The sequence below is a fragment of the Cryobacterium sp. TMB3-10 genome (assembly GCF_004402305.1).
Lineage (GTDB): Bacteria > Actinomycetota > Actinomycetes > Actinomycetales > Microbacteriaceae > Cryobacterium > Cryobacterium zongtaii.
Map to the genome: position 1 here is coordinate 569,413 of NZ_SOGH01000020.1, position 57,419 is coordinate 626,831.

Annotated in this window: 49 protein-coding genes and 1 tRNA gene (2 of these 50 only partly in view); 14 read left to right on the forward strand and 36 right to left on the reverse strand. The window is 68.0% G+C overall.

Annotation, left to right across the window (positions count from 1 at the left end):
- Positions 1–562 carry the 3' portion of an oxygenase MpaB family protein gene (locus tag E3T22_RS10770; protein ID WP_134480097.1) on the forward strand. 302 nt of this gene lie to the left of the window's left edge, so the window shows 562 of its 864 coding nt (coding positions 303–864); its start codon lies beyond the left edge, outside the window; its stop codon occupies positions 560–562.
- A gap of 19 nt (positions 563–581) precedes the next feature.
- Here the strand turns inward: E3T22_RS10770 and E3T22_RS10775 are convergent, their stop codons facing one another.
- From E3T22_RS10775 to E3T22_RS10825, 11 genes are all read right to left on the reverse strand, one after another.
- Positions 582–1,154, reverse strand: coding sequence for a hypothetical protein (locus E3T22_RS10775; RefSeq protein WP_134480099.1), 573 nt, complete (start codon positions 1,152–1,154; stop codon positions 582–584).
- An 85-nt stretch (positions 1,155–1,239) separates the two neighbouring features.
- Positions 1,240–1,764 carry a DNA-binding protein gene (locus E3T22_RS10780; RefSeq protein ID WP_134408731.1) on the reverse strand — a complete coding sequence of 175 codons (525 nt, stop codon included), beginning with the start codon at positions 1,762–1,764 and terminating at the stop codon, positions 1,240–1,242.
- 81 nt (positions 1,765–1,845) lie between these two features.
- The gene (gene treZ, locus E3T22_RS10785) at positions 1,846–3,612 is read right to left on the reverse strand and encodes a malto-oligosyltrehalose trehalohydrolase (protein WP_241983664.1); all 1,767 of its coding nucleotides are present in this window, start codon (positions 3,610–3,612) and stop codon (positions 1,846–1,848) included.
- Positions 3,609–5,930, reverse strand: coding sequence for a malto-oligosyltrehalose synthase (gene treY / locus E3T22_RS10790; RefSeq protein ID WP_134480101.1), 2,322 nt, complete (start codon positions 5,928–5,930; stop codon positions 3,609–3,611). Before treY ends, treZ begins: the two co-directional genes overlap by 4 nt.
- Before the next feature lie 5 nt (positions 5,931–5,935).
- Complete coding sequence (glgX, locus tag E3T22_RS10795) at positions 5,936–8,164, reverse strand: glycogen debranching protein GlgX (RefSeq protein WP_134408767.1); 2,229 nt, start codon at positions 8,162–8,164, stop codon at positions 5,936–5,938.
- A 106-nt stretch (positions 8,165–8,270) separates the two neighbouring features.
- On the reverse strand, positions 8,271–9,305 hold the full coding sequence (locus E3T22_RS10800) for an LLM class flavin-dependent oxidoreductase (RefSeq protein WP_134408733.1): 1,035 nt from the start codon (positions 9,303–9,305) through the stop codon (positions 8,271–8,273).
- An 82-nt stretch (positions 9,306–9,387) separates the two neighbouring features.
- A complete protein-coding gene (locus E3T22_RS10805) occupies positions 9,388–10,851 on the reverse strand; it encodes an FAD-binding oxidoreductase (RefSeq protein WP_134408734.1) in 1,464 nt (487 codons plus the stop codon).
- Positions 10,852–10,965: 114 nt separating this feature from the next.
- Complete coding sequence (locus E3T22_RS10810) at positions 10,966–12,630, reverse strand: ABC-F family ATP-binding cassette domain-containing protein (protein ID WP_088456357.1); 1,665 nt, start codon at positions 12,628–12,630, stop codon at positions 10,966–10,968.
- 55 nt (positions 12,631–12,685) lie between these two features.
- Positions 12,686–13,114, reverse strand: coding sequence for a YchJ family protein (locus E3T22_RS10815; RefSeq protein ID WP_103479545.1), 429 nt, complete (start codon positions 13,112–13,114; stop codon positions 12,686–12,688).
- Positions 13,115–13,134: 20 nt separating this feature from the next.
- Entirely contained in the window at positions 13,135–13,650 is a 516-nt protein-coding gene (locus tag E3T22_RS10820) for a heme-binding protein (RefSeq protein WP_088456359.1), read from the reverse strand.
- Between the two features lie 84 nt (positions 13,651–13,734).
- On the reverse strand, positions 13,735–14,085 hold the full coding sequence (locus E3T22_RS10825; protein WP_088456360.1) for a zinc ribbon domain-containing protein YjdM: 351 nt from the start codon (positions 14,083–14,085) through the stop codon (positions 13,735–13,737).
- Between the two features lie 257 nt (positions 14,086–14,342).
- On the opposite strand from E3T22_RS10825, the gene E3T22_RS10830 reads away from it, so the two are divergent.
- On the forward strand, positions 14,343–14,969 hold the full coding sequence (locus tag E3T22_RS10830; RefSeq protein WP_134408735.1) for a hypothetical protein: 627 nt from the start codon (positions 14,343–14,345) through the stop codon (positions 14,967–14,969).
- On the forward strand, positions 14,966–15,760 hold the full coding sequence (locus E3T22_RS10835; protein WP_088456362.1) for a PspA/IM30 family protein: 795 nt from the start codon (positions 14,966–14,968) through the stop codon (positions 15,758–15,760). Before E3T22_RS10830 ends, E3T22_RS10835 begins: the two co-directional genes overlap by 4 nt.
- 144 nt (positions 15,761–15,904) lie before the next feature.
- Here E3T22_RS10835 and E3T22_RS10840 read toward each other — a convergent pair.
- The 10 genes from E3T22_RS10840 to rplU all read right to left on the reverse strand — a co-directional run bounded on the left by E3T22_RS10840 (position 15,905) and on the right by rplU (position 22,850).
- A tRNA-Ala gene (locus E3T22_RS10840) sits at positions 15,905–15,980 on the reverse strand.
- A gap of 73 nt (positions 15,981–16,053) precedes the next feature.
- Complete coding sequence (gene rsfS / locus E3T22_RS10845; protein WP_088456363.1) at positions 16,054–16,539, reverse strand: ribosome silencing factor; 486 nt, start codon at positions 16,537–16,539, stop codon at positions 16,054–16,056.
- A gap of 72 nt (positions 16,540–16,611) precedes the next feature.
- On the reverse strand, positions 16,612–17,358 hold the full coding sequence (locus E3T22_RS10850) for a hypothetical protein (protein WP_103479546.1): 747 nt from the start codon (positions 17,356–17,358) through the stop codon (positions 16,612–16,614).
- A gap of 206 nt (positions 17,359–17,564) precedes the next feature.
- Positions 17,565–18,167: a nicotinate-nucleotide adenylyltransferase gene (nadD, locus tag E3T22_RS10855; protein WP_255416811.1), complete on the reverse strand. Its 603-nt coding sequence runs from the start codon at positions 18,165–18,167 to the stop codon at positions 17,565–17,567.
- Positions 18,168–18,169: 2 nt separating this feature from the next.
- Positions 18,170–18,376, reverse strand: coding sequence for a hypothetical protein (locus E3T22_RS10860; RefSeq protein ID WP_088456365.1), 207 nt, complete (start codon positions 18,374–18,376; stop codon positions 18,170–18,172).
- A gap of 106 nt (positions 18,377–18,482) precedes the next feature.
- A complete protein-coding gene (locus tag E3T22_RS10865; RefSeq protein WP_088456366.1) occupies positions 18,483–19,772 on the reverse strand; it encodes a glutamate-5-semialdehyde dehydrogenase in 1,290 nt (429 codons plus the stop codon).
- Between the two features lie 4 nt (positions 19,773–19,776).
- Complete coding sequence (proB, locus tag E3T22_RS10870; RefSeq protein ID WP_088458016.1) at positions 19,777–20,577, reverse strand: glutamate 5-kinase; 801 nt, start codon at positions 20,575–20,577, stop codon at positions 19,777–19,779.
- A 20-nt stretch (positions 20,578–20,597) separates the two neighbouring features.
- Complete coding sequence (gene obgE / locus E3T22_RS10875) at positions 20,598–22,181, reverse strand: GTPase ObgE (RefSeq protein ID WP_088456367.1); 1,584 nt, start codon at positions 22,179–22,181, stop codon at positions 20,598–20,600.
- Between the two features lie 84 nt (positions 22,182–22,265).
- Positions 22,266–22,523: a 50S ribosomal protein L27 gene (gene rpmA / locus E3T22_RS10880; protein ID WP_066595878.1), complete on the reverse strand. Its 258-nt coding sequence runs from the start codon at positions 22,521–22,523 to the stop codon at positions 22,266–22,268.
- 18 nt (positions 22,524–22,541) lie between these two features.
- On the reverse strand, positions 22,542–22,850 hold the full coding sequence (gene rplU / locus E3T22_RS10885) for a 50S ribosomal protein L21 (RefSeq protein WP_066595881.1): 309 nt from the start codon (positions 22,848–22,850) through the stop codon (positions 22,542–22,544).
- Between the two features lie 260 nt (positions 22,851–23,110).
- On the opposite strand from rplU, the gene E3T22_RS10890 reads away from it, so the two are divergent.
- Positions 23,111–23,374, forward strand: coding sequence for a DUF4031 domain-containing protein (locus tag E3T22_RS10890; RefSeq protein ID WP_088456368.1), 264 nt, complete (start codon positions 23,111–23,113; stop codon positions 23,372–23,374).
- A 7-nt stretch (positions 23,375–23,381) separates the two neighbouring features.
- On the opposite strand, the gene E3T22_RS10895 is transcribed toward E3T22_RS10890, so the two are convergent.
- The 4 genes from E3T22_RS10895 to E3T22_RS10910 all read right to left on the reverse strand — a co-directional run bounded on the left by E3T22_RS10895 (position 23,382) and on the right by E3T22_RS10910 (position 29,487).
- A complete protein-coding gene (locus E3T22_RS10895; RefSeq protein ID WP_134480103.1) occupies positions 23,382–24,836 on the reverse strand; it encodes a hypothetical protein in 1,455 nt (484 codons plus the stop codon).
- Complete coding sequence (locus tag E3T22_RS10900) at positions 24,826–25,623, reverse strand: TIGR03943 family protein (RefSeq protein ID WP_241980143.1); 798 nt, start codon at positions 25,621–25,623, stop codon at positions 24,826–24,828. The genes E3T22_RS10895 and E3T22_RS10900 overlap by 11 nt, the downstream gene beginning before the upstream one ends.
- Positions 25,624–25,627: 4 nt before the next feature.
- Positions 25,628–26,689 (reverse strand): permease, encoded by a 1,062-nt coding sequence (locus E3T22_RS10905; RefSeq protein ID WP_088456371.1) that lies wholly within the window; start codon positions 26,687–26,689, stop codon positions 25,628–25,630.
- Between the two features lie 131 nt (positions 26,690–26,820).
- Positions 26,821–29,487 (reverse strand): Rne/Rng family ribonuclease, encoded by a 2,667-nt coding sequence (locus E3T22_RS10910; RefSeq protein ID WP_134480180.1) that lies wholly within the window; start codon positions 29,485–29,487, stop codon positions 26,821–26,823.
- Positions 29,488–29,765: 278 nt separating this feature from the next.
- Between E3T22_RS10910 and E3T22_RS10915 the strand changes: the two genes are divergently transcribed.
- Positions 29,766–30,365 carry a vitamin K epoxide reductase family protein gene (locus E3T22_RS10915; protein WP_103431970.1) on the forward strand — a complete coding sequence of 200 codons (600 nt, stop codon included), beginning with the start codon at positions 29,766–29,768 and terminating at the stop codon, positions 30,363–30,365.
- 80 nt (positions 30,366–30,445) lie between these two features.
- On the opposite strand, the gene ndk is transcribed toward E3T22_RS10915, so the two are convergent.
- The 5 genes from ndk to E3T22_RS10940 form a co-directional block, all read right to left on the reverse strand.
- Positions 30,446–30,865, reverse strand: a complete 420-nt coding sequence (ndk, locus tag E3T22_RS10920) for a nucleoside-diphosphate kinase (RefSeq protein WP_088456374.1) — start codon at positions 30,863–30,865, stop codon at positions 30,446–30,448.
- Complete coding sequence (locus tag E3T22_RS10925) at positions 30,862–31,218, reverse strand: DUF4233 domain-containing protein (RefSeq protein ID WP_103459903.1); 357 nt, start codon at positions 31,216–31,218, stop codon at positions 30,862–30,864. The genes ndk and E3T22_RS10925 overlap by 4 nt, the downstream gene beginning before the upstream one ends.
- Entirely contained in the window at positions 31,215–32,585 is a 1,371-nt protein-coding gene (locus E3T22_RS10930; protein ID WP_088456376.1) for a folylpolyglutamate synthase/dihydrofolate synthase family protein, read from the reverse strand. The genes E3T22_RS10925 and E3T22_RS10930 overlap by 4 nt, the downstream gene beginning before the upstream one ends.
- Positions 32,578–36,006 carry an isoleucine--tRNA ligase gene (gene ileS, locus E3T22_RS10935; RefSeq protein WP_134480105.1) on the reverse strand — a complete coding sequence of 1,143 codons (3,429 nt, stop codon included), beginning with the start codon at positions 36,004–36,006 and terminating at the stop codon, positions 32,578–32,580. The genes E3T22_RS10930 and ileS overlap by 8 nt, the downstream gene beginning before the upstream one ends.
- A gap of 260 nt (positions 36,007–36,266) precedes the next feature.
- Entirely contained in the window at positions 36,267–36,890 is a 624-nt protein-coding gene (locus E3T22_RS10940; RefSeq protein ID WP_240632186.1) for a TetR/AcrR family transcriptional regulator, read from the reverse strand.
- Between the two features lie 124 nt (positions 36,891–37,014).
- Between E3T22_RS10940 and E3T22_RS10945 the strand changes: the two genes are divergently transcribed.
- From E3T22_RS10945 to E3T22_RS10960, 4 genes are all read left to right on the forward strand, one after another.
- Complete coding sequence (locus tag E3T22_RS10945; RefSeq protein ID WP_174776233.1) at positions 37,015–38,697, forward strand: ABC transporter substrate-binding protein; 1,683 nt, start codon at positions 37,015–37,017, stop codon at positions 38,695–38,697.
- Positions 38,682–39,671 (forward strand): ABC transporter permease, encoded by a 990-nt coding sequence (locus tag E3T22_RS10950; RefSeq protein ID WP_240632187.1) that lies wholly within the window; start codon positions 38,682–38,684, stop codon positions 39,669–39,671. The genes E3T22_RS10945 and E3T22_RS10950 overlap by 16 nt, the downstream gene beginning before the upstream one ends.
- Before the next feature lie 80 nt (positions 39,672–39,751).
- Positions 39,752–40,552, forward strand: a complete 801-nt coding sequence (locus tag E3T22_RS10955; RefSeq protein WP_134480182.1) for an ABC transporter permease — start codon at positions 39,752–39,754, stop codon at positions 40,550–40,552.
- Positions 40,549–42,288 (forward strand): ABC transporter ATP-binding protein, encoded by a 1,740-nt coding sequence (locus tag E3T22_RS10960; RefSeq protein ID WP_134480107.1) that lies wholly within the window; start codon positions 40,549–40,551, stop codon positions 42,286–42,288. Before E3T22_RS10955 ends, E3T22_RS10960 begins: the two co-directional genes overlap by 4 nt.
- A 162-nt stretch (positions 42,289–42,450) precedes the next feature.
- Here E3T22_RS10960 and E3T22_RS10965 read toward each other — a convergent pair whose 3' ends face one another.
- Positions 42,451–42,918 (reverse strand): hypothetical protein, encoded by a 468-nt coding sequence (locus tag E3T22_RS10965; protein WP_133163859.1) that lies wholly within the window; start codon positions 42,916–42,918, stop codon positions 42,451–42,453.
- Positions 42,919–44,112: 1,194 nt separating this feature from the next.
- Between E3T22_RS10965 and E3T22_RS10970 the strand changes: the two genes are divergently transcribed.
- Positions 44,113–45,651, forward strand: a complete 1,539-nt coding sequence (locus E3T22_RS10970) for an HNH endonuclease signature motif containing protein (RefSeq protein ID WP_134480109.1) — start codon at positions 44,113–44,115, stop codon at positions 45,649–45,651.
- Between the two features lie 35 nt (positions 45,652–45,686).
- Here the strand turns inward: E3T22_RS10970 and E3T22_RS10975 are convergent, their stop codons facing one another.
- Entirely contained in the window at positions 45,687–48,605 is a 2,919-nt protein-coding gene (locus tag E3T22_RS10975) for a hypothetical protein (protein ID WP_134480111.1), read from the reverse strand.
- A gap of 46 nt (positions 48,606–48,651) precedes the next feature.
- Positions 48,652–49,275, reverse strand: coding sequence for a hypothetical protein (locus tag E3T22_RS10980; RefSeq protein WP_088456382.1), 624 nt, complete (start codon positions 49,273–49,275; stop codon positions 48,652–48,654).
- Between the two features lie 416 nt (positions 49,276–49,691).
- Between E3T22_RS10980 and valS the strand changes: the two genes are divergently transcribed.
- Genes valS through E3T22_RS10995 form a run of 3 tightly spaced genes read left to right on the forward strand, consistent with a single transcriptional unit; the run spans position 49,692 to position 53,000 of the window.
- Positions 49,692–52,274, forward strand: coding sequence for a valine--tRNA ligase (gene valS, locus E3T22_RS10985; protein ID WP_134480113.1), 2,583 nt, complete (start codon positions 49,692–49,694; stop codon positions 52,272–52,274).
- Positions 52,275–52,284: 10 nt separating this feature from the next.
- Positions 52,285–52,731, forward strand: coding sequence for a GNAT family N-acetyltransferase (locus E3T22_RS10990; protein WP_088456384.1), 447 nt, complete (start codon positions 52,285–52,287; stop codon positions 52,729–52,731).
- A 2-nt stretch (positions 52,732–52,733) separates the two neighbouring features.
- On the forward strand, positions 52,734–53,000 hold the full coding sequence (locus E3T22_RS10995; protein WP_088456385.1) for a hypothetical protein: 267 nt from the start codon (positions 52,734–52,736) through the stop codon (positions 52,998–53,000).
- A 53-nt stretch (positions 53,001–53,053) separates the two neighbouring features.
- Here the strand turns inward: E3T22_RS10995 and E3T22_RS11000 are convergent, their stop codons facing one another.
- Genes E3T22_RS11000 through E3T22_RS11010 form a run of 3 tightly spaced genes read right to left on the reverse strand, consistent with a single transcriptional unit; the run spans position 53,054 to position 56,590 of the window.
- Entirely contained in the window at positions 53,054–54,265 is a 1,212-nt protein-coding gene (locus E3T22_RS11000; protein ID WP_134480115.1) for a thiolase family protein, read from the reverse strand.
- A complete protein-coding gene (locus E3T22_RS11005) occupies positions 54,246–55,691 on the reverse strand; it encodes a class I adenylate-forming enzyme family protein (protein WP_134480117.1) in 1,446 nt (481 codons plus the stop codon). Before E3T22_RS11005 ends, E3T22_RS11000 begins: the two co-directional genes overlap by 20 nt.
- Before the next feature lie 32 nt (positions 55,692–55,723).
- The gene (locus E3T22_RS11010) at positions 55,724–56,590 is read right to left on the reverse strand and encodes a class I SAM-dependent methyltransferase (RefSeq protein WP_088456388.1); all 867 of its coding nucleotides are present in this window, start codon (positions 56,588–56,590) and stop codon (positions 55,724–55,726) included.
- 67 nt (positions 56,591–56,657) lie between these two features.
- Between E3T22_RS11010 and E3T22_RS11015 the strand changes: the two genes are divergently transcribed.
- On the forward strand, positions 56,658–57,419 hold the 5' end (the start) of the coding sequence (locus E3T22_RS11015; RefSeq protein WP_134480119.1) for a M3 family metallopeptidase. It continues 1,284 nt past the right edge of the window; 762 of the gene's 2,046 nt are visible here — the first part of the coding sequence; its start codon is at positions 56,658–56,660; its stop codon lies off the right edge, out of view.

Consider the following 57,419-nt stretch of genomic DNA (forward strand, 5'->3'; position numbering starts at 1 on the left):
CGGCGCCCCGGGGTACAACGCTTTCGATCCGCAGTTGCAGCTCTGGGTTGCCGCGACCCTGTACGAATCCGCGACCCGTGTGCACGAGCTGGTCTACGGACCGCTCACGGATGCCGACGCCGAGTCCGTCTACCGTGACTACGGCGTGCTCGGCACCGCCCTTCAGGTACCGCCCGGGCTGTGGCCCGCGGACCGGGAGGCTTTCGCGGCGTATTGGAGCCGCGCAACGTCCGGCCTTGCGACCGACGAGACGACCCGATCGGTGGCCAGGCAACTGCTGCACCCCACCACCGGACCGGTCTGGTTGCGCCTGGCGATGCCGCTGGGGCGCCTGGTCACCACGGGGCTCCTGCAGCCCGACGAACGAGCCCTCTTCGACCTGCCCTGGTCGCCCGGACGCCAGCGCAGGTACAAGGCCGTGATCGGCGTCATCCGTCTGATCTATCCGCGCCTGCCGACGCGGCTGCGGCAGGCCCCCATGCGGCACTACCTTCGTGCAGGCCGATCCCTCGCGGCGAGGGATCGCGCGACCGGGCAACCTGGCGGCGCCGACGGGCGTTGACTGGGCTGAGCTGAACCGCCTAGAAGAAGTCGTCCGGGGTGCCGGCCGCCCGGGTCACCGCGACGGTGGACACACCGGCGCCATCGAGCTTGGCCATTGCGACCCGAAGCCCGGACTCCATCTGGGAGGCCCACACCTCGGTCTCGCGGGCACCGGCCTCGACGGCCGTGAGCCTGGCGAGGGCCTTCTCCTTGTCGGCACGCTCAGTGGCGACCTGCTGGATGCTCAGGGTGACGGCGTAGTACGCCGCCACCATCGAGGCGATCGGCGTGGCGATGACGGCCAAGGCGATGATGCTCTCGTTGGAGACGTTCACGAAGATCATGATGATGAACGCGATCGTCAGAACGGCGATGCCTACGAGAACCACCAGTGCGGCCCGCTGCGGCGGCCCCGTTCTAAGGTCGGAGAGCAGGGTGCGGCTTCGGGTCTTGGTCCGGTTGGGGACCGGGGACTCTGCGGGGTCGACCGGCCCCTCACCCGTCGGCGCGTCGCCGGCGGGCTGAGTGCCCGGCATCGGCAGGCGTTCTGTGGTGGTCGAGGTGTCGAGGGGGAACGTTCGGTCGAACGGGTCATAGCTCTGATCGGTCATGGTCACTCCGTGGGTGGGGTTCGGTAGCTCGGGTGATGTCTCAAGGCTCTGTCGTTGAGGGGATCGTCGTTGCGGGGGTCGTCGTCTAGGGGGTTGGTTTTTCGGGGTCAGTTTCCGCGGATTCTGTCGTCGAGGGTAGCGCGTCCCCGGGAAGGATGACGCGTTTGTAACTGCGGCCATCCGCCAGCTCGACGGTGCGGCTGACCAGTTTACCTCTGCTCACCTGCAGGTATACCGCTTGAACGCTGACGCCGAGCAATGCGGCAGCCTCGGCCACCGAGTGCCCGGGCAGGTCGGTCGGAACGCTGCTGGGCCGCGCGCTGCGCTTGCGTCCGGCATCCAGGCGGGCCGCGATGTCGGAGTCGGTGCCCTGCCAGCGCCACTTGGCCGCGGTGGGTTTGAGCCCGGCGGCATCCGCGATCTCGGGCCAGCCCGCTCCATCGGACAGGGCGTCGCGTACGCTCGCCAGCGCGGCCGGGTCGGCGTCAAGGTGGTGAAGTACCGCACGAATGGCCCGCATCCGCTCCAGCGGCGGAGCCGCCGCGTTGGCGTCCAGCTCCGTCAGCCGGGCCAGCGCAGCCGCCGTCTCCGCGGATAGGAAATGGCCCATGGGTCCTCCTCGATGGTCAGTGGTACTGGCGAGTGGAGCTGGCGGGTAGTACTGGCGAGTGGAGCTGGTGAATAGATGGACCTAGACGAGCACCGCGACCGAGTGCGGCGGCAGCAACACCCAGCCGGCGTCGAGCCGGGGGCTCGCATCGGCGTTGTTCGCGAAGGCGAGCAGGACGCTCTGCCCGGCAACCGGAACGGACCGAGCGGTCGTGGAGAGGTTGATCACGATCTCGGTCTCGCCGCGGCACAGCAGCAGCCAGCCGTCCGCCTCGTCATAGGCCACCGCGACCCGCGCGAACCGTGGATCGGTCAGGTCGGCGAGCCGGCGACGGAGACCCGCGAGGTCACGATAGAACGCCAGGAGACGACCGGAATCGCCACGCTGCAGTTCGGACCAGTCCAGTTTTGACCGCTCGAAGGTGGCCGGGTCTTGGGGGTCGGGCACCACGGCCGGGTCCCAGCCCATCCGGGCGAACTCGCCGATGCGGCCCTCTGCGGTGGCCAGGCCGAGTTCGGGCTCTGGGTGCGAGGTGAAGAACTGCCACGGTGTGCGCGCCCCCCACTCTTCGCCCATGAACAGCATCGGGGTGAACGGGCCGAGCAGGGTGAGTGCGGCGGCGATGCCCAGCTGGCCGGTGTCGAGCTGGGCGCTGAGCCTGTCGCCGATGGCCCGGTTGCCGATCTGGTCGTGATTCTGCGAGGCGACGACCAGCCGCCAGGCCGGCATCCGTTCGGTGTCGACAGGGCGGCCGTGGTGGCGGCCGCGGAAGGTGGACAGGGTGCCGTCGTGGAAGAACCCGCGGGTGAGCACCTTCGCCAGGGCGCCGAGGGGGGCGAAGTCGGCGTAATAACCGACGGTCTCACCGGTGAGGGCGACGTGCACGGCGTGGTGGAAGTCGTCGCTCCACTGGGCGTCGAGTCCGTACCCGTTGGCTTCACGGGGGGTGATCAGCTTGGGGTCGTTGAGGTCCGATTCGGCGATGAGGGTCAATGGGCGGCCCACGGAGGCGCTGAGCACGGCCACCTCGCCGGCGAGCTGTTCCAGCAGGTGCACCGCGGAGTGGTCCTTGAGGGCGTGCACGGCGTCCAACCGCAGGCCGTCGACGTGATAGTCGCGCAGCCACATCAACGCGCTGTCGATGATGTACCGGCGCACCTCGTCGGAGTCCTGGCCGTCGAGGTTGACCGAGGCGCCCCAGGTGTTGCCCTCGGCGTCGCTGAGGTAGGGCCCGTAGTTGGGCAGGTAGTTGCCGCTGGGGCCCAGGTGGTTGTGCACGACGTCCTGGATCACGCCGATGCCGGCCACGTGGCAGGCGTCGACAAACCGCTGGTACGCCGCCGGGCCGCCGTAGCCCTCGTGCACGGCATACCAGAGCACACCGTCGTAGCCCCAGTTGTGAGTGCCGTTGAAGCCGTTCACCGGCAGCAGCTCGACGAAGTCCACGCCGAGTGACACGAGGTGGTCGAGCCGGCCGGCCGCGGCCTCCAGGGTGCCCTCGGGGGTGAACGTGCCGATGTGCAGCTCGTAGATGGTGGCACCGGCGAGCTGACGACCGGTCCAGGCGTCGTCCTGCCAGGTGTGCGTGGCCGGGTCGAAGCTGCGGGAGAGGTTGTGCACGCCGTGCGGCTGGCGGCGGGATCGCGGGTCGGGGAACGGGCCGGCGCCATCCAGCAGGAAGCCGTAGTCTACGCCGTCAGCGCTGCCGGGCAGGCTGCCGTGCCACCAGCCGGCGTCGCCGCGGGTCATCGGCGCGGTGGCGTCGCCGGCGACCAGCCCGACGGTCTCGGCGGCGGGCGCCCACACGTCGATCGGAACGGCGACGATGTCGGGGTTGTCTGTCGTCACGGGGTGGCCTCCTCGATAGCGGTGGGTGCGGTGATGCTCGCGGGGATCAACAGCGCAACCGGATAGCTCGACAGCAGGTCGGCCAGACGCACCTGGCCGCCGGCGAAGCGGACACCGGTGAGAGCATCCTGCCAGTCGTGCCCGGCGAGCATGATCGTGGTGTCACCCCAGCCGGTGCGGGCGAGCGCGACGGGCAGCCGGGTGGCGACGGTCACGGCGCCGCCGCGGTCGTAGGCCACCACGTGGGCGGCGGCCGGGCCGAATGCCTCGACCGGTGCGTGCCGGACGAACAGTTCCGGCCGATCGCGGCGCAGGCGCAGGGCGTTGGTGGTGACGAGCAGTTTCGTGGCGCCGGTTTCATCGATGGGGGGCAGCCAGCCCGCGCTGACGCGGTCCAGGTAGTCCCGGCGCACGGCGTAGTCCACCGGGCGGCGGTTATCGGGGTCCACGAGCGACATCTCCCAGAGTTCGCTGCCCTGGTAGACGTCGGGTACACCGGGCGCGGTGAGCTGGATGAGCTTGAGGGAGAGCGAGTTGCTCCACCCGGCCTGCTTCACCCTGTCGACGAAGGCGGTAACGGTGCGGGTCAGGGGCCCGTCCTCGGCGAGTTCCCGAACCAGGGCGCGCATCCGGTTTTCAAAGTCGTCGTTGGGCGCGGTCCAGGTGGTGGAGAGGTTCGCTTCCCTGGACGCCTTCTCGGCATAGCCGATGAGACGGTCGGTGGAGGCGGGCCAGGAACCCACGATGGCCTGCCAGAGCAGGTTTTCGAACGGGGCGTCGCCGAGCGGGGCCAGGGCACGCAGCTCGCCGAGCACAGCGGTCCACTCATCCGGGATCTCGGCCAGGACCGAGATGCGGGCCCGCACGTCTTCGCCGCGCTTGGTGTCGTGGGTCGACAGCGTGGTCTGTGAGGCGGGCGCAACGGCCAGCCGGGTCTGCTGGCGGCGGTGGAATTCCTCCACCGGCACCGCGAACTCGCTCGGGTCCGCGCCGACCTCGTTGAGGGAGGTGAGCCGGCTGTAGCGGTAGTAGGCGGTGTCTTCGACACCCTTGGCCATCACCATCCCCGAGGTCTGCTGGAAGCGCACGGCCGCGGGGTGTGCGGGGTCGGTGAGATACGGCAGCAGGGCGGTGATGGTGGTGTCGAGTTCGGGCCGGCGCTGCCGGGCAAGTCGCACGGCGGTGTCGAGTTCGCTGCGGCCGACGGGCAGGTAGGAGCGGTAGACCGGGAACCAGGCGATCAGTTCGGCGAGGGCGTCGGCTGCATCGGGGACCTCGGGGATCAAACGGTCGAGTCGGCGCACCTCACTCTGCAGGATGCCGTCGGCGATGGCGCGCTTGCCGGTGTAGACCAGTTCGGTCCAGGAGACGGCGCCGCCCTGCAGGGTGGCCTCCAGGGTGTCGAGGGCGTCCTGGCCGGCCGGGTCCACCAGGACCCTGTCGAAGTCGGCGAGGGCGTCATAGCCGGTGGTGCCGTGGGCCGACCAGCTGCTGGGCAGCTGTTCGCGGCCCTCCAGGATCTTCTCCACCAGCAGGTAGCCGTCCGGCATGGCGGCGTGCAGCCTGTCGAGGTAGCCGGCCGGGTCGGCGAGGCCGTCCGGGTGGTCGACTCGCAGGCCCTGCACCTGGCCGGTGTGCACCCAGCGCAGGATCTCGCGGTGGGATTCGTCGAAGACCCAGGGCACCTCGACGCGCACACCGGCGAGGGTGTTCACGGCGAAGAAGCGGCGGTAGTTCAGGTCGGTGTCGGCGCGGCGCCAGCTGACCAGTTCGTAGTGCTGCCTGTCGTGCACGACGGCGGCGGGGGCGCCGTCGTCCGCGGTGCCGGGAGCGAGCGGGAACCGGTTGTCGTAGTAGTGCAGTTCGTCGCCCACCACGGTGAGCTGGTCGAGTTCGGTGTCGCCGTCACCGAGTACGGGCAGCAGCAGCCGACCGTTGCCGGCGGGCCAGTCCACGTCGAAGGCCTCGGCATAGCGGGAACCCTGCCCGGCTCGGAGCAGGTCCCACCACCAGGCGTTGCTGTGCGGCGTCTGGACGCCGACGTGGTTGGGGACGATGTCCACCAGGATGCCGCGGCCGGCCGCGGCCACCCGCTCCGACAGTCGGGCGAGCGCCTCGGGGCCGCCGCGGGCCGGGTCGATGCTGCCGTGGTCGATCACGTCGTAGCCGTGGTCGGAGCCCTCCTCGGCCGTGAGCAGCGGCGAAAGGTAGAGCCAGTCCGCGCCGAGCCGGCTGACGTAATCGAGCACACCCGCCGCCGCATCCAGATCGAAGGCCGACGTGATCTGCAGGCGATAGGTGGAGACGGGGATGCTCATGGTGGTTACTCGTGTCCTTCGGTCGAAGAGTACGGGTCCGGCAGCACCGGCAGGGTCAGCGTGGACGTCGGCGGCGACGGGTGGCTTGCCAGCGACGCGGCAACGGAGTGGTCCGGAGCAACCTCGGGCACGTGGTACTCGCGCAGCACGACGAGTGAGCGTCCCATCACGGTGTGGGTGGCACCGGCCGGGCGGGGCTCCGAATCGGCGCCCTCTCCCCCGGTGTCGATCACGATCTCCCAGGCGGGCGAGTACTCGGCGCTCGGCAGGGTGAATTCGACGTCTTCGGCATCCGCGTTGAACAGCAGGATGAAGTTGACGTCGGTGACCTCGCGCCCGCGGGAGTCGCGTTCCCGGATGCCCTGGCCGTTCAGGAACATGCTGACGGTGCGGGACCGACTTTCGTCCCAGTCCTCCGCGCGCATCTCCTGGCCGTCGGTGTTCAGCCAAACGATATCTGCCAGCGGGTCGCCCTCGCCGCGCTTGCCGGGGTGCCCGTCGAAGAACCGGCTGCGACGGAAGGTGGGGTGCTCCTTGCGCAGGCGGACCACAGCGGACGTGAACTCGATCAGGGGCTGGTCGGCCTCGTCCCAGTGGATCCAACTCAGCTCGGAGTCCTGGGCGTAGGTGTTGTTGTTGCCGTGCTGGGTGCGGCCGAGTTCGTCGCCGTGCAGGATCATCGGGACGCCCTGGGAGAGCAGCATCGTGGCGATGAAGTTGCGCTGCTGGCGGCCGCGCAGGGTGCGGACGGTGGCGTCGTCGGTGGGGCCCTCCACTCCGGCGTTCCAGGACCGGTTGTGGCTTTCGCCGTCGTTGTTGTCCTCGCCGTTGGCGTCGTTGTGCTTCTCGTTGTACGACACGAGGTCGTTGAGGGTGAAGCCGTCGTGCGCGGTGACGAAGTTGATCGACGCGACGGGGCGGCGGCCGGAGTGCTCGTAGAGGTCGGCGGAGCCGGAGATGCGGGAGGCGAATTCGCCCAGGGTGGAGGGCTCGCCGCGCCAGAAGTCGCGCACAGTGTCGCGGTACTTGCCGTTCCACTCCGTCCACTGCGGCGGGAAGTTGCCGACCTGGTAGCCGCCGGGGCCGACGTCCCAGGGCTCCGCGATCAGCTTGACCTGGGAGACGATCGGGTCCTGCTGCACGAGCTCGAAGAAGGTGGACAGCTTGTCGACGTCGTAGAGGTCGCGGGCCAGGGCGCTGGCGAGGTCGAACCGGAAACCGTCGACGTGCATCTCGATGGCCCAGTAGCGCAGCGAGTCCATGATCAGCTGCAGCGAGTGCGGGTGGCGCACGTTGAGGGTGTTGCCGGTGCCCGTGTAGTCCATGTAGTACCGGCCGTCGTCGTCCATCAGCCGGTAGTAGGCGGCGTTGTCGATGCCCTTGAACGAGATGGTCGGGCCCAGGTGGTTACCCTCCGCGGTGTGGTTGTAGACCACGTCGAGGATGACCTCGATGCCGGCGGCGTGCAGGTTCTTGACCATGCCCTTGAACTCCTGCACCTGCTGGCCGAGGTCGCCGCTGGAGGAGTAGGCGTTGTGCGGGGCGAAGAAGCCGATGGTGTTGTAGCCCCAGTAGTTGCTCAGGCCCTGGTCCTGCAGGGTGCTGTCGTTGACGAACTGGTGCACGGGCATCAGTTCGATCGCGGTGACGCCGAGCTTCTGCAGGTGCTCGATGACCGACGGATGCGCGACGGCCGCGTAGGTGCCGCGCTGGGATTCCGGCACCTCCTGCTGCAGCTGGGTGAGGCCCTTGACGTGCGCTTCGTAGATGACCGATTCGCTGTACGGGGTGCGCGGGGAGCGGTCGCCGGTCCAGTCGAAGAACGGGTTGACGACGACGCCGAGCATCATGTGCGGGGCGGAGTCCTCGTCGTTGCGGGAGTCCGGTTCGCCGAAGTTGTACGAGAACAGTGCCTGGTCCCAGTCCATGACGCCGCAGGTGGCCTTGGCGTACGGGTCGAGCAGCAGTTTGTTGGGGTTGGCGCGCTTGCCCTCGCTGGGGTTGTATTCGCCGTGCACCCTGTAGCCGTAGCGCTGGCCCGGCTGCACCTCCGGCAGGTAGCAGTGCCACACGAAGGCGCTGGATTCCCGGACTTCGACGGGGGTCTCGGCGCCGTTCTCGTCGAACAGGCAGAGCTCCACCCGCTCGGCGGCCTCACTGAACAGAGCGAAGTTGGTGCCGCTTCCGTCATAGGTTGCGCCAAGCGGGTAGGCAGATCCGGGCCAGGTTTCCACGGTGTACTCCTCGAGGAAGGTCAGAACGAAAGGATGAAGGTGGGTGGTTTGCCCGAGCCGGGCCCACGTGTTCACGCTACCCCGTCCGGGGCACGCCAAATTCCCGTCAGGCCATCATTTCGTGTACCAGAGGGGCTACCTCGGTGCCGTAGAGCTCGATACTGGTCATCAGCTTGTCGTGCGAGAGGGTACCGAGACTGTACTTGAGGTCGAAACGGGACAGCGAGAGCCCGGTGGCCATTTTGGCGATCTTGGTGGCGACGGTTTGCGGGGAGCCGACGAACAGGGCTCCGTCGGGGCCGGCATCCTGCTCGAATCTGGCCTTCGTGGCCGGGCCCCAGCCTCGCTCGCGGCCGATCCGGTCCTGCATGGCGCGGTAGTGCGGCCACATCTCTTCGCGTGCCTGCTCGTCCGTCGCGGCGACGTAGCCGGGTGAGTGCTCGCCGATGGGTTGCGGGTCCTTGCCGAACTGGTCGAGCGCCCGGTGGTACAGGTCGGTGAACTGGGCGAAGGCGAGAGGCTCACCACCGATGATGGCGAGCATCAGCGGCAGACCGTAGTGGGCGGCGCGCACCACGGACTGCGGGCTGCCGCCGACACCGATCCAGGTGCGGATGGAGCCGGATTCGGTCGGCGGGAACACCCGCTGCTCTGTCAGGGAGCCGCGGGTGCTACCCGACCAGGTCACCGGCGCTTCCTTGAGCAGTTCGGCGAACAGCTCGAGCTTCTCTTCGAACAGCTGCTCGTAGTCGCTGAGCTCCAGGCCGAACAGGGGGAAGGATTCGGTGAACGACCCACGGCCGAGGATGACCTCCGCGCGACCGTTGGAGACGGCGTCGAGGGTGGCGAAGCGTTGGAAGACGCGCACGGGGTCGTCGGAGCTGAGCACGGTGACGGCGGAGCCGAGCTTGATGGTGCTGGTCTGACCGGCGATGGCGGCCAGCACGACCTCGGGGGCGGAGACGGCGAAATCCTCGCGGTGGTGTTCGCCGATACCGAAGAAGCTCAGGCCCACCTGGTCGGCGAGCACCGCCTCGGCGACGACGTTGCGCAGCACCTGGGCGTGGCTGAGCAGGCTGCCGTCCGCGGCGTAGGTGACGTCGCCGAACGTGTCGAGACCCAGTTCCAGTGTCGGTGCCATGTGTGGTGCGCCCTTCCGATCAGTTTGCATGCATACGCATACTAGGGCTCAACGGGGCGCACCGGCGTTCTATTCCGCGTCGCTACTGAGTGTCGCCGGTCGCGGTGTCGCCGGGCGACCCAGTGCGGGTGACCGTCGTCGGAATGTTGTGGTTGAGCCTCAGCAGATTCTCGGGGTCGTACTCGCGCTTGAGGGCGGCGAGTCGCTCCAGTTTGGCCGGCCCGTAGACGGCCAGCGCTTGGGCCACCGGGTCGGTGCCGGATTCCGCGCCGAGGAAGTTCACGTACGTGCCGCCGGAGCCCAGCACCGCCATCTCCGCGCCGAACTCGCGGACGAAGGCCACTCGCTCGGCGTCGTCGGCAGGGTCGGTCCAGAATCCGTAGATGTTGAGCCAGAACCGCGCTCCCCGATTCGGGAACGGCGTGTCGTCCTCGGCCACCCTGGCGAAGGCGCCGCCCATGTGGTGGATATCGAAGGCGGTGCCGAGCCAGGTCTGCTCCGCTCCGCGGCGCAGCAGGGTATCGATCACCGCCGGATCCAGACTGTCGAAGGAGGTGTTCTTCCAGTAGCCGCGCACACCCTTGGGGAAGACCCCGTCGACGGCGGACTGCCACGCGGTCCACGGCATCGGCTCGTCGGCCTCGACCGCGGGCGGGGCGGCGCGGCGCATCCGGTCGATGACCTCCCGGGCCCTGTCGGTGTCGGTGCCGGCCCAGGCGAAACCCAGCAGCATCAGCGGCTCAGAGCCGAGCCCCATGGCCGGCGGCGGCACCAGCACGCTGAGGATGGAGGTCAGCTCGTCTGGCAGGTCCCTGGTCCACTCGTCGTAGGCCGCCAGCGTCGCCGCCCACTGCTCCTTCGGGTAGACGAAATTGCCGGTCACCGGCCGCGCCGGCAACGGATGCGCCCGGAAGGTGAACGAGGACACCACGCCGAAGTTGCCGCCGCCGCCGCGCAGCCCCCAGAACAACTCGGGGTTCTCGGTCGCGCTGGCCCGCACTCTCGTCCCGGCCACCGTGACGACATCCGCCGCCACCATGGCGTCTAGGGTCAGCCCGTGTGCCCTGGTCTGCCAGCCGACGCCGCCGCCGAGGGTGAGACCGGCGATGCCGGTGGCGGAGACCACGCCCAGCGGCACGGCGAGCCCATAGGGTTCGGTTGCCCGGTCGATGTCGGCCATGGTCGCCCCGGCCAGTGCCCGCACGGTGCGGGCGTCCGGGTCGACCTCGACGGTGTTGAGGGCGGCGAGATCGAGCACGATCCCCGCGTCGACGGTGCCGTTGCCGGCCACGTTGTGCCCGCCGCCGCGCACGGCGAGGGGCAGCCGGTGCCTGGCAGCCAGGGCCAGGGTCGGCGCGATGTCGCCGGTAGCACGGGCACGCACGATCAGCAGGGGCCGGTGGTCGATCATGCCGTTCCACACCCGCCTCGCGTCGTCGTAGCCGGGGTCGGTGTCGACGATCAGGTCTGCCTCTACGTCGGTGCGCAGGTCCTCAACCAGCCGGCGGGGATCTGTGCCGTTCTCGGGGAAGGTGCTCGATGTCATCGGGAGTCCTCCGTTGATCTACATCACGGGTCGACATCCATGACAGCACCCTCAGAGCCCGGCCGCAACGCCTGTCACGGCTTCGATGACACGGCCTCCGTCAAACGGTTTCCGTCACACGGACTCGGTCACCCGCCCATCCTCGACCGCCCAGTGCCGATCGAGGCGCACGGTGGCGAGCATCCGTCGGTCGTGGGTCACCAACAACAGGGTGCCCGTGTAGGACTCGAGTGCCTGCTCCAGCTGCTCGATCGCGGCGAGGTCCAGGTGGTTGGTTGGTTCGTCGAGCACCAAGAGGTTCACGCCCGTGGCCTGCAGCAGGGCGAGACCGGCGCGGGTGCGTTCACCGGGTGACAGGGCGTCGGCGGGTCGGCTGACGTGGTCGGCGGTGAGGCCGAACTTGGCGAGCAGGGTGCGGATCTCGCCGGCCGAGAGCTCGGGCAGCCGCTGCTCGAAGATGGCCACCAGGGTCTGCTCGCCCGTGACGCTGGCCCTGGCCTGGTCGATCTCGCCGACGGCGACGCTCGCGCCCAGGCTTGTGGAACCGGAATCGGCCGCCAGGCGGCCGAGCAGGGCGCGCAGCAGCGTGGTCTTGCCGGCGCCGTTGGGTCCGGTGATGCCGATGCGCTCCCCCGCGTTGACCTGCAGGGAGACCGGACCGAAGACGAAGTCACCCTGGCGGATGAGCGCTTCGTTCAGGACCGAGACCACGCTGCTCGAGCGCGGTGCGGCGCCGATGGTGAACTCGAGCTGCCATTCCTTGCGCGGTTCGTCGACCTCGTCGAGACGACTGATGCGGCTCTCCATCTGGCGTACCTTCTGCGCCTGCTTCTCGCTGGATTCGGCGGCGGCCTTGCGTCGGATCTTGTCGTTGTCCGGAGACTTCTTCATGGCGTTGCGCACACCCTGGCTGGACCACTCCCGTTGGGTCCGGGCCCGGCCGACCAGATCGGCCCTCTTTTCGGCGAATTCGTCGTAGTCGGCGCGCTTCTGCCGTCTGGCCGTCTCGCGCTCCTCCAGGTAGGAGTCGTAGCCGCCGCCGAAAACCCGGTTGGCGCCCTGGGCGAGGTCCAGTTCGAGGATCTTGGTGACCGAGCGGGCCAAGAACTCCCTGTCGTGGCTGACCAGCACGACTCCACCGCGAAGGCCCGTGACGAAGCCTTCCAGGCGTTCGAGCCCGTCGAGGTCGAGGTCATTGGTGGGCTCATCGAGCAGCACGATGTCGAATCTGGACAGCAGCAGAGCGGCCAGTCCCACCCTGGCGGCCTGGCCGCCGGAGAGCGATGTCATCAACGCGTCCGCGGCCACGTCGGCGTCGAGGGAAAGACCGAGGTCATACAGCACGGCAGGGAGCCTGTCATCGAGGTCGGCCGCACCACTGGCCAGCCAGCGGTCCAGGGCCACCGAGTAGACATCGGCCGGGTCAGCCCCGCCCGGTGCGGCTGGTTCGGCCAGGGCAGCGGCGGCGGCGTCCATCTCCCTGGTCGCCTGGGCGCAGCCGGTGCGACGACCGATGTACTCCGCCACGGTCTCCCCTGGCACCCGTTCGTGTTCCTGGGGCAACCAGCCCACGAAGGCATCCGCCGGCGACAGGGCAACGGAACCGCCCTGCGGCTCGTCGAGGCCCGCGAGCAGGCGCAGCAGGGTGGACTTGCCCGCACCGTTCACGCCGACGATACCGACGACATCGCCGGGTGCGACGGTGAGGTCGAGGGAATCGAACAGTGTGCGGTGGGCGTAGCCACCGGCCAGGGCCTTGGCGACGAGTGTTGCGGTCATGGGTCCAGTTTCCCATCTGGACGTTACGCGCCCGACGCCCCGTCGATTCCGTTGCTCAGTCGGCCGCGTCGAGGTACAGCCAGGCGCCGGACACCTTGACGAATCGGCTGACTTCGTGCTGCTGAGCCCGCCGGCCGTCCTGACGCGAGTGTGCGGTGAATTCCACGACGCCCTCGGTGTCGAACAGGGTTCCCCGCTCGGTCCGGTCGATGTCAAGCCGCATCCACCGCACAGTCGTGTCCAACTCGATGGTGTCGGGCCGAGTTCTCGGATGCCAGGTGCGCAGGAGATAGCCTGCGTCGCCGACCGCGAAGGCCGAGTAGCGCGATCGCATGAGCTGCTCGGCCGTGGCGGCTCGGGCGTCGCTGCGGTGCAGGCGCCCGCAGCAGTCGTCGTAACTGTTGCCGCTGCCGCACGGACAGCGTACGGGAGCGGCGGGGATCGATGCCTGGTCTGAACGGGCTGCAGATGCTGAAGGGGGCATCCAGCCATTATCGACGCCCGTCAGGCCGAGGTCACTCGCACCAACGCCTCATTGCGCCCCCGGAGTCCGGGCCGGAACGGCGGGTCGAACCGTGCGTAGTAGACCGGCCCGTCCGGCAGGAGATCAGCGGCCTCCAGCGACCCGAGCAGGGAACGCCCGTGATCGGTGAATCTCTTTGTGCTCCAGCCCCCGCCGAACCGCAGGACCGCGGCCTCGTGGGCGGGCAGGACGATTATCCGCAACCTCTCGTCCAGTGGCAGGGGCGCACGGTCCGGGTCCGACTCACCCGGGAGCACGAAGCTGATCAGGTGCGCGGACTCCCCCGCCCGCTCGTGCAGCACCGGCGGCGCCATGGGGATCGTCGTTGCCGACAGGTTGTTGCCGGCGAGATAGTTCTGCAGCGGCCGGAAGCCCCGGCTCGCCGCCCGCGTGAAGCCCCCGTCGACCTGCACCTGCACGAGAACACAGTCCGGATAACGGCGCACATCGAAGCCAGGGAAGGCCCGCACCACGGTGTACTGCTGCTGCTCGGTCATATCGGGGAGTGTAATCCGAAGGCCCCCACTTGGGGGTGGAATCTGGGGCTGTAATCGTGACCCCCTTGACTGCCGAGCCGAGGGCTAGGCCTTCTTGACGACCCCGGACTTGAGCTGCATGCTCACTCCCTCGATTCGACATTCGATGTCGTGATCGCCCACACCCTGGCGCAGGCGGATGCCGCGCACCTTGGTGCCCACCTTGATGACGGTAGAGCTGCCCTTGAGTTTGAGGTCCTTGATGATGGTCACCGAATCGCCGTCGGCCAGCACGCTGCCGTGAGCGTCGGTGATCGCGGCATCCTGCACCGGCTCACCGGCGGAGGCGGCCCCTGCCGCCCACTCGTGCCCGCACAGTGGGCAGACCAGCAGCGCCCCCATCTCGTAGGTCAGTTCGCTGGAGCATTCCGGGCACGGCGGCAGGGTCTCATTCACCTCCCCATCGTAGAGCGGGGGCCCAGAGTCGATGGTCCCGCCCGCGGTGAGCCGTTGGCGTCGCCGCGGGTTGACGAGAGCGTTCAGACAAGAACAGGGCATTCCCCGACAACTCCACGCTAATGAGCGTATTTTGCCCGGTAGAGCGTGCCGTCGTTCGGGACGGCACCGCACCAGCCCTGGGATGAAGGTGGAGATATGACCCTGCACGTCCTTAAGAATCCGCCACTGGCGAGCGGACGAGGCGGGTGGTTGACGTGAGCGTCCTCGCTGAGATCCTGATCGCCCTCGCGGCGATCATGGTCGTGTCCACCGTCACGGTCATCGTCATTGCACGCGTGCTGTACAGGCGGCTACGGCGAAGTCGGGCTCTCAACGGTGCCGTGCTGCGTGTGCGCACGCGGGTGAGTGTCGGCCCGAACCACGAAATCCTCCGCCTTCGGTTGCGTCTGAGGGACTCGCTCGCCAGTGGACAGGCCGCGGTTGACCTCGCCGTGCAGAGCGGAGGCCCGCATGGTGAGTTGCAGAGGCTCGTCGGACGGTTGCAGAACGAGGGCACCAGAGTGGAGTCGCAATTGCTGTTGCTGGCCACCGAACGGGACCCTGTCGTGCTCCGAGAGACTCTCCCGGTGGCCAGTCGGCGCGTCGACCAGATCACCGGGTTGGTGGGGCGGGTCCGTTCCGTCGTTGCCGCCGGCCTCGGTGTGCGCACCGATGACACCCTCACGACCCTGGGCGCCGACGTGGACCGTGAGATCGCCGCCGTCGGCGCCGGTGTCGCGGAGTTGCACGCCCTCACCCTGCTGGACGGGTTGCCCACGCCGGAGCGGACCTCGATGCAGCAAACCTCGGCGCACCGGCTAGACAAAAGGAGCACCCCATGACCTTCACCAACCGACTGCGAGTCATCTTCCGGAGCAAGGCCTCCCGCACCCTGGACCGACTGGAGGACCCGCGTGAAGCTCTTGACGACAGCTACGAGCAGCTGGTGCGGATGCTGCAGGACGTGAGGTTGGGCCTGGCCGAGGTTGCCACCGCGAAGAAACGGATCGAGCTACAGGGCCAGGAGATGGGCGCCAGGCACCAACGGCTGGCCGACCAGGCCGATTCCGCCCTGAACCAGGGCCGGGAAGACCTGGCCAGGACCGCTCTGGAACGCCGCTCCCTGCTGGAGGGCCAGGTGGCCGCACTCCGTGACCAGTACACCCTCCTGCAGAAGCAGCAGGGGCAGCTGCAGGACAACGAACGGCGCCTGGCCGAAAGGGTAGCCGCGTTCCGCACCGAGAAGGAGAGCATCAAGGCCAGCTACGCCGCCTCGCAGGCGCAGGTGAAGGCGAACGAGGCCGCGGCCGGCCTCGGCTCGCAGATGAGCGAGGTCGGTGTCAGCCTCGACAGGGCCAAGGACCGGATCGTTCAGATGCAGGCCCGCGCCGCCGCGACCGACGAACTGCTCGCCAGCGGCGCCCTCACCGATCTCACTGCCCCACCGGATGCCGACCTGGAGCGCCAGCTGTCGTCCGGGGCGACCTCGGCAGAGGTTGAGCGGCAATTGCGAGCCATGAAGGATGCCAGGACGGCACGCCAGGGCCGGCCGGCCGGGTCTCGGGGAGCGGGGCCGGACGCGTGGCTCAGTATCGGGAATGGTCCGACCGGGCCAGGTCCTGAAGCCCCCTGAAGCGTGCCGCCAACCCGCCAACGCCGGGTGAGAAGAGCCGGCAAGAATTCCCCAGAAATATTTCCGGAAATTCTTTTCACCCGGGTTCACAGCACGACGAAAAAACCCCCGATGACTACTGTCATCGGGGGTTTTCCTTGTGCTTGGTGGATCCGAGGGGATTCGAACCCCTGACCCCCTGCATGCCATGCAGGTGCGCTACCAGCTGCGCCACGGACCCAGACTTTGTTTCGAATTCCTCCGAAACAACTTCATTAGGTTACTACATGTTTTGAGTGCTCGCGAACCAAACGCTAGTCCGCGGCGTCAATTTCCACGGTGGATTCGACATCCGCGGCGTCGACGGTCGTGTTTGCGGCGCCGTCTGCGGAGGTGTCGACGGACTCGTCGGACGAGGCGGCCTCGTCGATGGCGCGGGCACTGGCCTGGTCGATGGGGATGACCGGGCAGTCCTTCCAGAGGCGCTCGAGGGAGTAATAGACGCGCTCTTCCTCGTGGAACACGTGGACGACGAGGTCGCCGAAGTCAACGAGAATCCAGCGCCCTTCGGCGCGTCCCTCGCGGCGAAGCGGCTTGTAGCCGGCCTCGATCAGCTTGTCCTCGATTTCGCCGGCGATCGCGACGACGTTGCGTTCGGAGCGTCCCGTAACGATGAGGAAGATGTCGGCCAACGGCAACGGGGTGGAAACGTCAATGGCAACGAGGTCCTCCCCCGCTTTCGAGTCGGCGGCGGCGGCAGCCACCTTGAGGAGCTCGAGAGCGTGGGCAGAAGCGGTCATCGATTGAATCCCTGAGTTAGTAAAAGCGAAAAAGATGGCATGAGGAGATATGGGGTTGGTGGATATTCGGGGTTAGTAGATATTGAGGGCGTAGCCGACGACGAACAGCGACAGCACACCGATGGCGAGCACCGCGGCGGTGATCGCGAGAACCGTTGGCAGGGAGGCGCCGCGTTTGCGAGGCGGCGTCATCACGCCCCGGGTGGAGGTGTGGGTGCTCACGGCGCGGCTGGCGCTCACGGGTGCCACATCGTTGTGGTGACCGCCCTCGTCGAGCTGGTCGAGCATGCGGTCCATTTCGGACGAGTCGAACAGGTTCGGGTGCTGACCGGTAGCGCCCAGGCTTCGCGGGAGGTCGATCGATCCCGTGATCATGATCTCCCCGGTGCTGGTGATGGGGCCGCCGGGGCCCTGACGCGGGATGGACGGCAGGATCAGGGCGTTGGTGGTCGTGGGCATGCCGCCGGCGCCGACGCCGCGGCCCACGAGGTCGTCGAAGGTCGCGTCGTCGCGGCGCCCGATGGTCTCGATGTGGCTGTCGTCCTCGCGGTCCATCGACCAGTGGCCGATCGGCGGGTGCAGAGAGTTGACCGCGGCCGGCGCTTCGGTTCGGGGCTGGTCGTCAGCGGGGGCGGAGCGGGGTGCGGAGACCGGAGCCGGTGGGGCCTGAGAAGGTGCGGCCTGTGCCTGGCCGGAGACCTCGTCGGCGGCACTCGCGGATGAGGCGGCCTGCAGGGCACGAAGCTCACGGCGGGTGAGGGTGCGACCGGCGTCGGCGACGGCCGGATCCTCGGGGACCGGCAGCGGGGCGGGGGCCACAGACGTGTGCCGCGAGTGGTGCGGCTCGGACTCGACAGGCTTGGACTCGACAGGCTCGGACTCGACGGGCTTAGCCTCGACGGGCGCAACGATGTCGCCTGTGGCAGTCTCCTCTGCAGAAGGCGTCTCTGTGACAGCCGGCTCGTGCTCCCGAGCCAACTCGCGCAACTGTCGTCGCGTCAGTGGCTGCGGGCTATTACCCAACGTCATGCCACACTCCGATACAGATGGTGCTTTGAGATGTACTGGACAACCCCGTCGGGGACCAAGTACCAGACCGGGAAACCCCGGTTCACGCGTGCCCGGCAGTCAGTAGACGAGATCGCCAGAGCCGGAACCTCCAGCAAGCTTACGTCCTGGTTAGGCAATCCTGAAATGCTCAGGTCGTGTCCCGGGCGACTCACAGCCACGAAGTGGGCCAGTTTCCATAGTTCGGCGACGTCTTTCCAACCCAGGATCTGAGTTATCGCGTCTGCGCCGGTGATGAAGAACAGCTCGGCATCCGGGCGTTCGGCGTGCAGGTCGCGGAGGGTGTCGATCGTGAAGGTCGGGCCGGTCCGGTCCACGTCGACGCGGCTGACCGTGAAACGGGGGTTGGACGCCGTGGCGATGACGGTCATCAGGTACCGGTGTTCGGCCCGCGTCACGTCGGTCTTCTGCCAGGGCTGCCCGGTGGGCACAAAAATGACTTCGTCGAGGTCGAAGCTCTGCGCAACCTCGCTCGCTGCGACGAGGTGCCCGTGGTGGATGGGGTCGAAGGTGCCGCCCATCACGCCGATGCGCGGGCGGTTCGGGGTCACGGCGCCGATTGTCAGTGGCCGTTGTGGCTGGCTGCGCCACCATGAGCCGCGGCATAGGCGTTGGCCTTGGCGCTGTGGCGGTTCGCGACGTCGCGGAAGCTCCAGACGACGAACCCGAGGGCGGCGAACACGATGAGGGCCACGAGGCCGTAGACCCAGGTCGCGACGGGCAGCTGGGTGTGCTCGACCTCGGCAAGGACAGCGGTCACGAACAACATGGAATCTCCGTTCAGGAATACTTTTTCGCGCTGCATCGGCGGGCGGCAGCGGTACCGCGACCAGTCTAGCGGGACGCTCCGCCCGTGCCGGTGAGCGGCACCGGCGCTAGTCGCGGATCTGGCCGGTACCGCGCACGATCCACTTGGTGCTGGTGAGCTCCGGCAGACCCATCGGTCCGCGGGCGTGCAGCTTCTGGGTCGAGATCCCGACCTCCGCGCCGAACCCGAACTCACCGCCGTCGGTGAACCGGGTGGACGCGTTGACCATGACCGCGGCCGAGTCGACCTCGTTGAGGAAGCGCTCCGCGTTGACGATGTCGTTGGTGATGATCGATTCGGTGTGCCCGGTCGAATACCGACGAATGTGCGCGATCGCGGCGTCAAGGTCGGCCACCACCTTGACGGACAGGTCCAGGCTCATGTATTCGGTCGCCCAGTCCTCGTCGGTCGCGGGAACCGCCGCCGGGTAGAGTGCTCGCACCGCGGCGTCGCCGTGGATGGTGACCCCGGCGCCGGCGAGCTTGGCGAGCACCCCTGGCAGCACCCGCGCGGCCGCCTGCTCGTGCACGAGCACGGTCTCGACGGCGTTGCAGACGCTGGGTCGTTGAACCTTGGCGTTGTGCACGATGTCCGCGGCCCACTGCTCGTTGGCGGAGGCATCCAGGAAGATGTGCACGACACCGGCCCCGGTCTCGATCACGGGCACCGTCGACTCGGTCACGACGGCCTGGATCAGCCCGGCACTGCCGCGCGGAATGAGCACGTCGACCAGCCCGCGGGCCTGCATCAGCGCCGTCGCCCCGGCCCGTCCGAACGGGTCGATGGTCTGCACGCACTCCCCCGGCAGGCCGGCGGCGACCAGCGCCTCGTGGATCAGGCCGACGAGTACCCGATTGGAGTTCTCGGCGGCGGACCCGCCACGCAGCACGGCGGCGTTGCCGCTCTTGAGGGCGAGAGCGGCGATGTCCACGGTCACGTTCGGGCGGGCCTCGTAGATGACACCCACGACACCGAAGGGCACGCGTATTTGGCTGATCTTGACGCCGTTGGCCAGGCTGCTGCCGCGCACGACCTGGCCGACAGGGTCGGTCAGCGCTTCGATCTCGTCGACGGCGTCGGCCAACGAGCGGATGCGCGCCTCGTCCAGGCGCAGCCGGTCGAGAAGTCCGGCAGTCAGGCCGTTCTCGGCACCGGCGGCCAGGTCGAGGGCATTGGCGGCGACGATTTGCGCCACGTTCTCGCGCAATGCCACGGCGATTCCCTGGAGCGCCGTGTTCTTCAGCCGGGTCGGCGCGGACGCCAGTGCGAGCGAAGCCGTCCGGGCTGCGACGAGCATCGCCGTGAACCCGTCAGGGCTGGAACCGGGCACGGCCGTGGCGGGTAGGGTCTGCGACATGCCGTCAGTTTAGGGCAGAACGCCTCACTGTTGTCGGGTCGGCCGGCTCGAACCAGGTGCCGATCGAGTCGCCGCGGAGGGCCTCGGCGACCAGCGCCGTCGACGTCACCAGGACCGCGGTTCCGGCCTCTGCGGCGATCCGGGCTGCGGAGACCTTGGTGCCGGCGCCGCCGGTGCCCACGCCGGACTGGGAGGAGCCGAATTCGACGCCGGGGAGGGTATCGCCCAGAGCCACGTGCTCGATTCGTTCCGCTCCGGGCAGGTGTGGGGGCCGGGTGTACAGCGCATCAACGTCGCTGAGCAGAACGAGCAGGTCCGCCTTGACGAGGGTGGCGACGAGGGCCGCGAGCCTGTCGTTGTCGCCGAACCGGATCTCGTGGGTGGCGACGGTGTCGTTCTCGTTCACGATCGGCAGGATGCGGAGGCCCAGTAGCCGTTCCATGGCGCGCTGGGCGTTGCTGCGCGGCGACGCGTTGTCGAGGTCACCCGCGGTGAGGAGCACCTGGCCGGCGACGATGTCGTACCGGTCGAGGCTGTCCTGGTAGCGGAAGATCAACAAGTTCTGCCCCACGGACGCTGCGGCCTGCTGGGTGGCGAGGTCGGTGGGACGCTCGTCGAGCTGCAGGTACGGCATCCCGGTGGCGATGGCGCCTGAGGACACCAGTACCACCTCGGCGCCGCGGCCGTGCGCTGACGCCAGGGCGTCAACGAGGGGTGCGATCTGCCCCACATTGGCGCCGCTGATCGAGGACGATCCCACCTTCACGACGATCCGTGCCGCAGTGCCGACGCCGCTGCGCTCCAGCGGCCGCCTCGCTCCTCCGGTCACTCGGAGTCGCCCTCCTTGACGCGCCGGCGGGCGGCGTTGTTCTCGGTGACTTCGCCTTCGCCGGCGTTGAACTCCTCTTCACCGGTGGACCACATACCGGCCTCGCGCTCACGGATGAGTTCGGCACGCGCGGCGGACTTGGCGTCCATGCGCTTGAGGTATTCCTCACGACGCTCGTTGCTGGTGCGGCGCTTGGAGTCGTCCATCCGACTGTCGGTACCACGCGGGGCAGTGATTAGCTCGGCTGTGGAGGTGAGGGTGGGCTCCCAGTCGAAGATCATGCCGTCGCCAGGGCCGATGACCACTGTCGAACCGGCGACAGCGCCGGCCTTGAACAGTTCGTCCTCGGTGCCGAGCTTGGCCAGTCTGTCGGCGAGGAAGCCGACGGCCTCGTCGTTCTTGAAGTCGGTCTGCTGCACCCAGCGTTCGGGCTTGGCGCCGAGGATACGGAAGATGTTGCCGAACGAACCACCCTCGACGCGCACGATGAAACCGCTGTCGTCGACGGGCTTGGGGCGGATGACGATACGCGGCTTGAGGGCCGCGGCTTCGGCGCTCGTGATCCGGCCGGCTTCGACGGTCTCGGCCAGGGCGAAGTTCAGCTGGCGCAGTCCCTCGTGGCTGACCGTGGAGATCTCGAAGACGCGGTAGCCGCGCTCCTCGAGTTCGGCCTTCACGAAGGCGGCGAGTTCGCGGCCTTCCGGTACATCGATCTTGTTCAGCGCGATCAGCTGGGGACGCTCGAGCAGGGGCGTCTGGCCCTCGGGCACCGGGTAAGCGGCGAGTTCGCCGAGAATGATGTCCAGGTCACTGATCGGGTCGCGACCGGGGTCGAGCGTGGCGCAGTCGAGCACGTGCAGCAATGCGGTGCAGCGCTCAACGTGGCGCAGGAATTCGAGGCCGAGCCCCTTGCCCTCGCTGGCGCCCTCGATGAGACCGGGCACGTCGGCGACGGTGTAACGCACCTCACCGGCATCCACTACGCCGAGGTTGGGCTGCAGGGTGGTGAAGGGGTAGTCGGCGATCTTGGGCCGGGCCGCCGAGATGGCCGCGATCAGGCTGGACTTACCGGCCGAGGGGTAGCCGACGAGTGCGACGTCGGCCACGGTCTTGAGCTCGAGGTAGACATCGCCCTCGAAGCCGTAGGTGCCCAGCAGCGCGAAGCCGGGGGCCTTGCGCTTGGTGGAGGCGAGCGCGGCGTTGCCGAGTCCGCCCTGTCCGCCCGCGGCGACGACGATGCGGTAGCCGGGCTCGGTCATGTCGGCGAGCTCGTTGCCCTCCGCATCCTTGACGACGGTGCCCAGCGGCACGCTCAGCTCAATGATGTCGCTGCCGTACCCGTTGCGGTGGTCGCCCATGCCGGGGCCGCCGTTCGCGGAACTGCGGTGCGGTGAACGGTGGAACGCGAGCAGGGTGGTCACCTGCGGGTCGGCGACGAGAACGATGTCGCCACCGTTTCCGCCGTTTCCGCCATCGGGGCCGGCGAGAGGCTTGAACTTCTCGCGTTTGACCGAGACACAACCGTTTCCTCCGTTGCCCGCTCGCAGGTGCAGCGTGACTTGGTCAACGAACGTGGCCATGGGAATGCCCCTTTCAGGTGGCGATACAAACAAACATGAGGACGAGCCGAAGCCCGCCCTCATGCTGAAAAGCTGTGTGGATGCCTAAGCGGCAGCTACCACGATGTTGACGACCTTGCGGCCACCCTTGGCACCGAACTCGACCGAGCCGGCTTCGAGGGCGAAGAGAGTGTCGTCGCCGCCACGGCCGACGTTCACGCCGGGGTGGAAGTGGGTGCCACGCTGACGGACGATGATCTCGCCCGCGCCGACAACCTGACCACCGAAGCGCTTCACGCCGAGGCGCTGAGCGTTGGAGTCACGACCGTTGCGAGTGGAACTCGCACCTTTTTTGTGTGCCATTAGTTATTCTCCTCGGGCCTAGGCGATGCCGGTGACCTGAACGCGAGTGAGCTCCTGACGGTGCCCCTGACGCTTCTTGTAACCGGTCTTGTTCTTGAACTTCTGGATGACGATCTTCGGGCCGCGAAGGTCGTTGAGGACCTCGGCGGTGACCTTGACGTTGGCCAGCGACGTCGAGTCAGAGGTGATCTTGTCGCCGTCGACGAGAAGCACGGCGGCCAGCTCGACGTTGCCGTCCTTGTCAGCCTTGATTCGGTCCATCGTTACGATGGTCCCGACCTCTACCTTCTCCTGCCGCCCACCGGCGCGCACAACTGCGTAAACCACTTTACGTACCTATCTCTGGGGAACCCCGGGGGCTCCGATTCCTATGATGGAAAGTTACCGAGTGCACATGGACCAAGTCGGACCATGTCACTTCAGAAAACCTTGGGCGCTACGTGGACAGAGTCCTTCGCACACCAACACTCGACTTTAGCTGATCGGAATGCCCCGGTCAAACCACCTCGAGAGGGCGTGTCGCGCCCTCGGTTCGATGGCGACGCCCTGGACAAGCTTAGGGCCGCGATTGTCCATACACTTTCAGCATGGGCATACTGATCGACCAGCCGGCCTGGGCGGCCCATGGCACGCTCTGGTCTCACCTGGTGAGCGACTCCTCGCTGGCGGAGCTGCACGCCTTCGCGGCCGCGCAGGGCATCCCCCGGCGCGGATTCGATCTGGACCACTACGACGTGCCCCAGGACCGCTACGACTCCCTGGTGGCGGCCGGAGCGGAGCCGGTCGACTTTCGCGGTCTCGTCACCCGGCTGCGGGCGAGCGGCTTGCGGGTCAAGGCCAGGGACCGCTGACAGACGCTCACCAGGTCGCGTCGATGCCCACGATGCTGCGAGTGATGGCCCCGGTTGACAGGTCGACGAAGAGTGTCGTCGCCGTGGTGGCCTGCGGGTCGACGGGGTAGCCATCCGTCACCTGGGTCTGGCTGTTCGGCACGGTCTGGATCGCCAGGTACTGGTCGTTGGGTGAGATGGCGAAGCCCACGATGGTCTCGTTGGGTAGCACCGGTTCGTAGACCACCCGCGTCGTCGGAGTCGCGGGGTCGCCCGTGACCAGGATCAGCGACTGTCCCACGCGCCCGGTCGCCTGGTCGAATTCGGCCACCCTCTGCACGTACCCCTCTCCCCCGGTGAGGAAGCGCAGTTCGGCTGTATACGGCGTGGTGCCGGCGACATCCTGCGGCACGATCGCCGCCTCGGCACCCGTGGACAGGTCGAGGATGTACTGGCGGTCCTGGTCTGACACGGCAATGCGCAGCCCGTCGGGGGCGAACGCGTTGAGGTTAGGGAATTGGCCGATGGGGATGGGTACGGTTTCGGTGCCTGCTCGGGGGTCTATCAGCAGCAGGGTGGTGTCGAAGAGCTGAGCCACGACCTCGGCGCGGTTGGCCATGAACCCCCAGGCGATGGCCTGCACGGGCTCACCATCGAGCCCGGTCACGGTGTCGACGGTGCCGCGGGTGAGGTCGAGCAGGAACAGGGTGTTGTCGTAGACGTGGCCTCCTGCTCCTGCTGCGCTGGTGAAGCGGAAGCCGATCGTGCTCGAGGACGGGGAGGCCTGCAGGTCGTGCACGGTTCCGGTGCCGGGCATGGTGAGTTCGGCGGCGCGGCCGTCACGGTCCACCAGACTGAGCGTGTTGGTGAGGTCCTCGGTGAGGGTGACCACCACGAGTTCGTCGCCGACAGGAACGAACGACTGGATGTATGGGGCGCTGAATGCGACGCTCGTCTCGGCGGATCCGACGGTGGTGCGTACGATCCGGTCGGGCGCCTTGGTCGGCTCGTTCGGCTGCGCCGGGGACCGGCTGAGCAGGTAGAGCGGCGCTTCGTCGGTGCGGAAGGAGACGGCGAGGTCGCTCGACCTGTCGGCGAACGGGCCGGTGACGTCGTTGACGGTCACCGTGTACTCGGTGTCGTAGGCGAGCGGCTGGGGGAAAACGATCACGATGGAATCGTTCCTGGTCTGCACGTCGAGGACGCCGGCCGGGCTGACGGTGATCTGGTCCGTGCTCACCTCGGCGAGCTGCTGGTTCGTGTCGAGGACGAGCCGTTGGTTGGCCGTGGTGACGACGGCGCTCGTGTCGACCTGGAAACCGGTCAGCCGGGGCCCGTTGAGCACGTTGACGGCCACCAGGGCCAGACACAGCACGATCAGGCCGGTGAGGAGGGCGGCGAGGGTGCGGCGGAACCGCCGGCCACCGGCTGCGGTGTCCGGGTCGGCTGTCGAAAACTGCCCAGACGTGAGGTCAGTAGACATACGGGTCGCTCGGCTGGTCGACGGGCTCGATGGTGGTGGGAAGCACGGCGAGGGTGTCTGCGGATCGGGCGCTCGGGTTGCTCACGAAGGTGCCGGTCACCTGCACCCAGTCGTCGGTGTCGTAGCTGGCCTGCCAGCCGGGCTGGTAGACGGCAACGCCGATGGGCTGGGCGTCGACGGCGCAGCAGGTGACCACGAACCGGGCGGCGTAGAAGACGTTGTCGGGGTCTGCGGCGTCCGGCAGGACGAAGCCGGTGATGCTGGCCGTTTTGTCGGCGTAGAGGGCGGGATCCTCGGACTGGGCCAGGAGCGACACCCACTCCTTCACGCTCAGGCGTTCGTAGTCGCCGGTGCCCACCAGGGCGGCCGCCTCCTCCGCTGCGGCCTCGCTGTCCAGCCCGCCGGAATTGACCTCCCGTTGGGTGGCTGTGGCGCTGGTCAGGGTGGCCGGGGGCAGGGCCAGCACCGTGACCGTCGCGATGGCCAGAAGCAGGGCGCTGCCACTCAATGCCCAGGTCCGCCGGCCGGCGGACCTGCGGCCGGACGGCTCCGACTCCCCTGCCGCCGGGGTGCGAAACACGAAGCTGGCCACTACGAAGACGAGGCCGACAACGGCCATCACGGTGGTGAAGATGAAGTAGCGCGGGTGGATGTACAACCCGAGCTGCCCGGTGGCGCCGAGCCAGATGGTGGCCACCACGATCACCAGGCTCAGGCCGATGCCGCGCCAGCGCTCGGCCAGGTAGCCGGCCAACGTGCCCTTACGCGACATTTCCTTATGCGACATTTCCTTATGCGACATAGTTCACCAACAGGCCGGCGGCCGCGCTCATCAGGGCCACCAACGCGGTGATCTGCACGAGGGTGCGGGTGGTGAAGGTGGTGCGCATCAGGGCGAGCATCTTGACGTCGATCATGGCTCCGAAGGTGAGGAAGGCGGCGATGCCGCCAGGCATGAAGGTGCTGCCGAACGACAGCACGAAGAAGGCGTCGACGTTGGAGCACACCGCGACGATGAAGGCCAGGGCGATCATGGCCAGCACCGACCAGACCGGGTTGCTGCCGAGCGCCAGCAGCACCGAGCGGGGCACAAAAACCTGGACGAGCGCCGCGATCAGCGATCCGATGAACAGTGCGGGCATGATCACCGCGGTCTCGCGGGTGAACAGGTCGACTGACCGCTCGATACGGCCCGGCCGGGAACCGTGCGGGTGAGTGTGCCCCTCGTGCAACCCGCCGTCATGCCCGCCATTGCTCACCGGCGCGTCCGGCCGTTCGCAGGACGCTGAAAAGGTGCGGGTCAGGAGGCTGTCCGGGTCCGGGTGCCGGCTGAAGAGCCACCCGATAACGTTGGCTATCACGAAGCCGGCCACGATGCGGGTGATCAGGATCCCGTCTCCCCAGCCGAACGCCTGGTGGGTGGTGATGATCGTGATCGGGTTCAGGATGGGCGCGGCGAGCAGGAAAGTGATCGATTCCGGCACCGTGAAGCCGCCCACCATGAACCCGCGGGCCAAGGGCACGTTGCCGCATTCGCAGACCGGGAAGAACATGCCCAGCAGCGAGATGCAGGCGCGGCGGAGCACTGGTTGGCGGGGCAGGAATCGGGTGATGAAGCCGTGTGGGAGCCACACCTGCACCACCGTGGACAGCAGAATGCCGAGGAACACAAAAGGCGCTGACTCGATGATCACGCTCAGGGCGAGGGTGATGGTGTCCTGGACGCGGTCCGGCACTCCCCAGCCGGCGAACGCCGGGCTGACGGCACGGAGCGCGAACGCGGCGGCGACCAGGACCACACCGAGAATGAGTCCGGTGGGCACGCGCCGCACCGTCCCCCGATCCCTGTGCATCCATCGATCTTACCGGAGTGCGGCAACCAGACAGGCCAGGTCGACCGGCCAGGTCGACCGGCCCCGGACGACAACAGCGGTGCCGCCCGAATCGGGCGGCACCGCTGCAGGGCCGATGAGGCCGTCGACCGTTAGGCGTTGTCCTGCGTGGGAGCCACGATCGGCTGCACGGTGGCGGTCGGACCGCCGGCGGTGGTGACCCGACGGCTGCGCGAACGACCCTGGCCGGGCTGCTTGGGCTCCGGCAGGGCTTCAAGCACCGAATCGAGCAGCTGGTCGGTGACCTGCTTACTCACCGGACGGCGGCTGCGCGGTGACTTCTGCACGGGGATGTCGAGAATAGCGACACCGTCGGCCGAGTCGGCCGGCACGGCCTCCGGAGCCAGGAGAGGCGCCTGAACCGCCGGGGCGGCGGTGTCGGGCTCTGCGCCGAACGGGTCGGTGGACGCCCGGTCGGGCTGCACGGCGGGCGCACTGTCGGTCGACTGGCCGGTGCGGCCCCCCGAACGACTGCCCGAACGGTTGCCCCGGGAGTTCGAACGGGCCATGGGCGCGGTGTCGACGCTCTCGGCCGCGGTCGGGGCGTCGGCCTCAGCAGCCGGGGCGGCGGCCGGGGCAGCCGTCTCGGTCGGCGCGAGCACGGGGATCGAACCGGTCAGTGAGCGGCTGATGGTGCGCGCGGCGATCAGCGCGAGGGCGTGCTTGGCGTCCTCGGTGATTCCGTGCGTGCCATGGCCGGCCTTGGTGGAATCCGTCTGTACGGGCGCACCATGCGCCTGACCGGAATTCTGGTTGCCGTTGCCGCGCTGACCGGAGTTGCCGGCGTCGTGGCCGGAGCCGCCGTTGCCGTTGGACTTGCTGCGGGGGCGGCGCTCCTGAGTGGGCTGAGCGGTCTGGCGGTGCTTGACGACGGGGTCGTGGTGGATGACGATTCCACGTCCGGCGCAGGCCTCGCAGTTCTCGCTGAACGATTCGAGCAGGCCCAAGCCGAGCTTCTTGCGAGTCATCTGCACGAGCCCGAGCGAGGTGACCTCGGCCACCTGGTGCTTGGTGCGGTCGCGGCTGAGGCACTCGACCAGGCGACGGAGCACCAGGTCACGGTTGGACTCCAGGACCATGTCGATGAAGTCGACAACGATGATGCCGCCGATGTCGCGCAGGCGCAGCTGCCGAACGATCTCATCGGCTGCTTCGAGGTTGTTCTTGGTGACGGTCTCCTCGAGGTTTCCGCCGGATCCGACGAACTTGCCGGTGTTGACGTCGACGACGGTCATCGCCTCGGTGCGGTCGATCACGAGCGAACCGCCCGACGGCAGCCAGACCTTGCGGTCCAGTGCCTTTTCGATCTGCTCCGAGATGCGGTATTCGTCGAACGCGTCGCGCTCGCCCTCGTAGCGCTGGACGCGCTCGACGAGGTCGGGAGCCACCTGGCGCAGGTAGGACTCGATGACCTCCTGGGCGTCGTCGCCGGAGATGACCATCTTGTGGAAGTCCTCGTTGAAGACATCCCGCACGATCTTGATCAGCAGATCAGGCTCGCTGTGCAACAGGGCCGGACCGGACACCGTTTCAACCTGCTTGGCGATGGAGGCCCACTGCGCGGTGAGGCGGTTGACGTCGAGGGTGAGCTGTTCGTCGGTCGCGCCCTCGGCTGCGGTGCGCACGATGACACCCACGTTGTCCGGAAGGACCTCCTTGAGAATCTTCTTCAGCCTGGCGCGCTCAGTGTCGGGCAGCTTGCGGCTGATGCCGTTCATCGACCCATTGGGCACGTAGACGAGGTAGCGGCCGGGCAGCGACACCTGGCTGGTGAGCCGGGCGCCCTTGTGACCGATCGGGTCCTTGGTGACCTGCACCAGCACCTTGTCGCCGGGCTTGAGCGCCAGCTCGATACGGCGAGTCTGGCTCGCACCCGGGGAGTTCACCGCGGCGGCGTCCCAGTCGACCTCACCGGAGTAGAGCACGGCGTTGCGGCCGCGGCCGATGTCGACGAAGGCGGCTTCCATGCTCGGCAACACGTTCTGCACACGACCGAGGTAGACGTTGCCGATGAGCGACGCATCCTGGTTCTTGGCCACGTAGTGCTCGACGAGCACTCCGTCTTCGAGAACGCCGATCTGGATCTTGTTGTGCTTGGCCCGCACGACCATGGCGCGGTCGACCGACTCGCGGCGGGCGAGGAACTCGGCCTCCGTGATGACAGGGCGGCGGCGGCCGGCGTCGCGGCCGTCGCGGCGGCGCTGCTTCTTGGCCTCCAGGCGGGTGGAGCCCTTGATCCGCTGGGGCTCGGTGATCAGCTCGGGTTCGCGCGGAGTCCGCACCCGCACCACGGTGTTCGCGGGGTCGTCGCTGCGGCCTTCTTCACCGGTGCGACGGCGCGCGCGACGGCGCACCGTCGAGCCCTCTTCGGGGTCGTCATCCTCGTCGTCGAGCTGACGGCCGCCGGACCGGACCGGGGCCGGCAGAATCGCCGGGGCCTGGAAGATCAGGGACGTCGTCGGCCGGCGAACGACCTCGACGGTCTCGTCGAAGGGTGTCGGCAGGGCAGGGAATGCCACCGGCTGGTCCGCCGCGGCTGCCGCCTGGTCGGACGAGGCCTGGCCGAACGGCACCTGGTCGGAAGCCACTCGGTCGGCCGAAGCCGAGGGTGACTCCGGCGTCACGGCCGGGTCGTCCTGAGCGGGTACACGGGGCGTGTCACCGATCGGTTCGAGCTGCTTGGCCGGTGCCGCCTTCCTGGTTGTTTTGCGAGTGCCGAACAGGCCCTTGCGCTTCTTGTTGTCGTTGTCTTCCACCATCACTGGTGCGCTCCTTGACCGCTGTGGATGACCGCGCCACCCACTCGGTTACTCTCTCGTGCGTTGCTCTCGCTTGCGCGAAAACCCCGCGAATCCTATTGCGTGCCGCAACCGGCTCTTGGCTCTGGTTGCAAATACCTTTGGTCTAGGACCAATGAATCTGGGCGAATGCCGCCCATTAAGCCTTATGGCATCGGTTTGAGCGCGGCTCAAACGACTGTTTTGATTATCGCACGCATTCCCAGGGACGCGCACGCGACACATGACATAATCCGAATGTGCCATTCACCACGTCAAAAAAGCCTCCGATCGGTCTCGCCGTTTTCCTGATTCTCGCGGGGGCAATCGGTTTCGCGGCGGCATTCGCGCTCACCCTGGACAAGTTCACGATGCTGGAGGATCCCGCGGCGCAACTGTCCTGCAACTTCAGTGTCCTGGTGGGCTGCAGCACCAACCTCGGCTCCTGGCAGGGCGCGGTGTTCGGATTCCCGAACCCGTTGATCGGGGTGGCGGGCTGGAGCGTGGTGATCACCATCGGGGCGGCGATCCTTTCGGGCGCCCGCTTTGCCCGGTGGTTCTGGCTGGGCCTGAACCTGGGGGTCGCCGGTGCGCTCGCCTTCGTCATTTGGCTGATGGGCCAGAGCTTCTTCGTCCTCGACGTGCTGTGCCCGTGGTGCATGGTCACCTGGACGGTGACGATCCCGGTGTTCCTCGCCGTGACCCTGTACAACCTCAAGACCGGCATCATTCCGGGTTCGGCGCGGGTGCGGCGCCTCGCGGCCGGCGCCTATTCGTGGATCTTCGTCATCACGATCGCCTGCTACCTCGTCGCCGCGACGATCGCCCAACTCCAGATGGACTTCCTTCACCGCCTCTGAGGCTTCTCCAGCCCGCAAGACGTGAGAAAGGCCCCGAAAACTCGACGTTTTCGGGGCCTTTCTCGCGGTTCGGGAGGTGTTTAGGCGAACCAGAGGGCCAGCTCGCGGGCCGCGGACTCGGGCGAGTCCGAACCGTGCACGAGGTTCTGCTGAACCTTCAGGCCCCAGTCCCGGCCGAGGTCGCCACGGATGGTTCCCGGTGCGGCCGTGGTGGGGTCGGTGGTGCCGGCCAGGGCGCGGAAGCCCTCGATGACGCGGTCGCCGGCAACACGCAGGGCCAGGATCGATCCGCTTTCCATGAATTCGACGAGCGGTTCGAAGAACGGCTTGCCGGCGTGCTCGGCGTAGTGCTCGGCGAGGAGCGAGCGCTCGGCCTGCACGAGCTTGATGTCGACGAGGGAGTACCCCTTCGCCTCGATCCGGCGAAGGATCTCGCCGGAGAGGTTGCGCGCCACGCCGTCGGGCTTGACCAATACGAGTGTTTCCTGAACGTTCGTCATGAGTTCTCCTTGTTCTGTCTTTCGACGTTCTGTCTGTCGATCCGTGTGCCGGTGATCATGCAGTAGACCCACATGCCGGCGAAGAGTGCCCCGACGAAGAACATCGCCGGGTTGAGGAATCCGGTGGCGACGACGACGACCTGGACTGCCCAACCGATCAGGTAGGCCCAGTTGAACCGTAGCAACCCGAGGGTGGCGACCATGATCAGGCAGAGCAACGCTCCCCCGCCCAGGGTGACCCAGGCTGGCAGATCGCTCAGCCCGAAGATCACCAGGGTGGCCAGGAACACCACGATCAGCTCGAAGCCGAGCACGATCGAGGCGAGTGATCGTCGAACCGATCCGCTTCTCACGTGGTCATCCAGTCCCCCGCGTCGGCCAACGCGACGGCGTCACCGACGAGGGTGATCGACCCGGCGACGAGCACGGCGCGCTTGGGGGCGTCCTGGGCCCAGCCGCGAGCTGCGTCGAGGGCCTGGGCGAGGTCGCCGAACCTGAACGTGTCCGCGTCGCCGACGTGTTCAGCGACGAGGTCGGCGAGGTCGTCGACCGGGATCGCCCGCTCGGAGTGTGACTGGGTCACGTGGAAGCGGGCCACGGCGGGACGCAGGGCCTCGATGATGCCCGCGGCGTCCTTGTCGGCGAGGATGCCGACGACCACGACGATCTCGTCGAAGTCGAAATAGCTCTCCAGCGCCGCGGACAGGGCCAGGGCCCCGTGCGGGTTGTGCGCGGCGTCGACGAGCACTGTCGGCTCGATGCCGACCAGCTGCAGCCGTCCGGGCGAGGTCGCGGTGGCGAGTCCTTCCACCAGGATGTCTTCGACCAGGGCCTGGCTGCCCGCGCCGAGGAATGACTCGACGGCGGCGATGGCCACGGCGGCGTTCTGGGCCTGGTGGGTGCCGTAGAGCGGCAGGAACAGTTCGGAGTAGGTGCCGGCGATGCCGCGCACGGAGATGAGCTGGCCGCCGACGGCCACGTGGCTGGCGAGGAGGGCGAATTCGCTGCCCTCGCCCACCAGGGTCGACTCGGTGAGCTCGGCGGCCCGGGTCAGCTCGGTCATGGCCTCCGGCGGCTGCGCTGCGGTCACGACGGCCGCCGCGGGCTTGATGATGCCGGACTTGGTGCGCGCGATCTCGGCGATGGTGCTGCCGAGCCGCTTGGTGTGGTCCAGGGCAATCGGGGTGAACACGGCCACCTGGCCGTCGGCGACGTTGGTGGAGTCCCATTCGCCGCCCATGCCGACCTCGAGCACGACCACGTCGACCGGCGCATCCGCGAAGCAGGCGAAGGCCAGAACGGTGAGGGCCTCGAAGAAGGTGAGGGGTTCGTCACCGGCGGTGGCGAGTTCGGCGTCGACCATGAGCAGGTAGGGCTGGATGTCGGCCCAGTTCGCGGCCAGGGCCTCGTCGGTGATGGACTGCCCGTCGATCACGATGCGTTCGTTGAGTCGCACGAGGTGCGGGCTCACCAGCAGGCCGGTACGCAGGCCGTAGGCGCGCAGGATGCTCTCGATGATGCGGCTGGTGCTGGTCTTACCGTTCGTGCCGGTCACGTGGATGATCGGGTACGAGTTCTGCGGGTCGCCGAGCAGTTCGACCGCCCGGCGGGTCGCCTGCAGCCGCGGCTGCGGAGATCCCTCGCCCACCCTTTCGAGCAGTGCGGCGAGCACGGCGTCGCCGGCGTCACGGAATTCGTCGGGGTAGTAATCGTCAGACATTGATGGTTCCTTTGTCGCGGGCGACGGCAACGATGACCGGTCCGTGGTTCGCGTAGTGGTTGGCCTCGAAGCGCACGTAGTGCTCCACGATCGAGCCGGTCAGACCGGGCAGCCATTCGGACGGGGTGCCGGCGGCATCGGCCGGTGCCGAGTGCGTGCTGAACCGGATGGCCAAGGTTTCGCCGGCGACGTCGACGCCTGTCGCCAACGAGAAGGTGGCGGCGTCGGCCTCGTCGAAGAAGACCAGGTCCAGGCGGATGCGGTCACTGACCTCGAAACAGGCCGACTTGCGGGTGTCCTGCACGGCGCGGATGAGGTCGCGGGCCAGGCCCTCCGCCTCGAGTTCGGGCGTGGTGGTGGTTTCCAACAACACGAATCCGCCGCCGGCGAGCAGGGCGAGCGCCGAACTGTTCAGCACCGACTCGGCGTCCGCGGCCGTGGAGGCGGCCTGCAGTTCCAGTTCGTACTCCCCCTCGACCAGTTCGATGCCGCCGGCGGTGACGACACCGTCGGTTTCGGACCAGTCGCCGGTGCGGGCGGCCTTGATGACCTGCTGCACCTGCTTGCCCAGGCGCGGGCCGGCGGCGCGGGCGTTCACCGTGAGCTTGGAGGTGATGCCGTAGCTCTCAGCGCTGCCGGCCTCCTGCTCGACCAGGGTCACGGCCTTGACGTTCAGCTCGTCGCGCAGGATGCCCTCGAAGCCGGCCAGGGCGGCCGCGACGGTGGTGACCACGGTGAGGTTCGCCAGGGGAAGCCGCACCCTCAGGCCGGCCTTCTTGCGCAGCGACAGCACTGTGGAGCTGACCAGGCGCACCTGGTCCATGGCCGTGACCAGGCCGGGGTCGGCCGGGAACACCGTGGCGTCAGGCCAGTCGGTGAGGTGCACGCTGCGTCCGCCGGTCAGGCCCTGCCAGATGCGTTCGCTGATCAGCGGCAGCAGCGGCGCGGCTACGCGGGTCACGGTTTCGAGCACCGTGTACAGGGTGTCGAAGGCATCCGCACCGGTGCCGTCGGCGGTGACGCCTGCCCAGAACCTGTCGCGTGACCGGCGCACGTACCAGTTGGTCAGCACGTCCGCGAAGTCGCGCAGGCGCGAGGCGGCGAGGGTGCTGTCGAGGCGTTCGAGGTCGCCGGTGACGTCCTCGATGAGGTCGCGGGTCTTGGCCAGCAGATAGCGGTCGAGCACATCGGTGGAGTCGGTGCGCCAGGTGGCGGTGTAGTCGGTGGCGTTGGCGTAGAGCGAGAAGAAGTACCAGGTGCTCCACAACGGCAGCAGCATCTGGCGGGTGCCCTCGCGGATGCCCTCCTCGGTGACGATGAGGTTGCCGCCACGCAATACCGGGGAGCTCATCAGGAACCAGCGCATGGCGTCGGAGCCGTCGCGGTCGAAGACCTCGTTGACGTTGGGGTAGTTGCGCAGCGACTTGCTCATCTTCTGGCCGTCGTTGCCGAGCACGATGCCGTGGCTGACCACGTTCTTGAACGCGGGCCGGTCGAACAGGGCGGTCGAGAGCACGTGCAGCAGGTAGAACCAGCCGCGGGTCTGGCCGATATATTCCACGATGAAGTCGGCCGGGTTGTGGCTGTCGAACCACTCCCGGTTTTCGAACGGGTAATGCACCTGCGCGAACGGCATCGAGCCGGAGTCGAACCAGACGTCCAGGACATCCTCGATGCGTCGCATGGTGGACTGCCCGGTGGGGTCGTCGGGGTTGGGCCGGGTGAGCTGGTCGATGTAGGGGCGGTGCAGGTCGGTGGGGCGCACGCCGAAGTCCGCTTCGAGTTCATCGAGCGAACCGTAGACGTCGATGCGCGGGTAGGCGGGGTTGTCGCTCTTCCACACCGGGATCGGGGAGCCCCAGTACCGGTTGCGGCTGATCGACCAGTCCCGGGCGTTGCCGATCCACTTGCCGAACTGGCCGTCCTTGACGTTCTCCGGAACCCAGTTGACCTCTTGGTTGAGGTCGACCATACGATCGCGGAAGTCGGTGACCCTGACGAACCAGCTCGACACGGCCTTGTAGATCAGCGGATTGCGGCAGCGCCAGCAATGCGGGTAGGAGTGTTCGTAGCTGGCCTGGCGCAGCAGCCGGCCCTGCGACTTGATCAGCTGGGTGAGCGGCTTGTTGGCGTCGCTCCAGAGCTGACCGGCGACCTCGGTGACGGCGGGCAGGAATTTTCCGCCGTCGTCCAGCGAGAGGATGACCGGGATGCCGTAGGCCTGGCAGACCGTCTGGTCCTCCTCGCCGTAAGCGGGAGCCTGGTGCACGATGCCGGTGCCGTCGGAGGTGGTGACGTAGTCGGCGACCACGAAGCGCCAGGCGTTCTGGGTGCCCCACTCGCTCTCGTCGGCGTAATAGTCGAACAGACGGTCGTAGGAGACGCCTTCGAGGTCGCGGCCGGTGACGGTGCGGCTGATGGCGGCCGTCGCGTCGGCGGCGCTCTCGTAGCCGAGGTCCTTGGCGTAGCTGCCGACCAGGTCGATGGCCAGCAGGTACTCGGCGCCGAGCACCTCGGTGGCGGGATCGGGTGCGCCGGCCTGCTCGCGCAGCACCTCGGCATCCGGCGTGCCGTTGGGGCCGGCGGGAACGACGGCGTAGACGATTTCGGGGCCGACGGCCAGGGCGAGGTTGGTCGGCAGGGTCCAGGGGGTGGTGGTCCAGGCAAGGGCCCGAACGGCGGTGAGGCCGAGGGTCTCGGCCTTGGCGCCGACCAGGGGGAAGGTGACCGTGACCGTCTGGTCCTGGCGCATTTTGTAGACGTCATCGTCCATGCGCAGTTCGTGGTTGGACAGCGGGGTCTGGTCCCGCCAGCAGTACGGCAGCACCCGGTAGCCCTCGTAGGCGAGGCCCTTGGTGTGCAGTTCCTTGAACGCCCAGATCACCGACTCCATGAAGGTGATGTCGAGGGTCTTGTAGTCGTTTTCGAAGTCGACCCAGCGGGCCTGGCGGGTGACGTACTTCTCCCAGTCCTTGGTGTATTCGAGCACCGATTCGCGGGCGACGGCGTTGAACGCGGCCAGGCCCATCTCTTCGATCTGGCTCTTGTCGGTGATGCCGAGCTTCCGCTCGGCCTCCAGCTCGGCGGGCAAACCGTGGGTGTCCCAGCCGAACCGGCGGTGCACCTGCTTGCCGCGCATGGTCTGGAAGCGCGGGAACAGGTCCTTGGCGTACCCGGTGAGCAGGTGGCCGTAGTGCGGCAGGCCGTTGGCGAAGGGCGGGCCGTCATAGAAGACCCACTCCGGCGCTCCCTCGCGGTTGTCGATGGAGGCCTGGAAGGTGCCGTCCTTCTCCCAGAAGTCCAGCACCTCGCCTTCGATCTGCGGAAAGTTCGGTGAGGGAACGACGGCTGCGTCCAAGCGGGCCGGGTCGGCGTCGGGGAGGCCGAACGCGTTGTCTGTGGGCTGCTGCGGGTACGTCATGCTTCTCCTGGACGAGGCGGTGTTGAGTCGCTGGCCTATTCCACGAGGACGCTCGCCCCGACAGGACGTTGCGCGGTACCACCTCGCTTGCCGTTCCTGGAAGTAGCGAACGACCGCTCAAACTAAGGCTGTGACGGGCCCGACCCGTTCGGCTCTACTTGTCGAGAACGTGCCGGGGCACGAACACGACGTTCTTCCGAAGACTCCCCGGTGATAGCCGGATCTGCGTCTGTGAATCACTATCGATCAATACTATCTTGTCAGGAATCCTGGACCCGGTCGAGAACCGGGTGGAATCCCGCGCAGACCGGCGAGATCGCCACGTCAACGTACCCGGCCAGCTCCCCGCGGCCCACGCCGGCGGCGGCCCACTCCCTGGCGGCCGCGACCGCCGCCGCCACCACCGCGCTCGAGAACGCCCGTCCGGCGAGATCGGCCAGGGCGGCCTGCCCCGGTCTGGCGCCGACGAACTCGTGCACGAGACCCACCTGCACGAGAAATCTGGCCAGCGCGGATGCTTCCAGCTCACTGCTCGTCGCCATCAACTCATACTGGGTGAGCGCCCAGGGCACCCGGCCGGGCCCGAACCCCGCGGCCACCCGCAGCAGAGCCTGTCGCACCGATTCGGTGACCGGGGCGGCCCTGTCGCAATCGGCGAGGGAGGCGGGCAGAACGTCCAGGCCCGCATCGACATCCACCCAGAGCAGATCGCTCTTGGCCGAGAAGTAATTGAAGAAGGTGTTGCGGCTCACCCCGGCCCGCCGGGCGATATCTCCGATCGTGGTACCGGCGTAGGTCTGCTCCAGGAACAGCTCCGCCGCGGCTTCTTCGAGCATGGCCCGGGACGACGCCTGGGGTCGACCGGGGGCACGGGAATCGGACACGGCTCTCCTGTGTTCTACGATGAGACTCAACACATCTTTTTTTGGACTGAGTCCAATAATGCCACAGCAGGCTTCCCCCGTATTTCCCCTGAACCGCACCGCTTTCGTGAAAAGAGACCGCCGCATGCCCCGTCCGGGAATCATTCCTTCGCGCTCCACCACCCTCGCCGCCCTGGCCGGTGCGGCCGCCCTCGGCCTCGCCCTGACCGGCTGCACGAGCGCCGCGTCCTCCGGAGGCGGCGACGAGCCCACCAGCGGTGGAACCCTGACCTACGCGTCCGGTGACGCCGAGCCCACCTGCCTGGACCCCCACGTCGGCGGCAACTACCCGCAGGCCCTGGTCAGCTCCCAGTTCCTGGAATCCTTGGTCTCCCTCGACGCCGACGGCGCCATCATCCCGTGGCTGGCCGACAGCTGGACAGTGAGCCCCGACGGCCTCTCCTGGGAGTTCACGCTGAAAGACGGCGTGACCTTCACCGACGGCACCCCGCTGGACGCCGCCGCGGTGCAGGCCAACATCGCGCACCTGCAGGACCCGGAGACCGGTTCATCGACCGGATACCTGGCCCTGGCGAAGGTCACCGGTACCGAAGCGGTCTCGGATTCCGTGGTGCGGCTTACCCTGGCCCAGCCAGACAGTGCCCTGCTCGAGTCGCTCGCCCAGCCGTGGCTGGCCATCGAATCCCCCACCGCGCTCATGCGCAGCCAGGACGAGAACTGCGCCGCACCGGTGGGCACCGGACCATTCATCGTCGACTCCTGGGTGAAGCAGAACGCCATCACCCTGGTGCGGAACGAGGACTACAGCTCTCCCCCGGCCGATGCCGAGCACGACGGGCCGGCGTACCTGGAAGAAATCGTCTGGCGCTTCATCCCGGACTCGGCCTCCAGGTACGCCGCCCTGCAGGCCGGCGAGGTCGATGTGATCGACAACGCCCAGCCCGACACCATCAGCCAGGCGGAGGCCAGCGACACCATCGTTCACCTCGACGCGCCGCGCCCCGGCGCCTCCAATCGCATCGAACTGAACTCCGGCAAGGCACCGTTCAACGACGCCGCGGTGCGTGAGGCGTTCATCCGCTCGGCCAACGTCGACGACGCCGTTGCGTCGTTGTTCCAGGGCAGCGCCGAACGGTCCACCTCCGCACTGTCCAGCGTCGAACCGCTCGGGGTGTCCAGGCCGGATCTGTTCGATTACGACCCTGACGCCGCCGCCGAGCTTCTCGACGGTGCCGGCTGGGCGGAGAAGGACTCCGACGGCTACCGGGTCAAGGACGGAGTGCGACTCACCGTGGTCTTCCCGGTCAGCACCAACCAGTCCATCCCCGCCGAACAGTCGCTGTTCGAGCAGATTCAGGCGACGGCCAAGGAGACCGGGTTCGACGTTCAGCTGACCAAGCTGGACCTCTCCAGCTGGTACACCGCCCTGGGCAGCAACGCGTACGACGCCGTCAGCGCGCCGTACACCAAGATCGGCCCCGACGTGCTGCGAATCCTGTTCCACTCCGACGGCATCACCCCCGCGCCCAGCGGCTACTTCGCCAACCACGCCCAGGTGAACGATCCCGAACTGGACTCGCTCCTCACCGAGGCGAACCAGGTCTCGACAGGCTCGACCAACGGTGGTGACGCCGACCAGCGCGCCGCGCTGTACGAGGACGCTCAGGACCTGATCCTGGAGGGCTTCTACATCCTGCCGCTCTACGACCAGCAGAATCACTTCCTGCTCGGCACGGCGGTCGAGGGCGCTCGCGCGCTGCCGACGGTGTCGACGCCGGCGTTCTACGACGCGTGGCTGAACCGCTGACGACAGCCGCCCGGCGGGGCGCACGGCCTCGGCTCCGAGGTCTCGCCCGGCGACTCGCGGGCGCGGTCTTCGTGCTGTGGGCCGTCGCCACCGTCACGTTTTTCGCCGTGCGACTGATCCCGGGCGACCCTGCCGAGGCGATCCTCGGCGGTCCGGGCTCACAGACCTCACTGGAGGCGCTCGCGGCGGTGCGCGCCGAGTACGGGCTCGACCAGCCGCTGCTGGTGCAATATCTGCAGCAGCTGGGCCGCCTGGCCACCGGCGACCTCGGCCGGTCCTATGCGCTCAACATGGATGTCGGCCCGCTCGTGCTCAGCCAGCTCGGCGGCACCCTGGTCCTGGCCGTTCTCTCGCTCGCGGTCGCCTGGCTGATCGCCCTCGTCCTGGCCACGTGGTCCACCGGGCGCGGCCGCCTCGCGGCCCGGATCGGCACCGGCCTCGAGATCGTCGCTGCGGCTCTGCCGCACTTCTGGCTGGCCACCACGCTCATCGTGGTCTTCAGCGTCTGGTGGGGGGTGCTGCCGCCGATCAGCACCGCGGATGCCCGCGGCCTGGTCCTGCCCGTCGTCACCCTGGCCATCCCCCTGGCCGGTTTCCTCGGCCAGGTCATGCGGGAGAGCCTGAACACCGCCCTGGAATCACCGTTTGTGCTCTCGGCCAGGGCCAGGGGGGAAAGCGACCGCGGGGTGCTCTGGCGGCACGCCCTGCGGCACGCCGCACTGCCCGCGATCAGCCTGTCCGGCTGGGCGTTCGGCTCCCTGATCAGCGGCGCCGTGGTGGTCGAGACGATCTTCGCCAGGCCCGGCCTCGGCCGCACCCTGCTCAACGCCGTCACCGTGCGCGACGTTCCGGTGGTGGTCGGCGTGGTGATGGTGGTCGCTCTGGCCTACATCCTGATGACCATCGTCACCGACCTCGCGTCCGGCCTGGCCGACCCACGACCCACCGAAATCGGGAACGGAGCGCTCTCGTGAGCGAACTGGAGATTCAGGCGTCGGCGACCGGTCACAGTGCCGGCCGCTCCCAGTCATCCGCTCCCGGCGGGTTCGGCAGCATGCGGGCCTCCGTGGTGGAGCTCGCTGCCGTGCTGGTGGCCATGCTGCTGCTCACCGCGGCGATCGCGCCGCGCCTGCTCGCCCCGGGCGACCCGCTCGCCATCGACCCGCTGGCCGCGTTCGGCGCCCCGTCGTGGGACCACTGGTTCGGCACCGACGAATCGGGCCGGGACATCTACACCCGCGTCGTCGACGGCGCCAGGGACTCCCTCCTGATCGGCCTCACCGCCACCGTGATCGGGCTCGGCCTCGGTGCGGTCCTCGGCACGATCGCCGGCACCCTCGGCGCGGCCGTGGACTTCACGGTCAACAGGTTCCTCGAGGTGCTGTTCGCGTTTCCCGGGCTGCTGCTGGCGCTGCTGTTCATCCTGGTGTTCGGTCCGGGTCCGGGCAGCGCCATTGTGGCGGTGGGGCTCTCCACGGCGCCGGGCTACGCGCGCATCATCCGAGCCCAGCTGCTGCGGGTGCGCTCCTCGGCGTTCGTGGAGGCCGCCACCGTGCAGGGCCTCGGTCGCGGCCGGATCCTGGCCAGGCACATCCTGCCCAATACGCTGGCGCCGCTGTTCGTTCTCGGCACCCTGGGAATCGGTCAGGCCATCGTCTGGGCCGCCGCGCTGAGCTACCTGGGGCTGGGCGCGCAACCGCCGGCCGCCGAGTGGGGCGCCATGCTCTCCGCCGGCCGCACCTACATCACCTCGGCCTGGTGGATGAGCTTCTTCCCCGGTCTGTTCATCGTGATCACCGCTGTGTGCGCGACGACCCTCGGCCGCTCGATCGAACGACGGATGAGGCACGCATGAGCGCCACGGATTCACGCAGCGCCGGCCCGCATCCGGCGGTCGCCCTGCGGGTGCGCAATCTCCGGGTGGGTTTCGGCGATGCGTCCGCCGCCGATGTCGTGCGCGGCGTCTCGTTCGAGCTCCGCGCCGGCGAATGCCTGGCCATCGTGGGCGAGTCCGGTTCGGGGAAGAGCGTCACCGCGCGGAGCATCCTCGGACTGGCCGGCACCTCCGCTCGGGTCAGCGCCGACGAGCTCAGCCTCGCCGGCGAGTCCGTGCTCGGGTTGTCGGAGGCAGCCTGGCGCCGCCGCCGCGGCCGGGACGTGGGTCTGGTGCTGCAGGACGCTCTTGCCTCCCTCGACCCGCTCCGCCCGATCATTCGCGAGATCGGCGACTCGCTGCGCCTGCACACCCGCCTCGACCAGACCGAACGCAGCCGCAAGGTCCTCGAGATCCTCGCCGCCGCAGGACTGGCGCAGCCGGAGCTCTACGCGGGCCGGCGCTCCGGGGAGCTCTCCGGCGGCCAGCGCCAGCGGGCGCTGATCGCCGCCGCCCTCGCCCTCGATCCCCCACTGTTGGTGGCAGACGAACCCACGACAGCCCTCGACGTGACCGTGCAGGCCCAGGTGCTCGACCTGCTCGAGCAGGTGCGCGGCCGGGGAACGGCCATCGTGCTGATCAGCCACGACCTCGCCGTGGTGAGCCGCATCGCCGACCGGATCGCCGTGATGCACGAGGGCCGCATCATCGAGACCGGCACAACGGCCGAGGTGCTGCAAAACCCCCGGCACGCCGAGACCAGGCGGATGCTGGCCGCGGTTCCCGTGGACAGGCCGCGCGGGTCCAGGCTCGCGCCGGCGACGGCCGTGCGGGAGCCTGTTGTCGCGAACCCGCCCGCGCGCGTCCCCGAGCGGATCCCCGTCAGTGTTGCGTCCCGCACCCCGCCGGTAGAGTCCGTTGCCGAACCGGTCATCGCCCTGGAGGCCATCGGGCTGTCCAAGTCGTTCCGCGGCCCGCACGGCACCATGCACCGCGCCGTCGACGAGGTGTCCTTCCGGCTGCCCGGGGGAAGCACTCTGGGCATCGTGGGCGAGTCCGGCTCCGGCAAGACCACCACCGCCAGGCTCGCCCTCGCGCTCACGGCCGCCGACACCGGTGAAGTGCGCCTGCTCGGCGAGGCGTGGAGCACGTTGCCCGAACGCGACCGCCGGGCCAGGCGGCCCCTGGTCGGCGCGGTCTACCAGGACGTGCTGGGATCATTCGACCCCCGGCTGAGCGTGCGCGAGATCCTCCGCCATGCCGTCGCCGCCACCGCCGGGAGCAGCACCGGAGGTGGTTCGGCGGGGCGCCGCGCCACGGCCGCCCGCGTGTCCGCACTTCTTGACGATGTCGGCCTGGCCGAGACCCTGTTGGATCGCCGGCCCACCGACCTCTCTGGCGGGCAACGCCAGCGGGTGGGCATTGCCCGGGCCCTGGCCTCCAGCCCCCGGATCCTGATCTGTGACGAACCCGTTTCGGCGCTCGATGTGAGTGTGCAGGCCCAGGTCCTCGACCTGCTCGACGAGCTGCAGCGTGAGCTGTCGTTGAGCCTTCTGTTCATCTCCCACGACCTTGGCGTGATCCAGCACGTCAGTGACCACGTCGCCGTGATGAACGACGGCCGGATCGTCGAGACCGGCACCGCCGCCGAGGTCTTCACCAGGCCGGCGCATCCCTATACCCGTGCGCTGCTCGCCGCCGTCCCGCGTCTGGCCTAGTACCAGCGAAAACGAATTCTCGCATCCCGTAAAATTTTGGTGGATTAGTTTCCCACCGTCTCGGCAGTTCGGGCTGCGACTGAACACTGTCTAGTTTGCTGCCTCAGGTGACGAAGCGCCCCCTCGCATCAGTTTGGGGGCGCTTCGCCGAATTAGGTTACGTTAGGACCAAGCGAAACCCGCGCGGGTGTCACCTTGACGGTAGATCGCGGTGAGTGCAAAAACCTTCTTCGCGACCAAGTTCAAAACTGCTGCGGCCTTCGCTCTATTACCTTTTTGCGCATAGTCCCGAAATTGAGCGGCAGCCTGCTGCACTCCTGCTGATCCAGCTGGCACGGTCCCGGCAAGTAACTCGAGAGTGTTATTCGCCTGTCGGATGGCTTCTTCCCTGTTTGCCTGTGGGGTACTTCCTGTCGCGATCCTATTCGCATAGGATTGCAAGTCTGAAGCCATGTTATCGAGTGCGCTGACGTTGGGCTGGATTGCCGCGCTCGCTGATTGCGGCAGGCCGAGACCTAGGGCCAGGGCCAGCGCCGCGACCAAGGCCACAATCAAGACGGGAATCCGTCTGGCTGAAGTGTCAGTGGGTGATGATTGTGAACTGCCTAATGCCAAAGCTCCGTTTACCATGATGTTCCTCTTTCATTTGATGAGTCGATCACTACCGGCTAAGTTGCGGGCGAAATTTCCCCCCCTGCATTCACCGTTGGGGTGAGCCTAGTGGGTCAATAAATCTACGAAGGCTAGTGAAGGCGATCGTCGTGGTCCGGTCCGTCTGCCGTTATGCCAACCGACAGCGGATGCCAACCACGAGCCGTGACCATCAGTTGGGTGACAAGGGCGCTCCCCATCCGCGTAGAAGGTTATTCTTCAGCGTGTTGTTGCGATCGGCAGCGCCAGAGGCGCGTCCTCTCGCGAAGTTTTGGTCGCGTTGCCCTCACCGAAACGGGCGCAAGAACCTTGTTCTGACGCTCGCCGTGCTCCAGTCTGCTCGACTGTAAACTTACATTCGCGACCGCTCCGCGGTGTTTCGGCAGACCCCAGGCCGACCATTGGACGACGAGAGTCTCACCAGCCGCAGGAAGGCCTCCAAGCTCGGCTTCCCATCCTCGTCAACCAGAGCACCTCAGTTCTATGATCAATGAGGCACCCGCCTCGTCGGTCAGTTCACGTTGGTTCGGGCGGCTTTACCCTTGGCGCAGTCAGCGGGGCTAAACGCGTGTGAGCGCTCAGCAACACCGGCATTCCCGCCCGAGGAGGTGCTACACGCCTTCGAACAGATCGCCATCCCAGCAGCATCGACGCTACGTCCACCGCTTAGGGAGCATCTTGAAGGTTTGTGCACGCCACCACCCGATCGGCTTGGAGTCGCGACCCGTTTTGACGCAAAAGGACCGGGTCTTCTCAAAACTGGACAAGAGCAGTCGAGCATCACCACCAAACAGCGTTCCACCTGTGATTTTGACTGGGAAGTCAGGGCAGCAAGGCTGCGGGACCTAGCTGTACTGAGCCGACAGGTTGGTGACATTCGGGGTTAAAAAGGGGAGAACCTCCGGTTCTTGGGGAGATGTCAAAGTCGCCACGAACACGGAGGTTCTCATGCCCCACGCTAATACCCGTTTGACCCTTCATGGAAGGTCGTTGCTGATCGAACGGGTGATCGTCGCTCTTGGCGATTTCGAGGGTGGCGGGACATGTTAGCGAGCGAAGGGACCGTCGATGCGTCCGGGTCCGCGGCTCCTCCACAGGCGGCCGGTTTGAGTGCCTTTCCCCACCCGGTTCTGAAGGGGCTGGAGTGGCGGTGGTCGGTGCAATTATCGGGGTATGAGCAGCCCAGCAGAGCGGTTCCCGACCGACCCGGAGGACCCGGGTCACGACGCCCGCGACAGCGCGGGCGGACCCAATCCCAGCCCGAATCCCAACTCTGAAGCAGCCCCCGATGCCGGCGCAGCGGCGCACGCCCGCCGGCGCCGCCGCACCCTGCAGGAACAGGCCCAAGCCACCCTCGCGCGGAAGGTAGCCACGGCCAGGAAGGCCCACCGCAGCATCGCGAAGGCGACCGCCAAGCGGGCTCGCGCGCTGGCGGACCTGCAGCGGTGGAGTTCCGACCCGGCCACCGCGAAACTGCTCAACCCCGACTACGCCGCCGAGTCGGTGCGCGGGCCGGTCCTCGCCGACGCCGACGCCAGCCCGCGGAAGATCCCGGCGTGGGAGGACCAGGAGATCGCCCGCCGCACGATCACGACCGAGGTCGCCTGCTCGCTGCGCCTGGCCGATCGCACCGCGGAGAACCTGATCGGTGAATCCTCCTTGTTCGCCGGCCCGATGCAGGCCACTTTGACGGCGATGAGTTCCGGCGAGATCAGTTACCGGCATGGCCAGGTGTTGATGGAGCAGCTCAGTTTCCTCCCGCTCGAGGAGGCCGCCGAGTTCGAAGCGAGGTTGCTGCCCGTGGCGAAAGACCTCACGGTCGGCAAGCTCGCGGTGAAGGCCCGGCGGATGCGGGAGCGGGCGCACCCGGAGACCCTGACCCATCGGGCCACCGCCGCGGTTGCCGAACGCGGGGTCTGGTGGGAGGGTCGGGCCGATGGCATGGGCACTCTGACCTGGTACGGCACCGCGGTGCAAACCCAGGCCGCACTCGACATGTTGACCAGCATCGTCGAAACCACCCAGGCCTTAGAACGACACGACGCGTCGATTCCCGAGATGGACCGGCGCACGATCGGCCAGATCTGCGCCGACGCGATGGCCGACCTGGTCCTGGACGGGGTCACCCCCGCCGGCACCGGCGGCGGCATCCGCGGCAGCGTGATGGTCACCGTCCCGGTCTTCACCCTGATGGGCCGAACCATGGAACCGGGATTCCTGGAAGGGTACGGGCCGATCCCGGCCGACACCGCCCGGGAGATCGCTGCCGGCTGCCCCAGCTTCATTCGGATACTCACCCACCCGGAGACCGGGGCCGTGCTTTCGGTCGGAAAAGAACACTACACAGCCCCCGCTGATATGCGCCGTTGGGTTGCGCTGCGGGACGGCACCTGCCGCTTCCCGGGCTGCACCCGGCCCGCCTCCCGCAGCGATATCGACCACACCATCGCCCGGGAACACGGCGGACCGACCGACTACGACAATCTGGCCCACCTCTGCCGCGCCCACCACCGGCTCAAACACCAAACCCTCTGGGCCGTGGTGCAAGAACCCGGCGGGGTGCTGCGCTGGACCTCCCCGGCCGGGGAAACCCACCGCACCTACCCGGAAACCACCCTCGGGCCACCACCCACACTGGCCCCCACACCCGAACCACCGGCGACATCGGCACGGCCGCGGACAAGCGACCTGCCCGACGATCCGCCGTTCTAGTCGGGCGGGTTCGGGCGAACTCCGCTATTCCACGACTACGGAGCGATCGTGACACCGGGGCTGACCCCCGCCGCGAGGGTCCCCGACGTCGCGGTGAGCGTGTAGCTCCCCGCCCGATTCACCCGGCAACCGGCGAACGTCGCCACACCGGACACCGCGGCACGAGGGTTACTGGTACACGTGAGAGTGGCGCCTGCCGGGGTCGTCAGCCTGACAGTGACCGAGGCCGAACTCGCAACGACGTTGCCGCTGGCATCCTGGATGGCCACGCTCGGCTGGGTGCCCCAGACCTGGTTCACCGACCCACCCGACCCAGCCGCAACGAAGACCAGCTTGCTCGCGGCACCGGGCGTGACCGTGAATGCGGGACTCACGGTCGTCAGGGTGCCGGCGGTTGCGGTGAGTGTGTACGTACCGGCCTTGTCGATGCTGCATCCCGAGAAGATGAATCCCCAACCGACGTACGACGGCGCGGGATTTGTCGCGCAAGCCAGTGTTGCGCCGGCAGCATTGGTCAGGGCAAGCGTGGCCTGCCCGGTCGCGGTGACAGCGTTACCGCCTGCGTCTTGCACGGTCACTGCCGGCGTGTTTCCGAACGTGGTCGCCGAGGTCGTCGACCCTGGTGAAGAGACGAAGACCAGCCGGGCAGCGGGCCCGGTCGCGACCGTGAAGCTTGCGCTCGTGGCGGCGGTGAGATTGCCGGACACCGCCCGCAGCGTGTAGCTGCCGGCGCGGTCGACGGCGCAGCCGGCGAATGCGGCTGCGCCCGACAGCGGGGAGAGCGGGTTCGTCGTGCAGGTCAGCGTGGCTCCGTTTGCGGTGGTCAGGCTCAGTGTCACCGGCGTGGTGCCGGTCGCGATGTTGCCGCCGGCGTCCTGCACCACGACCGTGGGTTGGCCGGAGAACGCCACGCCGCCGGTCGACCCACCGGGGTTGACGCTGAAAGCCAGTTTCGCTGCAGGACCCGGGGTCACCGTGTAGCTGCCACTGACAGCCGCGGTCAGGACGCCGGATGTGGCGGTCAGCGTATAGCTGCCTGCCTTGTCGATCCTGCAGCCGGAGTACGTCGCAACCCCGGACGCTGCCGCCTTGGGGTTCGCTGTGCAGTACAGCGTGGCCCCGGCAGCGGTCGTGAGCTTCAGGGTCACGGCGGCGGTGCTCGCGACGGTGTTGCCGCCGGCGTCCTGAATCGCGACCGCGGGTTGGGTGTCAAAGGTGGTGTTGTACCGGGTCGTGCTCGGTGCCGACGTGAAACCCAGTTTCGTGGCGGGTCCGACCGCGATGGTGAAGCTTGCGCTCACGGCCGCCGTGAGTGTTCCCGAGCTGGCGGTCAGGGTGTAGGTGCCCGCCCGCCCGATAGAGCAGCCAGCAAATGCGACGGTCCCGGTGCCCGTGGCCGGGTTCGCGCTGCAGGCGAGGGTTGCCCCCGCCGCTGTGGTGATCGCCAGGGTGACCGGCATGGTGGTGGCGACGGCGTTGCCACCCGCGTCCCGTACGGCGACCACGGGCTGGGTGCCAAAAGCTCTCCCGCCGGTTGAGCCGGACGGGCTGGTGGTGAAGACGAGGCGAGCGGCGGGACCAGCGCTGATCGCGACGGATCCGCTCACGGCCGCGGTCAACCCGGCCGCGGTCGCGGTCAGGGAGTAGCTCCCGGGCTTGGTGATTTTGCAGCCGGCGAAGGTAGCGGTTCCGGCCACGGCAGCTCTCGGGTTGGCCGTACAGGTGAGGCCGGCCCCTGCTGCGCTGGTCAGGCCCAGGGTGACGGCCGCTGTGCTGCTGACGGTGTTCCCGCCGGCATCCTGGATCGCCAGTATCGGCTGGACGGCAAAGGCTGTGTCCACCGATGTGGAACCCGGTTGGGCCGTGAAGACCAGCTTCGAGGCCGGGCCCGTCGTGATGGTGAATGTGGCGCTGAGAGCGGCGGGAAGTGCGCCGGAACGGGCGGTCAGGGTGTAGGTTCCGGCCCGGTCGATGCGGCAGCCGGCGAATGACGCCCGGCCGGAGACGGCGGCTACCGGATTGGCCGCGCAGGCCAGGGTCGCCCCAGCCGGATTGGTCAAGGTCAGGGCCACGCTGGCGGTGCTCGACGCGGTTTCCCCTTCGGCGTTCTGGATGGCCACGACGGGTTGACGGGCCCAGGCGACGCCGCCGGTTGACCCGGAGGGGGCGGTCGTGAAGGCCAGTTGGGTTGCGGGGCCGGCGGTCTCCCAAGAGCTGCCGGCCATGGTTGTGGAGGCGCTGAAGGCGGCGGTCACCTCGGTTGGCGGTGCCGCCACCAGTGTGACGGCGATCAGGGTCGCAACGACTCCCACTGCGGCCAGTTCGGCCGGAGCAACCCGCGGGCCCCTCCCCTGGCGGGACGGTCGGAAGTGACGTCCACGGGGCCGGCGCGGCCGGGGGTTCGCGGCGCCGTCCAGCGCGACGACGACGACGGCCGCGGCGGTGAGGATCAGCCACAGCACTAGCGGAGTAATGGCCGTCGTGGTCAGCCAGAAGGCGGGCAGCCCGATCCAGGGGATCAGGAGCTGGGCTTGGCTGATAATGTCGCCCCGGTCCAGGGGGCTGCTGTCCACGCTCTGGTTGGCGTCACCCGCCGTGATGAGCGACCCGTCCTCGTTGGCCCCGACGACCCGGTGCAGCATGGTGCCTGCGGTGGCAGATCCGGCCGGGGCGGGGAAGCTCACGACGCGCCCGAGGGGCGGCGGAGTGTCGGCCTCCATGGGCTCGGAGAGCACGACGTCGCCGGTGCTGATCAGCGGTTCCATGGACCCGCTCTGCACGATCGAACCCGTGAGGCCGGTGAGCATCGGCAGGGTGGCGCAGGCGCCCAGGGCAAGCATCAGCACCAGGTAGGCCCTCGACAGGGTGGCGATCGTCAGGAATCCCCAGCCCCCGCGCACGGCGCGGGGCTGGCGACCGACGGTGCTGTCGGTGGATCCGCTGTCGAGGGACACTGCTACCTGATCTGTCGGGGCGCTACCTGGTGGTGGGATGGCCGAACTAGTTGCTGTTCTGCAGCTCCCAGACGAGGTCGATGCTGGTGGAGGCGCCCTGCAACGCGTCGACCTGCAGCTGGGTCAGTCCGGTCGCGTCGAAGGTCCAGGTGCCCTTGTAGGTCTTGGACTCCCCGCTGGCGTTTCCAGTGGTCGTCCATGCGCTACCACCGGTGGCGTAGTCGCTATTGACCGTGGACAGCGTGGCCAACGACGCTGCCGGCAGGACCGGGACCGCCGGGTCGATGACGAAACCCGTGCAGTCGGCGAAGCTCCCGCCGGTGCCCTGTTCGATCTTCAGCTTGATGTATTTCTCCAGTCCCTGCGCCGAGGGCGACAGGTTCTGCACATAGGCCTTGACTACCCCGGCGACGGACGACGATGCCGTCACGACGAGGCACTTCTCGCCAGTGTCGCCAGGCGTGACATTGGTGACCTGGAAGCCGGCGGTGCCGTTGTCGTCGTCCGTGAGGGCCACGCTTCCGGTGCTCCAGCTATTGCCGGGGTTTCGGGTCGAGGATGAGAAGGCGGCGTTCGACGCCTGGAACACCATCGCGCCGGCGAGCAGGATGGCGGCCGGGCCAACACCAACGGTCACAATACGCCGGGCGAGGGTACTGGGTTTACGCATGACGGAATCCTTCGGTTCAGGGCAGGCCGGGGTCCAGAATGAAGGCCGCAGTATGCGACCCAATCGAAACCCTGAGTTGACCCAGTCAGGAAGGAAATTCCCCGGTAGACCCAAAAAAATCGGTTGCCCCTTCGCTCAAACTAGCGGTCTCCCACCACCGCGCACAAGTTAAATCTGAAGTATTTTCATGTCAATATTCTTCGCCATTCTGGCGACCGCCCCGGCACCGCGCCGCCCGCCCGCCAGATGTCCGCCGAAAGGCAGATTCGGTGGGAGCCACCGTCGCGATCCTCGCTCGGATCAGCCCGTTCGCCCCCTCGTCGTGCGGCCTCGGGCGCAGAATCGGCTAGATTGGTTCAGCAGTACTGAAGGCACCTCACCATCGACACGGTGCCGCTGAACCGAATCGGAGTGTCATGACCAACGCTGACCGCGTTCCCGAAAAGCCCGCCCTCGAAGGGCTGGAAGCCAAGTGGGAGACCAGTTGGGAAGCACAGGGCACCTACCGCTTCGACCGCGCGGCCGCCACGAAGGAGTCGATCTTCTCGATCGATACTCCCCCGCCGACCGCCTCCGGCTCACTGCACATCGGCCATGTCTTCAGCTACACGCACACCGACGTCGTGGCTCGCTTCCAGCGCATGCGCGGCAAGAGCGTCTTCTACCCGATGGGCTGGGATGACAACGGCCTGCCCACCGAACGACGTGTGCAAAACTTCTACGGCGTGCGCTGCGACCCATCGCTGCCGTACACGCCCGACTTCGTGCCGCCCTTCGAGGGGGGCGACGGCAAGAGCACCAAGGCCGCCGACCAGCTCCCCGTGAGCCGCCGCAACTTCATCGAACTCTGCGAACGCCTCACCGTCGAGGACGAGAAACAGTTCGAGGAACTGTGGCGCACCCTGGGCCTCAGCGTCGACTGGAACCAGAGCTACCGCACCATCGCGCCGGAGTCCATCACCGCCTCCCAGCTCGCTTTCGTCGGCAACGTCAACCGTGGCGAGGCCTACCAGGCCATGGCTCCCACCCTCTGGGACGTCACCTTCCGTACTGCCGTCGCCCAGGCCGAACTCGAGGACAAGGAGATGCCGGCCGCGTACCACCGGGTCTCCTTCCACAAGCCGGACGGCTCCACCATCGAGATCGAGACCACCCGGCCGGAACTCCTCGCCGCCTGCGTCGCTCTTGTCGCGCATCCGGACGACGACCGCTACAAGCCGTTCTTCGGCAGCACGGTACGCACCCCGGTGTTCGACGTCGAGATCCCGATTCTCGCTCACCACCTCGCCCAGAAGGACAAGGGCTCGGGGATCGCGATGATCTGCACCTTCGGCGACGTGACCGACGTGGTCTGGTGGCGTGAACTCGACCTGCCCAACCGCGCGATCATGGGCTTCGACGGCCGTATCATCGCCGAGGCCCCCGACGTCATCGTCACCCCGGCCGCGCTGGCCGCCTACGCCCAGCTTGCCGGCAAGACGGTCTTCTCGGCCAAGCAGGCCATGGTGGAGCTCCTCCGTGAGTCCGGCGACCTGATCGGCGACCCCAAGCCGATCGTGCACCCGGTCAAGTTCTTCGAAAAGGGCGACAAGCCCCTCGAGATCGTCTCCACCCGCCAGTGGTACATCCGCAACGGTGCCCGCGACGAGAAGCTTCGCGCCCGCCTGATCGAACACGGATCCGCTCTGCAGTGGCATCCTGAATTCATGCGCGTGCGCTACGAGAACTGGGTCAACGGCCTCACCGGTGACTGGCTTGTCTCCCGCCAGCGATTCTTCGGAGTTCCCCTGCCCGTCTGGTACCCGCTCGACGCCGAGTCCAACCCGGTCTTCGACCAGCCGATCATCGCCACCGTCGACCTGTTGCCCGTCGACCCGTCCTCGGATGTGGCCCCCGGCTACACGGCCGAGCAGCGCGGAGCGGCCAACGGCTTCGTCGGCGAGGTCGACGTGATGGACACCTGGGCCACCTCGTCCCTCACCCCTCAGCTGGCCGGCGGTTGGGAGCGCGACCCCGAACTCTTCGACCTCGTGTACCCGTACTCGCTGCGTCCGCAGGGCCAGGACATCATCCGCACCTGGTTGTTCTCCACCCTGCTGCGCGCCGAACTCGAACACGGCGAATCGCCGTGGAAGCACGCGGCACTGTCGGGCTTCATCGTCGACCCCGACCGTAAGAAGATGTCCAAGTCCAAGGGCAACGTGGTCACTCCCGCCGACGTGCTCAGTCAGCACGGTTCAGACGCCGTACGGTACTGGGCGGCGTCCTCGCGGCTGGGCACCGACGCGGCGTTCGACCCGAAGAACCCCACCCAGATCAAGATCGGCCGCCGCCTGGCGATCAAGATCCTCAACGCCAGCAAGTTCATCCTCGGCTTCGCCGGCGATGACGCAGCACCGGTGACCGAACCCATCGATGTGAGCATGCTCGCCCGTCTCGACGTCGTCGTCGGCCAGGCGACCGCCGCGTTCGACGCATTCGACCATGCCCGTGCGCTCGAGACCGCCGAGAGCTTCTTCTGGACCTTCTGTGACGACTACCTCGAACTGGTCAAGGAACGCGCCTACGGCGAGCCCGGTCCGGAGCAGGCGTCGGCCGTCGCCGCGCTGCGCACCGCCCTGTCGACCCTGCTGCGCCTGTTTGCCCCGTTCGTGCCGTTCGCCACCGAAGAAGCCTGGTCGTGGTCCAACGACGACTCGGTGCACCGTGCCCCATGGCCGGTCGCCTCTGGCACGACGCCGGATGCCGACAGCCTCGCGCTGCTGGACCTGGCCAGCCGGGCGCTCACAGGCATCCGCCGGGCGAAGACCGACGCGAAGGCGTCACAGAAGTCTGCCGTCGTCTCCGCCACCATCGGCGGACCGGAAGCAGAGGTTGCCCTGCTCGCGCAGGTCGCCGCCGATTTGAAAGCAGTAGGCCGGATCACGGACTTGACCTTCGTCAAGGCCGATGAGCTGGTCGTAACTGATATCGTGCTCGCCACGGTGTCGGAAATCTAAGGAGAACCGCATGTCAATCAAGGTCCGCCCGCTGGGCGACAAAGACTTCTTCCCGTGGCTGGGCCTGCTCGAAGGGTATAGCGAGTTCTCCAAGAGCGACCTGACCGACGAGAAGGCTCTGCGTGTGTGGAGCTGGATCATCGACAAGAACCATGACCTCGACGGCGCTGTCGCGGTCGACGACAACGGGGACTTCGTCGGATTCACGCTCTACCGACCGTTCCCACGCACCCTCAGCGGCGACGTCGGACTGTTCATCGACGACCTCTTCGTCACCTCGGCTGTCCGTGACGGCGGGGTGAGCAAGTCCCTGCTGGAATTCGCCCGCGAGTACGCCAAGGCGCACAATTACCGCACCCTGCAGTGGGTCACCACGGCAGACGACAAGTCCGCCAAGAAGCTCTACGACGAGGTCGGCACCCGCACCAGCTTGGTCACTTACCAGGCCGAGGTCTAACCATGCAGCTCGGAACCCGCTGGTCCCTCGGCGCAGAACCGCCGACCGGGCTGCCCGAGGTCGTCGTCATCGCCCTGCAGGCGGTCGAGGGCGACCTCGAGGCGCTGCCCGACGACACCAGCGCCTGGCGATGGACGTTGACCTGGCTGGAAGGCAACCCGGTCATCGAGCTCGACGACGGCACCGTCATCCGGTTCGACCCGAAGGAAGACAGCGCCACCATCACGCAGCCCGCCATCGTCATGGACGATGACGAGGACTGGATCTAGTCTTCGTTCCGCCACTGCCCTTGTTCCGCCACTGCCCGTTTTCTCCCAGCGCCCTAGCTCTCCCACCGCCACAGGGCGGCGAGCCCCAGTCCGCCCGCGATGCTCAGGGCGCTCAGGGATAGCTCGCCCGCCGAAGCCTCGGCGCGGCACTGGCTGAGCAGGCGCAGAACCAGCAGCGCGCCGGAAGCTCCGTAGGGGTGCCCGAGCGCGATGGCACCGCCCTGCAGGTTGGCGCGCTCCACCGGGACCGCTATCAGGTCCAGCGATGCCAGCGTCTGCGACGCGAACGCCTCGGTGAACTCGACCCGGCCCAGCTGCGCGGCCGATACACCGGTGCGGGCGAAGAGTCTGAGCGCAGCCGCCCCGCCGCCGATCCCGAGCAGGTTGGGGTCGACGCCCGCCGGCACCGCATCTACGAAGGCCAGGCAACCGGATGCGCCGAGAGAGGCCGCCCGCGCCCGGCTGGTGACAACCACAACCACGGCGCCATCCGCGTCGCCGCAGGAGTTACCGGCCGTGACCGTTCCCCCAGCAGTGAACACCGCCGGAAACCGGGCCAGGAGGCTCGGGGTCAAGGTCGGCCGCGGTCCGGAATCCACCGAGACCGGCCCGTTCGCCGTCTCAACGTCGACGATCTCGGTGGAGAACGCGCCCGCCTGCCCGGCCGCAACAGCGAGCCGGTGGCTGCGGAGGGCAAAGGAATCCTGCCGCTCGCGTTCGATGCCGTAGGCGGCCGCGACCGTCTCTGCCGCAACGCCCATGTCCGGGTCGCCGATGTCGTCGGGCGAGAATCGCACCCGGTCGTAGAAATCCGGGGCGCCGTCCGTGGAACTGAGCCGGTGGGCTCGCAGCGGAGCCGTGCTCGTGCTCTCGACCCCGCCCGCGAGGTACAGGCTGCCGGCACCGGCCTGCACGAGCCGGCAGGCGAGAACGATGGCCTCGAGGCCCGATCCGCATTGCCGGTCGATGGTCACCCCGGGAACGGCCGGCGGAAGTCCCGCCGTGAGCAGGGCCAGTCGCGCCACGTTGCCGCCGCCGGCCACGGCATTGCCGATGATCACGTCATCGACGTCTGCGGCGGGCAGGCCACTGTCGGCCAGGACTGCCTCGAGCACCGGCGCCAGCAGCTCTGCGGCGGTCACGCCGCGTAGGGCCCCGTTGAAACGGGTGAACGCCGTGCGACGGCCCAGCAGGATGACGGGCTGCCGGTCATCAGGGATGACACCCGGCGTGGGGCTGAGCGGATCAGCGGAGGCGAACGACACGGGGGTCCTCCTCCTCGATCCACCGGGCCAGCAGGCCGCGACTGACCTTGCCGGCCGTCGTCACGGGAAGCTCGGTCAGCCGGAAGAAATCACGCGGCCGGTGCTCGCCGGCCAGCGCTGAGATGCAGGCGTTCCGCAGCCGGGCGGCGTCCACCACGGGCGCGGCGATCACGGCGGCGACGACCCGGGTGCCGACGACGGCATCGGGGCATCCCGTCACCACGGCGGCCTGCACTCCTGGCACCCGGTGCAGGGCGGCCTCCACCTCCTGCGGATACACATTGGTGCCGGCGCTGACGATCATGTCGGCACGGCGACCCAGCACGTGCAGCACGCCGGACTCGTCGAGAAAGCCTTGGTCGCCGACCGTGCACCACGCGCCGACGCGTGTAAAAGCCTCTCCGTCATCACCCCACAGGTAGCCGTCACAGACGAAGTCGCTGGCAACCTGGATGGTTCCGGTCGCACCGGCGGGGAGCGGTCGGCCGTCGTCGTCCGCGATGCGGATGCTGACCCCGGGAAAGGGCTGGCCCACGGCACTGTCGGCGCCGGCGCCGGCGCTGCCGGCAGCGTCGCCAGGGGCCACCGACGACGCCGCGACGAAGCCCAGTTCGGCGGCGCCGTAATAGCTCACGATGGTGGCGTGGGGCGCCCACCGTTGCAGCAGCCCGGTGGTGGCCGCGTCGAGCCTGGCCCCACCGCTCACGATGCAGGTGAGCCCGCGATCCACCCGGCCGGCCGCCACCGCCCGGTCGGCGAGCATCCGCAGCACGGTCGGAACGGCCACCAGCCTGCTGATCCGTTCCCGCTCGAGGCAGCCCAGCACTGCCGCCACATCAAACCTCTCCAGGGTATGGAAGCTGCCGCCGGCCTGCAGCGATTCGGCCAACGCGTAGAGGTTGAGGCTGGCCGTGAGCGGACCCGGCGCGAGAGTGCGGTCATGCCGGGTGAGGTGCAGCACCTCGGCGCTGTGCTCGAGTGACCGCTGCCAGGACCGCCGCGTGCGGCGGAAGGCCTTGGGCAGGGAGGTTGTTCCCGAGGTGAATCCGTAGAGGAAGGTGGACTCTGCCGGACCGTCGGCAAGACGCCCCGCGGTGCCTCCTCCAGGACCGGACGCACCCGGCGCACTGCGCGCATCGGATCCGGTGGCGATGCCGCGTAGGCGCCCCTCGACCTCGGCGCGCTGCTCTGCCGGCCAGTGCGGGTCGAGCATGGCGACGCATCCGCTGCCCGACACAGCCGCGAGGAAGTCAGCGACGACGTCGATGCTGTTGACCCTGTTGAGCACGGTGAGGCCGGTGCTGCCGGGGTGGTCGAGAATGCGTTGGCGCAACTGGGCATAGCTGACCACGTCGTCGTCAACGGCCACGGCGACCTGGTCGGGGAACGACTCGGCCCAGAGTTGGAGGGACGTGAGAATGGGCATCGGTACCATTTCTACCGCACTGTGCCGGCGGATCAGGACGGTTGGACGGCGATGATCTCGCCGTGCGGCATGCAGAACCAGCCGTCCGGATCCTCGGCCCACCGGTGCCACGCGGCGCTGATCTCGTGCAGGTCGCTCAGCCGGGCGGCCCCGGACTCGATGGCGTGAGCGGCGAAGTCCGCCTCGATTGCGCGCGCCGCCCAGGATTCGCCCCACCATTCCCGCTCCGCCTCCGACGAGAAGCACCAGATCGACGCGCTCACGCTCACCGTGTCGAAGCCGGCCTGCCTGGCCCAGGCCTTCAACGCCCGACCGGCGTCGGGGTCACCGCCGTCGAAGCTGTGCACCGCGCGGTACACCTGCATCCAGGAGCCGAGCCCGGCCAGCTTCGGGTACCAGGCCACGGCACCGTAGTCCGCATCGCGGGCGGCGAGGATGCCGCCGGGCTTGAGGACCCGCCTCATCTCACGCAGCGCCGCCACCGGGTTGTCCAGGTGCTGCAACACCTGGTGCGCGTGCACAATGTCCACGGATGCGTCCTCCGCCGGCAGCGCGTAGGCGTTCCCGACCGCGAACCTGGCGTTGTGCACTCCCTCATCGAAGGCCAGGCCCGCCGCCTGCTGCACGGCCAGGGCCGACGTGTCCACGCCGAGAACGGAGCCCGGCGCGAGCCGTCGGGCCAGATCGAGCGTGACGGTGCCCGCTCCGCTCGAGACATCGATCAGGCTGAGGCCGGGTCGCAAGTGCGGGAGCAGGTAGCCGGCGGAATTCTCGGCGGTGCGCCAGGTCAACACCCGTTGCGGGTGCTCGTGACCGAACGGATGCCCGGCACGAGGTGCGGTCTCCTGTCGCTCCGGGGTGTCACCCCGGCCTCCATTGCTCGTGCCGACACTGTTCATGCCGCCACTGTACGACGCCTGGCCCCGTTGTGAGCGGCCCCGTCAACCGGCGTCCTAGGCTGGGTCCATGGCCGACTCCGCGAATCCCTTCCTTGCTCCCAGCACCCTGCCCTACCAGCTGCCCCCCTTCGGTGAGATCCGCAACGAGCACTATCGTCCGGCGTTCGACGCCGGGATGGCCGAGCAGCTCGCCGAGATCACGGCCATCACGGCAGACCCCGCGGAGCCGACCATCGAGAACACCCTCATCGCACTCGAACGCAGCGGACAGGTTCTGCAGCGCGTGGCCACGGTGTTCTTCTCGCTGAGCTCGTCGGACGCCACAGAGTTCGGCACCGCACTCGAGGAGGAGCTCGCACCGCTGCTCGCAGCGCACGCCGACGCCATCCGGCTCGACTCTGCGCTGTACGCCCGTATCGCGTCGCTGCAGGAGCGACGTGATTCCCTGGATCTCGACCCGGAGACCGCGTACCTGCTCGAGCGATATCACACCGAGTACACCCTCACCGGCGCGGCGCTCTCTGACGCTGACAAAGTATCCCTGCGCGACCTGAACATGCGTCTGTCCACCCTCACCACCCGGTTCGAGAAGAACCTGCTCGCCGACACCAACGACCTCGCCGTCGTGATCGACGACGTCGCCGAGCTCGACGGGCTCGGCGACGGCGAGATCTCGGCGGCCGCCGGCGCCGCCGCCGAACGGGGTCATACCGGCAAGTACGTCATCACCCTGGTGCTGCCGACCAGCCATCCGTACCTCGCCTCGCTCACCAACCGCGCGGTTCGGGAACGCCTGCTGACCGCGTCCCGGTCACGCGGCATCCGCGGC

Excerpts from the sequence above, each read along its gene's own strand:
- E3T22_RS10775 (WP_134480099.1), bottom strand. The coding sequence starts at position 1,154 with ATGACCGATCAGAGCTATGACCCGTTCGACCGAACGTTCCCCCTCGAC.
- E3T22_RS10780 (WP_134408731.1), bottom strand. The coding sequence starts at position 1,764 with ATGGGCCATTTCCTATCCGCGGAGACGGCGGCTGCGCTGGCCCGGCTG.
- treY (WP_134480101.1), bottom strand. The coding sequence starts at position 5,930 with ATGAGCATCCCCGTCTCCACCTATCGCCTGCAGATCACGTCGGCCTTC.
- E3T22_RS10800 (WP_134408733.1), bottom strand. The coding sequence starts at position 9,305 with ATGGCACCGACACTGGAACTGGGTCTCGACACGTTCGGCGACGTCACC.
- E3T22_RS10805 (WP_134408734.1), bottom strand. The coding sequence starts at position 10,851 with ATGACATCGAGCACCTTCCCCGAGAACGGCACAGATCCCCGCCGGCTG.
- E3T22_RS10810 (WP_088456357.1), bottom strand. The coding sequence starts at position 12,630 with ATGACCGCAACACTCGTCGCCAAGGCCCTGGCCGGTGGCTACGCCCAC.
- E3T22_RS10815 (WP_103479545.1), bottom strand. The coding sequence starts at position 13,114 with ATGCCCCCTTCAGCATCTGCAGCCCGTTCAGACCAGGCATCGATCCCC.
- E3T22_RS10820 (WP_088456359.1), bottom strand. The coding sequence starts at position 13,650 with ATGACCGAGCAGCAGCAGTACACCGTGGTGCGGGCCTTCCCTGGCTTC.
- E3T22_RS10835 (WP_088456362.1), top strand. The coding sequence starts at position 14,966 with ATGACCTTCACCAACCGACTGCGAGTCATCTTCCGGAGCAAGGCCTCC.
- rsfS (WP_088456363.1), bottom strand. The coding sequence starts at position 16,539 with ATGACCGCTTCTGCCCACGCTCTCGAGCTCCTCAAGGTGGCTGCCGCC.
- E3T22_RS10860 (WP_088456365.1), bottom strand. The coding sequence starts at position 18,376 with ATGTTGTTCGTGACCGCTGTCCTTGCCGAGGTCGAGCACACCCAGCTG.
- E3T22_RS10865 (WP_088456366.1), bottom strand. The coding sequence starts at position 19,772 with ATGTCGCAGACCCTACCCGCCACGGCCGTGCCCGGTTCCAGCCCTGAC.
- obgE (WP_088456367.1), bottom strand. The coding sequence starts at position 22,181 with ATGGCCACGTTCGTTGACCAAGTCACGCTGCACCTGCGAGCGGGCAAC.
- rpmA (WP_066595878.1), bottom strand. The coding sequence starts at position 22,523 with ATGGCACACAAAAAAGGTGCGAGTTCCACTCGCAACGGTCGTGACTCC.
- E3T22_RS10890 (WP_088456368.1), top strand. The coding sequence starts at position 23,111 with ATGGGCATACTGATCGACCAGCCGGCCTGGGCGGCCCATGGCACGCTC.
- E3T22_RS10895 (WP_134480103.1), bottom strand. The coding sequence starts at position 24,836 with ATGTCTACTGACCTCACGTCTGGGCAGTTTTCGACAGCCGACCCGGAC.
- E3T22_RS10900 (WP_241980143.1), bottom strand. The coding sequence starts at position 25,623 with ATGTCGCATAAGGAAATGTCGCGTAAGGGCACGTTGGCCGGCTACCTG.
- E3T22_RS10905 (WP_088456371.1), bottom strand. The coding sequence starts at position 26,689 with ATGCACAGGGATCGGGGGACGGTGCGGCGCGTGCCCACCGGACTCATT.
- E3T22_RS10910 (WP_134480180.1), bottom strand. The coding sequence starts at position 29,487 with ATGGTGGAAGACAACGACAACAAGAAGCGCAAGGGCCTGTTCGGCACT.
- ndk (WP_088456374.1), bottom strand. The coding sequence starts at position 30,865 with ATGACGAACGTTCAGGAAACACTCGTATTGGTCAAGCCCGACGGCGTG.
- E3T22_RS10930 (WP_088456376.1), bottom strand. The coding sequence starts at position 32,585 with ATGTCTGACGATTACTACCCCGACGAATTCCGTGACGCCGGCGACGCC.
- ileS (WP_134480105.1), bottom strand. The coding sequence starts at position 36,006 with ATGACGTACCCGCAGCAGCCCACAGACAACGCGTTCGGCCTCCCCGAC.
- E3T22_RS10945 (WP_174776233.1), top strand. The coding sequence starts at position 37,015 with ATGCCCCGTCCGGGAATCATTCCTTCGCGCTCCACCACCCTCGCCGCC.
- E3T22_RS10955 (WP_134480182.1), top strand. The coding sequence starts at position 39,752 with ATGCGGGCCTCCGTGGTGGAGCTCGCTGCCGTGCTGGTGGCCATGCTG.
- E3T22_RS10960 (WP_134480107.1), top strand. The coding sequence starts at position 40,549 with ATGAGCGCCACGGATTCACGCAGCGCCGGCCCGCATCCGGCGGTCGCC.
- E3T22_RS10965 (WP_133163859.1), bottom strand. The coding sequence starts at position 42,918 with ATGGTAAACGGAGCTTTGGCATTAGGCAGTTCACAATCATCACCCACT.
- E3T22_RS10970 (WP_134480109.1), top strand. The coding sequence starts at position 44,113 with ATGAGCAGCCCAGCAGAGCGGTTCCCGACCGACCCGGAGGACCCGGGT.
- E3T22_RS10980 (WP_088456382.1), bottom strand. The coding sequence starts at position 49,275 with ATGCGTAAACCCAGTACCCTCGCCCGGCGTATTGTGACCGTTGGTGTT.
- valS (WP_134480113.1), top strand. The coding sequence starts at position 49,692 with ATGACCAACGCTGACCGCGTTCCCGAAAAGCCCGCCCTCGAAGGGCTG.
- E3T22_RS10990 (WP_088456384.1), top strand. The coding sequence starts at position 52,285 with ATGTCAATCAAGGTCCGCCCGCTGGGCGACAAAGACTTCTTCCCGTGG.
- E3T22_RS10995 (WP_088456385.1), top strand. The coding sequence starts at position 52,734 with ATGCAGCTCGGAACCCGCTGGTCCCTCGGCGCAGAACCGCCGACCGGG.
- E3T22_RS11005 (WP_134480117.1), bottom strand. The coding sequence starts at position 55,691 with ATGCCCATTCTCACGTCCCTCCAACTCTGGGCCGAGTCGTTCCCCGAC.
- E3T22_RS11010 (WP_088456388.1), bottom strand. The coding sequence starts at position 56,590 with ATGAACAGTGTCGGCACGAGCAATGGAGGCCGGGGTGACACCCCGGAG.